The following is a 57,671-nucleotide window of genomic DNA, read 5'->3' on the forward strand; positions in this document are numbered from 1 at the left end:
CAATTAAAAGCTTGATGTGCTGCAACATGTGCAGCGATGCTCGAAAATCAACGTTCGTAATAATTCATTCAAATGAATTACTGCTTGGTCACTCTTCAAGACTTGATATTTTTTGTGCTGCCGAAGCAGCTGGATATCGTCTTGTGAGTGCCCACACAGATTGTCTGATAAATTGTTAAAGAGCAGTGAGTTACGCGCTTTCGCTTGCTAACTCGAGGTGGCGTATATTACGCCTTCCTCTTTCAGAGTCAACCTTAATTTTCAGGTTTTTTCTCTGCGACTCCCAGATACTCTGTGAAGTTGTTCACAGGCTCCGTGTCGATGGAGGCGCATTATAGGGAGCTGACTCAGAATGACAAGAGATAATATTCACTTTGCATCTAACCGCTCACTATTCACGCAAAATGCAGATTAAATCCGCTTTTTGATCGCTGTTGGCAAGTCTTTCAGGCTGTTTAGCACCCAGTCCGCCGCTTTTTCGCCTTCTTCTGTCACCGGTTTACCGGTGCGGACCAAGACTTTAGTCCCTACGCCTGCTGCTGCGGCTGCCTGCATATCTTCGATTTTGTCGCCCACCATATAAGAAGCCGCCAGATCGATATTCAACTCTTTCTGCGCTTGCAACAACATACCCGGTTGCGGTTTACGACAGTCACATATTTGTCGGTATTCTTCTATTATTGCTTGAGGGTGGTGTGGACAAAAGTAAATGCCGTCCAGATCGACGTCCCGATCGGCCAGCGACCAGTCCATCCATTCAGTCAGGCGCATAAACTGGTCTTCGCTGAATTTACCGCGGGCAATACCTGATTGATTGGTGATTAACACCAGCGCGAAACCCATATTTTTCAGTTCACGGCATGCATCAATCACACCATCAATAAATTGAAAGTCATCTATTTCATGGACATATCCATGATCAACATTAATCGTGCCGTCACGATCTAAGAAAATTGCTGGAACGCGTTGTGTCACCGGTTTGCTCCTGAGGGCTTGAAAACGCGCACAGTATCGCATGTTTTACTACGGACTGAGAACGATGAAGAGCGGTGTTGGCGTTGACTTAGACGTCTAGACGCCTTAACATCTGAGCCATACCTTGGTTACAGCCAAGGTTTACTTTTATCTAGCCACGGGCAACCACGCTAAAAATAAGAAGAATATGATTAAACTTTCCAACATCACCAAAGTGTTCCAGCAGGGTTCGCGCACCATTAATGCGCTGTCTGACGTGACCCTTCACGTCCCTGCCGGGCAAATCTATGGCGTTATCGGTGCTTCTGGTGCTGGTAAAAGTACGTTGATCCGCTGCGCCAACATGCTTGAACGCCCAACCTCCGGCACCGTATTGGTGGATGGTCAAGACCTGACGTCTTTATCTGAAAGCGAATTGACGCGTGCGCGTCGCCACATTGGCATGATCTTCCAGCATTTTAACCTGCTCTCTTCACGCACGGTATTTGGCAACGTTTCTTTGCCACTGGAATTGGACAATACCCCGCGCAGTGAAATCAAAAAGCGCGTGGCGGAGTTACTGGAACTGGTGGGGCTATCAGACAAGCATGATGCTTACCCAGCCAATCTGTCTGGTGGCCAGAAACAGCGTGTGGCAATTGCCCGGGCCTTGGCCAGCAACCCGAAAGTACTGCTGTGCGACGAAGCTACCAGCGCACTTGATCCTGCTACAACGCGTTCCATTCTTGAGTTACTTAAGGATATTAATCGCCGTCTTGGGCTGACTATTCTGTTGATCACCCATGAAATGGATGTGGTAAAACGTATTTGCGATCAGGTTGCCGTCATCAGCCAGGGGCAATTGATTGAGCAAGACAGCGTCAGCGAAGTTTTCTCACACCCAAAGACACCGTTGGCGCAGCAATTTATCCAATCCACGTTACATCTGGATATTCCGGACGACTACGCCCAACGCTTGATGCCAGAACGCATTGGCAATCATCAACCGTTGCTACGTCTGGAGTTCACCGGTCAGTCGGTTGATGCCCCACTGCTGTCAGAGGCGGCTCGTCGTTTCAACGTGAATAACAACATTATCAGCGCACAAATGGATTATGCCGGTGGGGTGAAGTTTGGCGTCATGCTGGCGGAACTGCATGGTTCTGACGAAGATGCGCAGGCAACAATTAAATTCCTGCAGGAAAATCAGGTAAAAGTAGAGGTTCTAGGTTATGTCTGAGGCAATGATGTGGTTAATGGCGCGTGGGGTATGGGAAACCATCACGATGACCTTTGTCTCCGGCTTTTTCGGCTTCGTGCTTGGCTTGCCGGTCGGTGTAATGTTGTACGTTACCCGTCCAGGGCAAATCATTGCCAATAATACCCTCTATAAAGCCTTGTCTGGATTGGTGAACATTTTCCGTTCCATCCCGTTTATCATACTCCTGGTGTGGATGATTCCCTTTACCCGGATGATAGTCGGCACTTCTATCGGTTTGCAGGCCGCCATCGTGCCACTGACCGTCGGCGCAGCCCCTTTTATTGCCCGTATGGTCGAAAACGCCCTACTGGAGATCCCGTCCGGGCTGATTGAGGCCGCACGTGCCATGGGCGCTACGCCAATGCAAATCATCAAGAAAGTGTTGCTGCCCGAAGCATTACCTGGTCTGGTAAACGCAGCCACCATCACGCTGATTACCTTGGTGGGCTATTCTGCCATGGGGGGCGCCGTTGGCGCGGGTGGTTTAGGTCAAATTGGTTATCAGTATGGTTACATTGGTTATAACGCTACCGTCATGAATACGGTATTAATATTACTGGTCGTCCTGGTGTACCTGATTCAGTTCTGTGGCGACCGTATTGTCAGGGCCGTTACTCACAAATAGTTTTTACAAACACGCTCACAACTACTGGGTAGGGTAAAGCGTATTTCATATGCGAGTCTAATGAGGAAAGGATATGTCGTTAAAATTTAAATCCATTGCGGCAATCGGCGCGCTGATCGGTACTCTGGCCTTGGCCGGTTGCGGTCAGGACGAAAAAAATCCGAACCATATCAAAGTGGGTGTTATCGTCGGGGCTGAACAACAGGTTGCAGAAGTCGCGCAGAAAGTCGCGAAAGATAAATACGGTCTGGACGTTGAATTGGTCACTTTCAACGATTATGTGTTGCCAAACGAAGCGTTGAGCAAGGGCGATATCGATCTGAATGCTTTCCAGCATAAACCTTATCTGGATCAGCAAATCAAGGATCGCGGTTATAAACTGGTCCCGGTCGGTAACACTTTCGTTTACCCAATTGCCGGTTACTCCAAAAAAATCAAATCGCTGGATGAGTTGAAAGAAGGCTCTCAGGTTGCACTGCCTAACGATCCTACCAATCTGGGCCGTTCATTGCTGCTGCTGGAGAAGCAAGGGCTGATTAAACTGAAAGACGGTGTCGGCCTGTTGCCTACCGTACTGGACGTGGTAGAAAACCCTAAAAACCTGAAGCTGGTAGAACTGGAAGCCCCACAGCTGCCACGCTCCTTGGACGATCAGCAAATCGCCCTGGCCGTAATCAACACGACTTACGCCAGCCAGATCGGTTTGACACCGGCCAAAGATGGTATCTTTGTTGAAGATAAAGAGTCACCTTACGTCAATATTATGGTTGCTCGTGAAGATAACAAAGACGCAGAAAACGTGAAAAAATTCGTTCAGGCCTATGAATCTGAAGAAGTAAACGAAGCGGCGAATAAAATCTTCAACGGCGGTGCAGTAAAAGGCTGGTAATCATCCATTACCTATTTTTAGCTTATATTTGCAAGACGGGCTCAGGCCCGTCTTGTTATTTATGTCAGAGATTGATTCAATAGCGCCACTTTTATTTATTAAAGGCAGAGGAATGTCAATGCGTGTTTTACCTCTCTGTTTGTTAGCACTTTTGCTGGCCGGATGTTCTAAACCGAAACCGGTACCACCTCCAACAGACAGCGTCAACGTCCCGGTCGCACCTGCACCGGTAAAAGCAGCGCCACCAGCCCGCCCTGCGCCAGTGACGCTTTACAAGAATGCAGAAGCATTAATCGGCAAGCCATTCCGTGATTTAGGTGAAGTTTCTGGTAGTGTCTGCCAGCTCACCGCTCGGGATCCCGCGCCAAGCCTGGCCTCGGCCCGCAGGCGCATGCAGCAGCGTGCCGCTCATATGAAGGCTAATGCAGTATTGTTGCATGATTGCCAGATGATCAGAGGCGTTGCGGGTTGTTACCAACAGGCGATTTGCCAAGGCTCTGCGCTTAACGTTTCGGCCAAATGACCGAGTTCGTTTTTAATCAGATCGGTATTATCCGCTCACCGTACAAAGAAAAATTTGCCGTTCCCCGTCAACCGGGGCTAATCGAGGACGGTGGCGGAGAACTGGTGCTGTTACCGCCTTACAATCAGGCAGAAGCAGTACGCGGCCTGAGCGAGTTTAGCCATCTCTGGGTGATGTTCATTTTCCATCACACCATGGAGGGCGGCTGGCGGCCAACGGTCAGGCCACCACGTCTGGGTGGCAATGCGCGCATGGGCGTTTTTGCTACACGCTCAACGTTTCGCCCTAACCCACTTGGCATGTCGCTGATCGAACTGAAAGATATCCAGATCCAGGGCGGTGAAGTCGTATTGCAATTAGGCAGCCTCGATCTGGTCGATGGGACTCCAGTCATCGATATCAAACCTTATCTGCCCTTTGCCGAAAGCCATCCCCAAGCCCGTGCTGGTTTTGCTCAAGCTGCTCCTGCAAGTGATATGCCCGTGAGTTTTTCCCCATTGGCTGAACAGCAATTGCAGCAACATCTGCAGCGCCATCCCAATTTACGCCGTTTTATCAGCCAGGTATTGGCTCAGGATCCTCGCCCAGCTTATCGTAAGGCAGAAGAGGCAGAGCGTGAATATGCAGTATGGCTGTTGGAATTCAACGTGCGCTGGCGCGTTGTCGCTGGGCAAACCGAGGTGTTGTCGCTCGACGCCCGTTAAAATTCCGCCAACTCTCTTTTGGCAACCGCCATGCACTGGTAGACTAAACCACTTTTTAAATTTTGGCTGCCATCTCAGGTAGCCCAATGCAATTTGCAGTGCTAACGGAATCAACACATCATGCGTACTAGCCAATATCTGCTCTCCACTTTGAAGGAGACTCCTGCCGATGCCGAAGTAATCAGCCACCAGCTGATGCTGCGAGCCGGGATGATCCGCAAGCTGGCCTCCGGTCTTTACACCTGGTTGCCAACGGGCCTGCGCGTTCTGAACAAGGTTGAAAACATTGTTCGTGAAGAAATGAACAACGCTAATGCGATCGAAGTTTCCATGCCGGTAGTCCAACCCGCCGACCTGTGGCAGGAAAGTGGCCGCTGGGAGCAGTATGGCCCCGAACTGCTGCGCTTTGTTGATCGCGGCGATCGTCCGTTTGTGCTCGGCCCGACGCATGAAGAAGTGATCACCGATCTGATCCGTAATGAAATCAGCTCCTATAAGCAATTACCGCTGAATTTCTTCCAGATCCAGACGAAATTCCGTGACGAAGTCCGCCCGCGCTTCGGTGTGATGCGTTCCCGTGAATTCCTGATGAAAGATGCCTATTCATTCCATACCACGCAGGAATCTCTGCAGGCGACCTACGACGCCATGTACGAAGCCTACAGCAAGATCTTCAACCGCATGGGTCTGGATTTCCGCCCGGTGTTGGCTGATACCGGCTCCATCGGCGGTAGCGCTTCCCATGAGTTCCAGGTGCTGGCAGACAGTGGTGAAGACGATATCGTCTTCTCTACCGACTCCGATTACGCAGCTAACATTGAGCTGGCTGAAGCGGTTGCCCCAGCGCAGCCACGTGGTGCAGCGACCGAAGAACTGCGTATTATCGATACCCCTAACGCCAAAACCATTGCCGAACTGGTTGCGCAATTCCAGTTGCCCATAGAGAAAACGGTAAAAACTCTGCTGGTTCGTGCAACCGAAGAGAGTGGCCACAAACTGGTGGCGTTGCTGGTACGTGGCGATCACGAACTAAACGAAATCAAAGCCGAGAAGCTACCACAGGTAGCAGCGCCATTGACCTTCGCCACTGATGAAGAAATTCGTGCGATCGTAGGCGCAGGCCCAGGCTCCCTCGGCCCGATCAAAATGCCGGTACCTCTGGTGATCGATCGTAGCGTAGCCGCCATGAGCGATTTCAGCGCTGGTGCCAATATCGACGCTAAACATTACCTCGGGATCAACTGGGAGCGCGATCTGCCGCTACCGCAGGTTGCCGATATTCGTAACGTTGTTGCAGGCGATGCCAGCCCGGATGGTAAAGGGACTTTGCTGATTAAGCGCGGTATTGAGGTAGGGCATATCTTCCAATTGGGAACCAAGTATTCGGAAGCGATGAAAGCCACAGTGCAGGGCGAAGATGGCCGCAATCAGGTTCTGACCATGGGTTGCTACGGGATCGGGGTCTCGCGCGTGGTCGCCGCTGCCATTGAGCAGAACCACGACGATCGCGGCATTGTCTGGCCAGATGCGATTGCGCCATTCCAGGTTGCTATTCTGCCAATGAACATGCACAAGTCATTCCGCGTGCAGGCGCTGGCTGAAGAGCTCTACAACACGCTGCGCTCTCATGGCATCGACGTTATCCTTGATGACCGTAAAGAACGCCCTGGCGTGATGTTTGCCGATATGGAGCTGATCGGTGTACCGCATTCCATCGTGATCGGCGATCGCAACCTCGACAGTGAAGAAATTGAGTATAAAAATCGTCGGGTTGGTGAGAAGCAGATGATTAAAACCGGCGAAATCATTGAATTCCTGCTGGCACAGATCAAACGCTGATATTCTCAATAGAGTGTGAAAACACCCTGCTTTGCAGGGTGTTTGCCAAGGATGCAGTGCATTATTAAAGGATTAAGCAATGCCGTTATCTTACATCTCGGTCATGCGACTGTTTGTCTTGCTGCCAGCCTTGCTCACCGGTTGTACTATGGACATTGCGTTGCCCAAAAAGGAGCAACGCGCTTCTCTCAACCCTGTAGATATCCAGTTTCAAGCCCTCAGTTCCGCCCCACAGAACAGCTTTCGGGAAGTTGACGAAACGGCACTTCAAGATGGCGATTTACTTTTTTCTTCAACCATTGGGCTGACGTCGCTCGGTATACGCCTGTTCAGTGCCTCTTCAGTCAGCCATGTCGCGATCTATATCGGTAACGACCAAGTCGCCGAAGCCGTGGGTGACGGCGTGCAGATTGTCAGTTTGAAAGAGGCACAAACCCGCAGTGATAAGCTGTTTGCCTTACGCATGCCAGACCTGACCCCCATTCAAGCAGAGCAGATTCGCCACTTCGCCAAACAAAAAGCTGGCAGCCGCTATAACTATCAGGGGATTATTGAAATGATGCCCTTCATGGTAACCAAGCAGCTTTGCTCACTGAATCCTTTCTCGAAGGATTTCCGTCAGCAGTGCGTAAAAGGGTTAGCCGCCGCACAACTCAGCACATCAACGCCTGATGAACCCAGCTATTTCTGCTCGCAATTCGTCTTGGCAGCTTTTGAGCACGCGGGCCGCCCACTCACTCTGGCATCCCCCGGTTGGGTGAGCCCCGGTGATTTACTGCATATGCGGGAAGGTGATATTGCAACGCTAGCCCCAAACCGGGCCTTGGCTTATGTAGGACATATCAAGCCAGGTATTTATTTGCGTAATCGCGCCTTAGCCAACAATAGTACGCCTGATGGCAAGCCCACACGGCAGCCAGATAATGGCATATTTTAACTGCTGCTATCAGAAAGCATAAAACCCCGCCATTTCAAATAGCGGGGTTTTATCTTCAACACGTGTAACACCTGCATGACGCGAAAGCGATCAGCGGCTGTTACAATCCTTGCTGTTATCGAAAGTCACTTTCCCACCGGGCTCAGGCACCAATGCCTTTTGCATCAACCCTTCCTCCATTGATGGCTGAACGCTGAAATGACCATTCAACATCAGGAAGACTGGCTCACCAGGAACTTTACGGGCATTAAGATAACCTTGCTCCAGCGCGATGTTATTGACAACCGGGAACGTTTTGCCTGTTGCACAATCTTTAAATACTGCCGCATCCGCCAGGTAGGTATAGAGCCCCCTCAAAGACATTGGCGTGTTTGGCAATGGCTGTTCGGTTGGCGACAGCGTGTAATTCAACTTGGATGTAATCGGTGCTCCGTTGCGATCCAGCATTTGCAGATTCTTGCCCGACGGGCGGAAGTAACGCTTTTCGCCGCTACCTTCGGTCAGTACCAACCGATCGGCGGTGCGAGCCCATTGACCATAGCTGGCAAAAGTCTTGTCGCCATCTTTGGTATCGCGGTAAGTTTCCTGCAAAATAAAGGTACCGTCTTTATCCAGAAACAGTGTCGTCTCCAGCCCACTGCAATCAGCGCAAGGTAATACGCCCTGATAACTTTGCTGCATTGGCTGAAGCGGCTGTTCTTTTGGCTGGTATTGGTTATTGCAGCCTAGTAACGAAAAGGCTCCTGCCGCTAAAAACAGGACGATTGTTATTGTCTTCACAGCTCTTCTCCTGCGTGTTCCATTAATATCCACGGCGTAGTTTCGTTAAGGGATAACCTTACCGCGCAGCGCTTTGGTTGCGCCTTTGCGCACTTTCCCTTCCAAACGGCGTAATTTTGCCCCTTTGCTGGGTTTCGTTGCTCTGCGCGTTTTTTCAACCACCATCGCCTGTTGAATCAGCGCCGCCAGCCGAGCAAGCGCCGCTTCACGATTTAATTCCTGGCTGCGATATTCCTGTGCTTTGATGATCACAACGCCATCAGCGGTCACTAAATGATGGTTAAGCGCCAGTAGACGCTCCTTGTAATACTCTGGCAGGCTGGATGCCCGGATGTCAAAGCGCAAATGGATGGCCGTTGAGGCTTTGTTCACGTGCTGCCCACCCGCGCCTTGTGCACGGATTGCCGTCAATTCTATTTCATTACCCGGTATTACTACGTTTCTCGACAGTGTCAGCACCGGTTACACCTGTGCCTGCTGCCATTCGGCGAATTGAATTTCCAGACTATTCTGGGTATCAGAAAGCCAAATCGTGCCTTCCTGCAGTGTAGCCTGTAATGTCATATTACGGTTGGTCATAGCAGCCAGACGAGCTAATTGTTCATCATTAAGAAAACGGATGCTTAGGTTTTTGTGGTTTGCAACCTTACCCTGCATCGACTGCCACCAGACATAACCGGCTCGTTCACCATACGCATACAACACCACCCGTGGCGATTGATTGCAGGCTTTTTTAATGCGCTTCTCATCCGGCAACCCCAGTTCGATCCACATTTCCAGCCCGTTATGGTCGTTACGCTGCCAGATTTCCGGTTCGTCTTCCGCACTTAAGCCTTTGGTGAACACCAAGCGTTCATCAGCATGGCAGATCCATGCCAACAGGCGCAGCATCATACGCTGTTCGGTTTCTGAAGGATGCTGAGCTAACGTAAGCGTTGTGTCGTGGTAAAAATGACGATCCATATCCGCGATATTGACCGTGGCTTTATAAATTGTTGCTTTCAGTGCCATGGGTAACCTCATTATTAACAAGCCACAGTGTACTTGATAAGATCGGTTCACAGCCAGCACGAGGAGCCCAAGCCGCGAATGAAAGCCAAGACGAGGTGCTGATAACTCCACTACAGCGTGCTATAGTCGTTTAGGTTAGGATTGATCTCCGGGTGTCTGTGCTTCATCGCGGCCTGTGTGGCGATTATGCAGAGATTCTTAAGGGAGGGAACTGTGCAACAATATTGTGAGTTAGTACGCCGTTTTTATGCTGAGATTGGCAGTGGAGATCTCGGCTACGTGCCTGATGCACTAGTCTGTGTTTTAAAGGCATTGGACGAGATTGCTGCAAATACTGCGCTCCCGTCCTCCGTTAGGGAACAGGCGGCGTTTGCCGCCGCTAACTTATTGGTGAGCGATTATGTTGATAAATGATGAGTATCAACCCATCAATTGCGATGATTACGACAATCTGGAACTCGCCTGCCAGCAACACCTGACTCTGAAACTGGAGTTACGCAACGGAGAAACGCTTGAGGCCAAAGCTGTCGATCTGCTGCAAAAGAAAAGCGTTGAATACCTCACGATCGAACAGAATGGTGCTCAGCGCGACGTGCGCTTGGACCATATCCACACTTTTAGTCACCCAAAAATCGGTACCATCGTCGTCAGCCTTTCCGACTGATGCCTCGGTAACCCCATCTCTACAGGGCAGCCTCAACGGCTGCCCTCGTCATTTATGGCTTCAGGCTGGCGTAATACGCCGCCAGATCGGCCATATCAGCGTCTGACAGATTTGCTACATAAGCCCTCATTACCTGTGCCTGGCCGCCTGTCCGCTCCCCTTTCTTGTAGGATTGCAACGCCTGCTCCAGATACATCGCATTTTGCCCGGCCAGATTCGGGTACATCGGCACCGACACTTTGCCTTCAGCCCCATGGCATGCCACGCAGGTAAGCGATTTACTCTTACCCATTGCCGCGTCACCTGCCGCCCAAGTGGAAAAACTCAGCAACCCAGTCACCACCATTACACTCATCAATTTCATCTTGGCTCCTCACAACGTGTTGTTATTATTTTTCTTCCAGCTCAGCCGCCACGGCGATTCGCCAACAGGCACCTGTCCGGCAGCGGTAACAAAGGTATCCACGGCGGCGATCAGTTGCTCATCGTAGTAAATCAATGGGATACGTTCACGCTGCCAAGGGGGAATACCCAGTTCCTGCCAGAGCTTCTTAATCAGCCTTGAACCCGCCCGATTGACAATACGCACCCGTCCTGCAGCGCTAAAGCGCACACTCACCTGCTCAGCGGCCTGCGGTGCGCGCACCAGGTTACTTCCTTCTCCACTCACCAATACGCCAAGCCCATCCGGCAACTCCAGCTTTTCCTGTTGCGACCAAGGTAATTGCAGCCCCCGCAAATCAGCCATCAGCGGCAACAGGTACAAACGCTGGCGGAAACGGCGGATCTGATAGTTACCTAACTGGAGTTGCGGTTCTGCGTCCTCTCGGCTCAATACCACTTCATTCCAGATCCTGTGCAATTGCTCGCGCGCAGGCATCGTGACGCCAAACAAAGCAATCCAACGGCGTAACAGCGCATAACGTCGCGCAGGAGAGCAATATTGCAACTCTTCAACGACCAGCGAGTTCTCTTCATCCAGCAAACGCGTTAGCTGTTCTGCCAGTAATTCATCCAACAGTTGTTCCTGCTCAGCACACAGATTGGCGCTGCGCGCCGCTGCCGAGGCAAAATGCGGCCAGCGCTCATTCAATACCGGCAGTACCTGCAAGCGCAGGAAGTTACGATCAAATCGGCAATCTTGATTGCTGTCGTCTTCGATCCAGCGTAGCTGGTGCTGCCTGGCATACGTTTCCAACTGTTGGCGCGCGATACCTAACAGCGGTCTTAACAGCCTATGATTGCCCAACCTGGCTTCACGGGCCATCGCTGAAAGCCCCGCCGGGCCGCTGCCGCGCTTTAAGGCTAATAGGAAGGTTTCACACTGATCGTCAAGATGTTGTGCCATCAGCAAGGTTTCATCTGCCGTCAGCGTTTTACTGAAAGCCGTATAACGGGCGCTACGTGCCGCTGCCTCAATGCCACCACTCAACCCATCCAACTGGACATGATGAACCACCAGCGGCACTTGCCAATCATCACACTGCTGCTGGCAATGCACCACCCACTCATCGGCAAAACGGCTCAGGCCATGGTGGACATGTACCGCACGCAAACTGCTCCCAGGATGCTGCTGACGCCATTGCACCAGCAAGTGCAACAGCACGCTGGAATCCAGCCCGCCGCTAAAGGCCAGCAACAACTGGCGCTTAGTGCCCAGTTGTTCATCGAGTTGTGCAGAGAATTGATTGATATTCATTGGTTGTGCTGGCTAACGGTCAGATAACCGCACGTTAACCAGCGCCCTCCCATCCAGCAAGCATTAACCGCGTGGCGTTTCATATAACTCGAGCGGTAACCCATCAGGATCGTTGAAAAAGGTGAAGCGAGAGTGGGTATAAGGATCGATGCGCACTGGCTCGCACACGACACCCGCCGTTTGCAATTCAGCAATCGCACTATCCATGTCGTCCACACTAAAAGCCAGATGACGCAGGCCACAAGCCTCTGGATGGCTAGGACGAGGAGCGGGAGCCGGGAAGGAGAACAGTTCAATCGTATACTGGCCGTTCAGTGCCAGATCGGCTTTCCACGAGTCGCGTTCTGCGCGATAAACCTCTGCTAACAGAGTAAAGCCGAGAATATCACAGTAAAAATGTTTACTGACGGCGTAATCAGAACCGATCACCGCGATATGGTGAACCTGGCGTAATGCCAACATAGCTGGACTCCTTTTATAACGTTGCGCCTACGTCAAGCCGCTGACGTTTTCAGTACTTTCACCAGATAACGGCCATCTTCAGTCGGTTTCGCGCCATGAATATCGGTTTCAAAACCGGGATAACGTTCACCGATCGAACACAGCATCAGCAGGAAGTCGAGCACCGCACGGCTCTCTTCGGTGATCATCTCCCCCGGCATCACCAATGGAACGCCCGGCGGATAAGGCAGGATCATATTCGCCGCCACTTTACCAATCAACTGCTCGATGTCACAGGTTTCCACGTTGCCACGCACCTGTTGCTGGAACATTTCATAAGGCGTCAGCTTCATTTCTGGCAAGACGTCAAACGCCCGCAGCATCAAACGCGGCAAATCATGCTGGCAAATCAGTTGATGGATCCCGGCAGCCAGATCCTGCACGCGCATATGGCGATAGAAATCCGGATCCTCGGCATAGAGATCTGGCAGCATGTTCTTCACGCGCAAATTGAGATCGTATGCACGTTTGAAATCAGTCAGGCCACGCAACAAACTCATCGCCTTGGTTTTATCGATACCGATGCTGAACAGGAACAGCAGATTATACGGCCCGGTTTTCTCTACCACGATACCGCGCTCATCCAGGTATTTCGCCACCAGCGCCGCCGGAATACCACTGCTCTCCAATTCACCCAGTTCGTTCATGCCCGGCGTCAGAATAGTAACCTTGATCGGATCCAGATACATATGATCGCGATCGGTATTACCGAAACCATGCCAGTTATCATCAGGATTCAGCGGCCAACATTGTGCTTCGTCAACTTCTTCCGGCTGCCAGATGTCAAAAAACCAGCTCTCACTTTCTGCCCGCAAACGCTGAATTTCACGGCGGAAATGCAAAGCCCGCTCCACCGAACGATTGATCATGCGCCGCCCCGGGTTGCCGCGCAGCATAGCCGCTGCCGTCTCCATAGAAGCAACAATGCCATAATGCGGCGAGGTCGTGGTGTGCATCATATAGGCTTCATTAAAGGTGTTTTCATCGTAATCACCTTTGATATGAATCATCGAAGCCTGCGAGAACGCCGCCAGCAACTTGTGGGTCGATTGGGTTTCATAAATCACCTTGCCCGGAATACGCTCGCCGCTCATGCCGCTTTTACCTTCGTAGATCGGGTGAAAGTTGGTATAGGGTACCCAGGCAGAATCGAAATGAATCGATGCCACATCCAGCGTCTGCTTAATGTAGTCGGTGTTGTACAGCAAGCCATCATAGGTGGAATTGGTGATCACCGCATGTACTGGCCAGTTGGCATTGGCAGTTTCGGCGACCCGTTTGGCAATGCTGTCATGGGTGAGCTCATGTCGCGGGATCCCACCTAAAATGCCGTAAGCATTGCGTAATGGACGCAGATAAATCGGCACGATGTCGCACATCATCAGCAAATGGCACAACGATTTGTGGCAATTGCGATCGATCAACACCGTGCTACCCGCCGGGGCCGAATACATTCCGACGATCTTGTTGGCGGTAGAGGTACCGTTGGTCACCAGATAACTCTGCTCGGCGTTGAAGGTTCGGGCAATATATTCTTCTGCTTCAAGATGTGGGCCGGTATGATCAAGTAAGGAACCCAGTTCGGTTACCGAGATAGAAATATCAGCTTTCAGCGTGTTCGCGCCGAAAAAGTCATAAAACAGGCAACCTACCGGGCTTTTCTGGAACGCCGTGCCCGCCATATGGCCCGGTGTGCAAAAAGTATATTTCCCCTCTTTCACATAGGTGAACAAAGCCTTGGTCAGAGGTGGAGTAATGGTATCCCTATATTCATCGGTGTATTGCTGGATGCGTTGGGCAATATCTTCTGCGGCATTCAAGCCATATTCAAAGAAGTACAGCACCATACGCATTTCATGCAGGTTGACATCAAAAGTGGAATGGGTGTTGATAAACGCATACAGCGGTAGGTATTCATTGAGATCGTTGATTTCACTACACAGTTCCAAGCTGTAATGATCCCAGTCAAACACCACTCCGCAGATACGGGCGTTGTGTTCAATCAGCTTCAGCAGATCGCCGCTGTCTTTCGGATACACCAGTTGGAAGCCCATAGAGGCCAATGCGTTGTGGAGTTCGCGGATAGGCTCATCTTTGTAATAGACGCCCATCGGGCTCATGATCGCAATGATATTCATCGGGCTACTCCTGTCAGTTAACTACCAAGGGCTTATCACACCCACAGAGTGTACCCTGCCTATCCTAAACCACGAATGACAGGCGTAAAAAAACCGCCAGGGCAGGCGGTTTCTTATTATCACCGAAAAACTCAGCAATAACCGTAGTTCATCAAACGCTGATAACGACGATTGAGCAACTCTTCGTTGTTCAGACCATCCAATTCAGCCAGATCGGTCAGCAGTTGCGCTTTCAGTGAAGCAGCCATTGCTGGCACGTCACGATGCGCAGACCCCAAAGGCTCCGGGATCACCGAATCGATCAGTTTCAGCTCTTTCAGACGCGGCGCAGTGATGCCCATTGCTTCTGCAGCGATCGGTGCTTTATCGGCATTTTTCCACAGAATTGAGGCACAACCTTCCGGGGAGATCACCGAATAAGTGCTGTACTGCAGCATATTCACTTTATCGCCCACGCCGATAGCCAATGCACCACCTGAACCACCTTCACCGATCACGGTGCAAATCACCGGGATGTTCAAGCGAGACATTTCACGCAGGTTACGGGCGATCGCTTCAGATTGCCCACGCTCTTCTGCGCCCACCCCCGGATAAGCCCCAGGCGTGTCGATAAAGGTGATCAAAGGCATTTTGAAGCGAGAGGCCATTTCCATCAGGCGCAACGCTTTGCGATAGCCTTCTGGTGCTGGCATGCCGAAGTTGCGGCGGATTTTCTCTTTGGTCTCGCGCCCTTTCTGATGACCAATGATCATCACCGGGCGGCCATCGAGCCGCGCAATACCACCGACGATGGCTTTATCATCAGCATAGGCACGATCGCCTGCCAACTCTTCAAAGTCAGTGAAGATGTGTGCGATATAATCCAGCGTATAAGGGCGCTGCGGGTGGCGTGCCAATTGGGCAATCTGCCAAGCCCCAAGATCGGAAAAAATCTTGCGCGTCAGCTCAACGCTCTTTTCACGCAGGCGTCGAACCTCTTCGTCCAGATTAATATCTAATTTTTCGTCTTGACGGTTGACTGCAGTCAGCGAGTCAATTTTCGCTTCCAGCTCTGCAATCGGCTGTTCAAAATCAAGAAAATTCAGACTCATAGCATTCCTATTTTAGTCAAATTCCAGTTCCACCTGCTCATTACCTACCAGGGTCCGCAAATCTATCAACAAGCGGTCAGTCGGCGTCACGCGCCAAGTTGCGCCAAAACGCAATCTTGCCCGTGCATCTTCCCGTTGATAGTAGAGATGCACTGGAATCGTCCCCGAGCGATGGGGTTCCAACGACTGACGGAGACGGTTCAAAAGCTGGTCATCAATTTGCCTGTCCGTCAGCGAGATAGCAAGCCCACGGGCGTATTTTTCACGGGCTTCACTGATATCCATTAACTCGCGGACCATCATTTTAAGCCCACCGCTGAAGTCATCAAAGCTGACCTGTCCAGTAGCGATCAGGATACGGTCTTTTTCCAACAAATGCTGGTATTTTTCCAGCGCTTCGGTGAATAACATCACTTCCAGGCGACCAGAACGGTCATCCAGCGTACAAATACCGATGCGATTACCGCGTTTAGTCACCATAACCCGGGCAGCAATCACCAGCCCAACAGCGGTCGTCATCTTGCCCCGATCCGTTGGGTGCATATCTTTCAAACGCTGGCCACCGGCATAGCGTTCGATTTCTTTCAAATACTGAGTGATCGGATGGCCGGTGAGGTAGAGCCCCAGCGTTTCGCGTTCGCCGTCCAGCACCACCTGTTCCTGCCAAAGTGGCACGTTGGCGTAAGACTGCTCCACCTGCTCCGGTGCTTCCGCCAGCACGCCAAACATATCAGCCTGGCCAATCGCTTCGGCTTTAGCATGCTGATCGGCTGCTTTCAGCGCATCGCCCAGCGAATTCATCAGCGCTGCCCGGTGCGGCCCCAGGCGATCGAACGCCCCGGACATGATCAGCTTTTCCAGAATACGGCGGTTGAGTTTCTTGACGTCCGATCGTGCACACAGGTCGAACAGATCTTTAAAATACCCCTGCTCACCGCTGTTACGCGCCTCAATAATCGCCTCAATCGGCCCTTCACCTACGCCTTTGATTGCACCAATACCGTAAACAATTTCGCCTTCGTCATTAACGTGGAAGTGATATTGCCCGCTATTGATATCCGGCGGCAGGATTTTCAACCCCATACGCCAACACTCGTCCACCAACCCCACCACTTTATCGGTGTTATCCATATCGGCAGTCATCACTGCCGCCATAAATTCGGCAGGATAGTGGGCTTTTAGCCATAACGTCTGATACGACACCAAGGCATAGGCGGCTGAGTGTGACTTGTTGAAGCCATAACCGGCGAATTTCTCCACCAGATCGAAGATTTTTACCGACAGTTCGCCGTCAACGCCGCGTGATTTAGCCCCATCCTCAAAGCCGCCACGCTGTTTGGCCATTTCAACCGGGTTCTTTTTACCCATGGCACGGCGCAGCATGTCTGCACCGCCCAGCGTGTAACCCGCCAGCACCTGGGCGATCTGCATCACCTGTTCCTGATACAGAATAATGCCGTAGGTCGGCTCCAGTACCGGTTTCAGCGACTCATGCTGCCACTGGATATCAGGATAAGAGATTTCTTCACGCCCATGCTTACGGTCGATAAAGTTATCTACCATGCCCGACTGCAAAGGGCCGGGGCGGAACAGTGCCACCAGTGCGATCATATCTTCGAAGCAGTCAGGCTTCAGACGCTTGATCAGGTCTTTCATGCCGCGCGATTCAAGCTGGAATACCGCCGTGGTTTCCGAGCGCTGCAGCATGTCGAAACTGGGTTTGTCATCAAGTGGGATGGCGGCGATATCGATCGGTTCCAATCCGCTCTTGGCACGGCGAGCGTTAATCATTTCTAACGCCCAATCGATAATGGTCAGGGTACGCAGGCCAAGGAAGTCAAACTTCACCAGCCCGGCATATTCCACGTCGTTTTTATCGAACTGAGTAACCGGGTGATTACCTTCAGCATCACAATACAGCGGAGCGAAGTCGGTGATTTTGGTTGGTGCGATCACCACCCCACCCGCATGCTTACCGGCGTTACGCGTTACCCCTTCCAGCTTGCGCGCCATGTCGATCAGCGCCCGGACCTCTTCATCTGCCTCATAAATTTCTGGCAGTTGTGGTTCGGCGGCAAAAGCCTTTTCCAGCGTCATCCCCGGATCGGGGGGCACCAGCTTGGAGATACGGTCAACAAAGCCATACGGGTGACCCAGCACGCGGCCTACATCGCGAATTACCGCTTTCGCCGCCATGGTACCGAAGGTGATAATTTGCGATACCGCTTCACGGCCATACATTTCCGCCACATGGTCGATCACCAGATCGCGTTTTTCCATGCAGAAATCGACGTCGAAATCGGGCATCGACACCCGTTCCGGGTTCAGGAAACGTTCAAACAGCAGGTCAAACTCCAGCGGATCCAAATCAGTGATTTTCAGCGCATAGGCCACCAACGACCCGGCACCAGAACCACGCCCTGGGCCTACCGGCACGTTGTTATCCTTCGACCACTGGATGAACTCCATCACGATCAGGAAGTAGCCTGGAAACCCCATCTGGTTGATCACTCTCAGTTCAACATCCAGACGTTCGTCATATTCTGGACGCCGATGAGCACGAACGTCTGGATCGGGGAACAGGAATTCAAGGCGCTGCTCCAGACCCTCTTTAGATTTCGCGATCAGGAAATCCTCGGTGGTCATATCACCGGTTGGGAACTGTGGCAGGAAGTACTCACCAAGGCGAATGGTGACATTACAGCGTTTGGCGATTTCGACACTGTTGAGCAGAGCTTCAGGGATGTCGGCAAACAGCTCGCACATCTCATCTTCACTGCGCATAAATTGCTGTGGGCTGTAGTTACGCGGGCGCTTGGGATCGTCGAGCGTGAAGCCGTCGTGGATCGCCACGCGGATTTCGTGCGCATCAAAATCATCTTCCACCAGAAAGCGGACATCGTTCGTGGCCACGACTGGCAAACCACGCTCGCTGGCCAGCGCTACCGCAGCATGCAGATAGTTCTCTTCGTCAGGGCGACCGGTGCGGATCAGCTCCAGATAGTAACTGTCGGGGAAATACTCTTGATAAAACGCCAGACATTGATCCACCTGCGCCTGGTTGCCACGCAGCAGAAATTTGCCGACGTCCCCCATTCGTGCACCGGAAAGCAGGATTAATCCTTCACGGTGTTCGATCAACCAATCACGGTCAATAATCGGGCCAGCCGCGCCGTAACCGCGCTGATAGGCGTGAGAGATCAACAACGTGAGGTTCTGATAGCCTTGGTTATTAGCAGCCAGCACGGTCAATTGTGCCAGCTCATCACCCAGCACTTCACTCTGCACGTGGAAATCCGCGCCAATGATCGGTTTGATCCCCGCACCGTGCGCACTACCATAAAACTTCACCAAGCCACACAGGTTGGTGAAATCAGTGACTGCCAACGCGGGCATGCCGTGCTCAGCCGCTTTTTTCACCAACGGGCCGATCTTGGCTAGCCCATCGATCATGGAGTAGTCACTATGCACACGAAGGTGAATAAAACGAGGTTCGGCCATATCCAGGTACCAAGGTGTAGGGCCCAGATTAACGGGCCGAAGTTAACGCTGTGTTTGCACGAGAGCTACAGTTCCAGAGCGCGCCTTACTGGCGCAAAACTGCGGCGATGATGCTGAGTAGCCCCTAATGCGGCCAGCTTTTCCAGATGGAAAGCGGTTGGGTAACCTTTATGCTGGGCAAAACCGTACTCGGGGAATACTCGATCCAATTCAGCCATTTCACGATCGCGTGTCACTTTCGCCAGAATTGAGGCCGCGCTGATTTCCGCTACACGACTATCGCCCTTGACCACTGCCTGCGAACACATCGGCAATGCTGGGCAGCGATTGCCATCAATCAGCACCATATCCGGCGTGAGAGACAGCCCAGCCACCGCTCTCTGCATCGCCAACATGGTGGCGTGCAGAATATTCAGCCGGTCAATCTCTTCCGGCTCGGCTCGCCCCAGGCTCCAGGAGAGCGCTTTCTCCACGATCTCTTCGTATAACGCTTCGCGGCGTTTCTCGCTGAGTTTTTTTGAGTCAGCCAAGCCGACGATTGGCCGTGCCGGATCGAGTATCACCGCTGCGGTCACAACGGCACCCACCAACGGGCCACGCCCCACTTCATCGACACCGGCAATCAGTTGGGCATTAGGATAAACAAAGGGTTCGATCATGCGTTAGCCAACTCCAACACCGCCTGAGCGGCCTGCTGGTCTGCGCCACAGCGAATACTCAGATGCAGTTCAAGGAAAGTCTGTTTCAGTTGTACGGTTTGCGGATTCTCTTCCAGCAACGGCAACAATGCCGTCGCCAGTTTATCCGGCACACAGTCGTGTTGCAGCAGTTCCGTCACGATTTCACGCCCCGCCAACAGGTTCGGTAACGAGACATAAGGGGTTTTCACCAACCGCTCCGCCAGCCAATAGGTAAAGGGTTTCATACGGTAGCCCACCACCATCGGGCATTTCGCCAGCATGCACTCCAGTGCGGCAGTGCCAGAAGCCAACAGAGCGGCATCACTGGCGATCATCGCTTCACGCCCTTTGCCATCAAGCAGATGTACTTTCAGCTCAGGTGCGACTTCAGCCTTGATGCGCTCGAACTGTTCGCGCCGTTTGGTATTCACCAGCGGTACAACCACTTCCAGATCCGGATAGCGAGTACGCAACAACTGGGCAGTCTTGAGGAAATCACCGCTCAACATTTCAACCTCTGCACCACGGCTACCTGGCAGCAGTGCCAGGCAACGCGCCTCAGGGGCGATCCCCAGTGCCGCACGCGCAGCCAGTTTATCCGGCTGTAGCGGCATTGCATCGGCCATGGTGTGGCCGATAAAGCGGCAGGGAACATTGAAACGATCGTAAAACGCTTTTTCGAAAGGGAGAAACGCCAATACCAGGTCGGTCGCTTTACCAATTTTGAAAACACGCTTTTGGCGCCATGCCCACACAGACGGGCTGACATAGTGAATAGTGCGGATACCGCGCTTTTTCAGACGGCCCTCCAAAGTGATATTGAAGTCTGGCGCATCAATACCCACAAATACGTCAGGTGCAAGTTCGCTGAACCGGCGGGTAAGATCCCTGCGGATCTTCAACAGGCGTGGCAAACGCTCAAGAACCTCTACCACCCCCATTACCGCCAGCTCTTCCATTTCGTACCAGGCTTCACACCCTTCGGCCTGCATCAACGGACCCGCTACACCGACAAAACGGGCTTCTGGATGCTGCACCTTAAGCGCACGGATTAATCCAGCGCCAAGAATATCACCAGAGGTTTCACCGGCGACCAATCCGATAGTCAATGGACGATTTAGCATAAATCAGCGAATAATCCCGCGCGTTGAACGGCTAAAGAAATCGAGGAACTGCTGCACTACGGGCTGTTCTTGTGCCAGAAGTGCGATCTCTGATTTGGCTTCATCAAAGGTTTTTTCACTGCGATAAAGAATTTTGTAGGCGTTGCGGATTGCCTGCATCTCGTCTTTATCAAAACCACGACGTTTCAACCCCACGGCATTCACCCCAAACGGCGTCGCGTGATTACCTTGTGCAATGACAAACGGAGGTACGTCCTGCGCAACACCGGAGCAGCCGCCAACCATCACGTGTGCGCCGATCACGCAGAACTGGTGAATAGCGGTCATGCCACCGATAATAGCGTAATCGTCAATTTCCACATGGCCCGCAAGCGTCGCGTTGTTGGCAAGCACACAGAAGTTGCCGACCACACAGTCATGAGCAATGTGAACGTTAACCATCAGCAGGTTATCATTACCTACTTTGGTCAAACCCGTGCCCTGCGCAGTACCGCGATGAATGGTCACACTTTCACGAATACGGTTACGATCGCCAACCTCAACACGCGTTGGTTCACCGGCATACTTCAGATCCTGATTCACTTCACCAATAGAAGCGAACTGGTAAATCTGATTATCACGGCCAATCTTAGTGATACCGTTCACCACCACATGGGATTTCAGTACCGTACCCGCGCCGATTTCCACCTGGGAGCCGACGTAACAGAAAGGACCAATCTGCGCACCCGCGCCGATAACAGCACCTTCTTCAACGATGGCGCTAGGGTGGATAAAGGCGGTTTTATCAATCACGGATTATGCCTCCCGGCTGCGGGCACACATCATGGTTGCTTCGCAGACAATTTTTCCGTCAACAGTCGCCACGCCTTTAAAGCGCGTCAAACCACGACGGGTCTTTTCGAAAGTGACTTCCATGATCATCTGATCGCCTGGCACAACAGGACGTTTGAAGCGAGCTTCATCAATACCTGCAAAATAATACAATTCGCCCGGCTCCAGTTTCCCTACGCTTTTGAACGCTAGAATACCCGTGGCTTGCGCCATCGCTTCCAGAATCAATACGCCTGGGAAAATAGGTTTACCAGGGAAGTGCCCCTGGAAAAACGGCTCATTAACAGAAACGTTTTTCACTGCACGCAGATATTTGTGCTCTTCAAAGTCCAATACACGGTCAACCAGCAAGAATGGGTAACGATGAGGAAGCAGTTCCAAAATTTCTGCAATATCCAGAGTATGAGTGTCAGTAGTCAAAATACTCTTCCTGTCTCTAAAAACTGATGGCATCAACAACACGGCCTGCGCTGATCCCAAAAAGGAGATCATCATGCAGGCCGCAAATTAACAACTCTTTGCGCTTTTGGCTTCAAGGCCAACGCGTTTCGGTGTGCACCCAGCAAGGCGGGCGGAGGTGACTAATCTTTTCCGACTTTTCGTTCGACAGCTTTCAAGCGCTTGCTGATCTCATCGATATTCATCACCAACGCGGCGGTTTTACGCCAAACTTTGTTGGGCTGTAGCGGGATGCCCGAGGAGTATACCCCAGGTTCGGTAATTGGTCGCATAACCATTCCCATACCGGTGACAACCACCTTGTCAGCAATCTCCATATGGCCATTGATCACGCTGGCCCCACCAATCTGGCAATAGCGGCCGATTTTCAGGCTACCAGCCATTATCACACCACCTGCGACAGCGGTATTGTCGCCAATCACAACGTTATGTGCAATCTGGCACTGATTATCAATGATAACACCATTCCCGATCAGAGTGTTATCCAACGCCCCGCGATCGATGGTGGTGCAAGCCCCGATCTCAACGCGATCACCGATGATCACTGTGCCCAACTGCGGGATCTTGATCCAATTGCCACGCTCGTTGGCATAGCCGAAACCATCTGCACCAATCACCGTTCCTGATTGCACCAGGCAGTGTTGACCGATTTCAACTTCATGATAAATAGTAACATTTGCCCACAAACGCGTACCCGCACCAATGCGTGCGTGTTTACCGATAAAACAGCCAGGGCCGATAACCACGTTATCGCCAAGCTCTGCACCGGACTCAATAACCGCATTTGCTCCAATGGCAACATTTTGCCCAAGCCGGGCTTCAGAAGAAATCACCGCGCTGGGCGCAATATCCGCTGCAGGTGCCGGCGTGGTATCCATCAATTGCGCCATACGCGCATAAGTCAGATAAGGATTCTTTACCACCAAGGCCGCAGAGCGACAATGTGGTAAATCTGCAACGGTCAAAACAACAGCACTCGCCTGGCAAGAAGCCAGCTGTTCTTGATAGCGGCTGTTTGATAAAAACGTAATTTGGCCAGCCTGTGCAGAATGCATAGAAGCAATGCCGGTGATGACAATATCGCCATCACCGTGCAATTGTGCATCCAACTGCTGTGCTAAATCAGCCAGTCGAATCGAAAGCATGTTGTTATTTAACCTGTTTCAGCACGTCAGCAGTGATATCTTTAGAAGTACCTACATAAGCAACGGCGTTAGCGTCGATCACTACGTCATAGCCTTCTTTGCTGGCAACAGCTTTCACTGCATCCTGAATACGAGCCAGGATCTTATTACGCTCTTCCATCTGGCGGCGACGGTTATCCTGCTCAAAAGCCTGAGCTTTCTGAGAGAACTGCTCGCGCTGTGCCATCACATCTTTTTCCATCTTGGTACGTTCGCTGGCTTTCATGGTAGAACCATCACGCTGCAGTTTCTGCATTTTAGTCTGCAGATCGCGTTCCATGTTCTGGAGTTCGCTCGCGCGGCCTTTAAACTCACCTTCCAGTTGTTTAGCCACGGCTTCACGAGCTGGCAACTGTTGGAAAATACTGGAAACGTTAACGACAGCAATCTTGTCAGCTGCCTGAACGCTTGCTGAAGCAGCCATTGCTAAACCGAGGCCTGCGGCACACAACCACTTTTTCACTATAAACTCCTTACCATCACCCGTTTGTGTCACACGACACTTTGAAGTACACAATCTGCCAGACCGACTGGCTACACAATGAGAATCCTCTCCCTTTGCTTTGCCTCCGGCCTGGCACCTGCGATTCTTTTTAACTGCTTATGCCCAGAAGTGAAACCCGTTACCAGGTTTTACCAATGTTAAACTGGAACTGCTCTGACTTGTCGCCATCGTATTTCTTGATCGGGTCGGCATAAGAGAACACCAACGGACCCAATGGCGACATCCATTGCACTGCCAGACCCACAGACATGCGGATGTTGCTCGCTTTACTGTAATCGGGAATATCGTACATACGTGTTTGGTCAGTATTTTCCCACTTGGTATCCCATACCGTACCCGCATCCATAAACACGGAAGTACGCACCGAGTTGGCATATTTCTCACTGATAAACGGTGTCGGTGTAATCAGCTCAAGGCTGGCGACAGCCATGGCGTTACCGCCAACAGCATCGCTGGAATTACAAATGACCTGCGGCACGCTGCTACCCGGCGCATCATTACAGCTATATGAATTGGAGTTGTAATAAACTGCTTTCGGGCCAATGGTATTGGACTGGAAGCCACGCACGGTGCTTGAACCACCCGCATAGAAGTTCTCATAGAACGGCATCTCTTTGCCGCCAAGACCATCGGCATAACCCACACGGCCACGGCTCAACATGACCCAGTTGGCATCGTCGTCAATAGGCAAGTATTGCGTGCTGTCCAAGGTGAATTTGTAGTACGAGTTGTCAGAACCCGGCGCGACAATCTTGGTATTCAGCGTAGTACGGTTACCTGAAGTCGGGAAATAACCACGGTCCAGATTGTTGTAAGTCCACCCCAGAGTCAGCGGGAAATCATCCGCTTTATAGCTAGCGCGATTCACCAGATCCGGGTTTTCACCGACAGAATCCAGATAACGCCACATAGCAATCTGTGGCTTCATCTGCGACAGGGAGTTATGCACATAGCCCAAACCAGCACGCAACGAGTTATTCTCGTTGATCGGGAAGCCCAGCGTGCCGTCTACACCATAGCTGCTGTTGGTATAATCAGACAGATCGGCGTTATTGGCCTTAAAGTCGTTATAGAATATGCGCCCACCCAGGCTGACACCATCAACGGTGAAGTATGGGTTGGTGACTGACAGTTCAGCGTAGGTCTGGTAATCGTTCTTGGTGCCGTTGATACCCACAGAGTAACCGGTACCCAACCAGTTATCCTGCTGCACACCGGCCTGGAAGCTCACGCCACTCTCGGTGCCATAACCGACACCAAAGTTCAGAGTACCGGTGTTACGCTCTTTAACCCTGTAGACCACGTCAACCTGGTCAGGAGTCCCCGGCACGCGCTGCGTTTCCACATCTACGGTTTCGAAGTAGCCCAAGCGATTCAAACGATCCTTGCCCTGCTCAACCTGATCGTTACCCAGCCATGCGCCTTCCATCTGGCGCATTTCGCGACGCAGTACGGCATCTTTACTGGTATCGTTGCCTTCAAATTTGATGCGGCGAACATAGAAGCGATTACCCGCATCAATGTTAACCAGCAGTTTTACGGTTTTATCCGTATCGTTGATTTCCGGCTGAGTCTGCACACGCGGGTAGGCATAACCATAACGGCCCAGCATCTTCTTGATGCTGTCTTCCATTTTGGTCACTTTACTGCCGCTATACAGTTCGCCTGGCTCGATTTTGGTCAACTGGGCAACTTCCGCCGAATGCCCCGCCAGGTTACCGTTCACTACCACGCCAGAAAGCTTATACTGCTCGCCTTCGGTGATATTGATAGTGATGTAAATACCTTTCTTGTCCGGCGTCAGGCTGACCTGAGTCGAATCAATGTTAAAACGCGCATAGCCGCGATCCAGATAGAAGCTGCGCAGGATTTCAAGATCGCCTGCCAGTTTCTGTTTCTGATACTTACGATCGCCAACCACGTTCCACCACGGCACTTCATCACGCAATTGGAAGCGAGAGATCAGTTCATCGTTGGTGAAAGCATGATTGCCAACAATATTGATCTGTTGGATGGTAGCGGAGACCCCTTCAGCGAACACCAGCTTCAGGTCAACACGATTACGTGGCAGCGGTGTCACTACCGCTTTTACCGAAGCGCTGTACTTGCCGACGCTGTAGTAGAAATCTTCCAGCCCTTTTTCAATGGTGGACAAGGTGGTGCGGTCGAGTGCTTCGCCAACCCGGACGCCAGAAGCCTCCAGGTTTTGCTTGAGCATGTCATCTTTCACCGATTTGTTGCCGGAGAAAGTAATGCTAGCAATGGTAGGACGTTCCTTAACCTGAACAATCAGCGTATCACCGTCGCGTAGTACGCGCACATCCTCGAAGTTGCCGGTAGCAAACAAGGCATGAATGGTGTTACTGATATCATCATCAGAGACGGTATCGCCTACGCGAACCGGCATGTTGAGTAACGCCGCACCGACGGCGACTCGTTGCAGGCCTTCGAAATGAATATCTTTCACTACGAACCCGTCTGCACCGTATACGGTGGCGCTGCTAAACAGCAGCGACGCTATGAGCAACTTTTTCATCGCCATCGTTGTTATGCGTTCTTCCTAACCTGTCCCCGCCCCTAAAGACGAGAAAAATCATTGAAAAGTGCAAGACCCATTAACAGTACCAACACGATCGAACCAATGCGATAACTGTAGTCCTGTACTCGCTCAGAAACCGGCCCACCCTTCAGCTTTTCTATTGCCAGGAAGAGGAGATGCCCACCATCTAATACCGGTAATGGGAATAGGTTGATGATCCCTAAGTTGACACTGATCAACGCCAGAAACATCATATAATACACAAACCCTACACCCGCTGACGCCCCCGCTCCCTGTGCAATGGAAATAGGGCCACTCAGATTGTTCAGCTTTACATCACCGGTGATTAACTTACCCAGCATATTGACCGTTAGCCGCATGAGCTGCCAGGTTTTGTCCCCTGCCTGATATAACGCTGAGAACGGCCCATACTGACGAACCGTTTTATACTCGTCAGGCAGCGGTAATACCTTCGGTATTATGCCAGCAAAACCCACCATTTTGTCTTTTCCCACCGGTTTTGTATCCGGTATCAGCGTTAAAGACAAGGGGGTTCCGTTTCTTTCGATCCCTAAAACCAAGGGTTTACCTGGGCTATCATGGATTCGTTTAACCAAGGTTGACCAGCGCCCAAGCAACTGACCATCGACTTTAACGATCCTATCCCCTGTTTGTAAACCCGCCTTTTGCGCTGCTGATCCCTGTTGCACTTCTGACAGTACAGATTCTATCTGCGGGCCACGTGGGATCATGCCTAGAGAACGAACAGGATCTTCCTTGTCCGGTTCAAAGCTCCATTGGAGCAGATCCAGGGTTTTATTCACCACTTGTGAAGAACCAAATGGAGCAACTCCAACCTCGGTTTTTGCATCACCAATTTTGCTCACCAGCGCGAACCGAACCGATTCCCAATCAGGCGTTTCGATACCGTCAACGGACTTAAGTTCCATACCAGGGGAAATTTCAGCTTTGGCAGCAATAGATTGCGGCGCTATTTCGCCAATAACCGGGCGAAAGCTTGGCACGCCGACAATGAAGACGATCCAGTAAGCCAGAATGGCAAACAGGAAATTAGCGATGGGGCCAGCACTGATAATCGCCGCGCGTTGCCAAATCGCTTTGTTATTGAATGCCTGATGGCGCTGCTCCGGTGCAACCGTCTCTACGCGCTCATCAAGCATCTTGACATAGCCACCGAGGGGGATCATGGCAATGATATATTCCGTACCCTGGCGGTCGGTACGGCGCCACAGCGCTCGGCCAAAACCAATGGAGAAACGCTCTACACGGACACCACAGCGGCGGGCAACCCAAAAGTGCCCAAACTCATGTACGGTGATCAATACACCCAGAGCAATCACAAACGCTACCAAGTTCCAGAGCACGCCGACCATATAAACCCTTCATTCCCGCCGATGGCGGATTAAAACACTAACAGCATCAAGCAGGCAAATACTGGCACTGCTGCGGTCAAACTATCAATACGGTCCAATATCCCGCCATGTCCAGGGATCAGATGACCACTGTCCTTGATACCGGCTTCACGCTTGAACATGCTCTCGGTAAGATCGCCTAATACCGACGCCAGCGCTGCAACCACGGAACAAATCAGCAGAGTGATTGGAACCACGTTTAACGGCGCATAGCGGCCAAACAACCAAGAGATAATAGCCGAAGTCACCAGCCCGCCAATCAGCCCTTCCCAGGTTTTACCTGGGGACACTTTAGGCGCCAGCTTATGCTTGCCAAACAGTTTGCCGAACATATAGGCACCGGAATCCGCTCCCCATACCAACAGCATGACGTACAGCAGCCACCAGGCACCGGTAAAATGATTGTGCTCATAACCAAACTGGCGCAAAGCCATCATCCCCCAGAAGAACGGGATAATGGTCAATAAACCGAAGAGCAAACGCAGCGGACGCGAATTGCGCCACAGTGCAGCAGAGCCGGGATAGAATAGCACCAGCAGCAACGCCCCCAGCCACCATGCTAACGACAGCCACAGTGATACGCCAACTTGTAACTGTTCAGTGACGTGCTGATAGGCAGGCACGCTGAGCATCATCAGCGCCAACAGAAAGCCGCATAACATCGCCAACCCGATACGTTGAGAACGCTTGGCGAAACCGGCAAGCTGCCCCCACTCCCAGGCTGCCAGCATGCAGACAGCGAGTGTTACCAGGGCAAAACCCATAGGCGGCAGCAAGAACAGCGCTGCGATAACCAGCGGAATTAAAATCAGAGCAGTGATGAGGCGATACTTCAGCAAAAGTTCCCCCTAGGACGCATTGGCATCGATAGGTGTTGTTCCCCCGAAGCGACGCTCACGTTGTGCAAATGCATTCAGCGCACCTTCAAAGACAAGTTCATCAAAATCAGGCCAGAGTACATCAGTAAAGTAAAGCTCGGCGTAAGCAATTTGCCACAACAAGAAGTTACTTATGCGATGTTCGCCACCGGTACGGATCACTAAATCTACTGGTGATAAGTCGCTCATGCAGACACGCTCACTCAGTAGCTCCTCGCTGATCTGTTCCGGCTGCAACACACCTTGTTGCACTTGCTCGGCCAGATCCCTTACTCCCTGAATGATATCCCAGCGGCCACCATAGTTAGCGGCAATATTCAGCGTCAAACCATTGTTATCAGCAGTCAGTTTCTCAGAACGATGGATACGCTCCTGCAGACGCGTGCTGAAGCGGCTGATATCGCCGATGACACGCAACCTGACGTTATGTTTATGCAAACTTTTTACTTCGCTGTCCAGTGCACGCACGAACAGCTCCATCAGGGCAGAGACTTCCTGCGCCGGGCGATTCCAGTTCTCACTGCTGAAGGCATAAAGCGTGAGCGCATCCAAATGGTGACTGGCTGCAAAACTGACCGCGCGGCGTACTGATTTTACCCCTGCTTTATGCCCGAATACACGTAATTTACCCTGACGTTTAGCCCATCGCCCGTTACCATCCATGATAATAGCGACATGACGCGGTCCTTGAGCAGACAAATTAGCTTCTTGTTGGTTTGCGGACGACATAACTCGTACTTATTCCCTCGGTAGAAACACCACAGCCTTAGCGGAACATCCAGCCCTAGCGCGCAAAAAAAGCCGTGTGCCTGACACAGCTTTTCAGTCTGCCCACCGGCGCCCCCAGAAACACCCGGGAAATATCGGCTGATGACGCACTCAATTCGGCCATTATTCAACGGTATATCCGATGATTGTGGCGCAGACTATATCACCTCAATGAAGCGCGAACAAACGGCCCCACTGCAGCAAGCGCTATTTGCAAAAAAATCAGACAATGCGCTAGAGATTAGACGCGCAATACCTGGGCCACACTGCGAGCTATTTCACGTGCCTGACGATCAATGTCTAAAACCTCCTCCACACAAGAAGGCTCCTGTAACGCCAGACGTTCTACCACTTTTTGATTCACCGTAGCGATGTCGGTAAATCGAATTTCTTCCTGCAGGAATGCGGCCACGGCGACTTCGTTAGCCGCATTCAACGCCGTCGTTGCGGCCTGCCCGGCATCAAAAGCGTCGATCGCCAGATACAGACACGGGTAACGCTCACGCTCCGGCTCAGAGAAGGTCAGCGCGCCTATACGGCAAAAATCAAGGGCTGCCACCCCGGAATGAATGCGTTGCGGATAAGCCATCGCATGAGCTATCGGGGTACGCATATCTGGCGTACCCAACTGCGCCAACACGCTACCATCAGCATAGCGCACCATCGAGTGAATTACCGACTGCGGGTGCAGGATCACTTCCATCTCGGCGGCTGAGGCATTAAACAACCAGCGTGCTTCAATGTACTCCAAGCCTTTATTCATCATAGTGGCAGAGTCCACCGAAATCTTGCGCCCCATCGACCAGTTAGGGTGCGCACAAGCCTGATCCGGCGTCATTGCCGCAAACTGATCCAATGGCGTCGTACGGAATGGCCCGCCGGAACCCGTCAGAATAATGCGCGAAACACCATGCTCCTGCAAAGAAGACTCACCCAACTGGCGCTGGATGCTTTCAGGCAAACTCTGGAAAATAGCGTTGTGCTCGCTGTCCAACGGTAACAGTTGCGCCTGGCTCTTTTGTACCGCCTCCATAAACAGGCGGCCACAGGTCACTAGCGACTCTTTATTCGCCAACAGCACCTGTTTACCAGCACGAACGGCGGCCAAGGTAGGTAACAATCCTGCGGCCCCGACAATAGCCGCAGTCACCTGGTCAACGTCGCTCAATGCGGCCAACTCGCAAGCAGACTGAACCCCTGCCAACACCTCGGTTTTAACCGCATGTTCCGCCAGTATGCCCCTTAACTCACGTGCGGCGCTTTCATCAGCCATCGACGCATAAGCAGGGCGAAACTCCATGCATTGCTGCGCCATCACCGCCACGTTGCGGCCAGCAACAAGTGCCTTGATCGCGAAAAGGTCGGGATTCTCCCTGACCACGGCCAGGGTGCTGGTGCCCACAGAGCCCGTGGAGCCCAAAATAGTCAGTTGCTTCATGAGTTTGCTCTGAATCACTGTCTGATGAGATCGGAAGTATTCCAGTGTGTAACTTGAACCACCGCTTGTCCATGATCTTTCAGTACGAGAAAACGGGATCTACGCCACAAAAAATAAAGCGCCACCTAAGCGACGCTTTATTTCTGCGCGATGCTGATTAGAAATCCATCAGCTCTTTTTCTTTGTCTGCCAACGCCGCATCAAGCAACTTGATGTAGGCATCGGTCATTTTTTGAATATCGTCCTGTGAACGACGTTCTTCGTCTTCGCTGATTTCTTTATCTTTCAGCAAGACTTTCACTTTATCGTTAGCATCACGGCGCACGTTACGCACGGCAACACGCCCCTGCTCAGCTTCACCACGCACCACCTTGATCAGATCTTTACGGCGTTCTTCAGTCAACGGTGGCAGCGGAACACGGATCACGCTACCGGCTGAGCTTGGATTCAGGCCAAGATCGGATGACATAATGGCTTTTTCTACTGCCGAACCCAAAGAACGATCGAACAAGTTGATGGCCAAAGTGCGGGAATCTTCTACCGTCACGTTAGCCAACTGACGTAGTGGCGTGGCAGAACCATAATACTCCACCATGATGCCATCCAGAATGCTTGGAGAAGCACGGCCAGTACGGATCTTGCTGATTTGGTTTTTGAATGCTTCGACGCTTTTTTCCATGCGTGAATCAGCATCTTTTCTGATTTCGTTAATCACGTTGCGAACCCTTGGAAGCTGGTTACTTGGCAGGCATACAACAAGTATAGCCCGTGAATGTTACTCAAGGAGGAGCACCCAACGCCTGGCGTCAACCGCTCCCGCTCATCCCTTTTGTTTGCAGCCGCAGCGTTGCTGACAACAACTCCAAACTCTCGGGTATAAATTTGGTTGAGCACCCTTTATTTGGTGATCAGCGTGCCTTCGCTCTCACCCATCACCACACGGCGCAGTGCGCCCGGTTTATTCATGTTGAACACGCGGATAGGTAAGCCATGATCGCGCGCCAGCGTAAACGCGGCCAGATCCATCACTTTTAACTCGCGTTCCAACACATCCTGATAGGTTAACTGTTCGTACAGTGTCGCGTCCGGGTTTTTCACCGGATCAGCCGAGTATACACCATCCACTTTAGTCGCTTTCAACACCACGTCGGCTTCAATTTCGATCCCACGCAGGCAGGCAGCAGAATCGGTGGTGAAAAACGGGTTACCGGTACCGGCAGAGAAAATCACTACGCGGTTATTGCGCAGCAGGCTGATCGCCTCTGCCCAACTGTAATTATCACACACGCCGTTCAGTGGAATGGCTGACATCAGGCGGGCGTTCACATAGGCGCGGTGCAACGCATCACGCATAGCCAGACCGTTCATGACGGTAGCCAGCATCCCCATGTGGTCGCCCACAACGCGGTTCATACCGGCTTGCGCCAGGCCCGCACCGCGGAAAAGGTTACCACCGCCAATAACTACACCGACCTGAATTCCCAGCTCGACCAGCTCTTTGACTTCCTGAGCCATACGATCCAAAACGCTCGCGTCGATACCAAAGCCTTCTGCACCTTGCAAGGCTTCACCGCTCAATTTGAGCAGGATACGCTGATAAACGGGTTTTGCATTGGTTGCCATGGTGTTCTGTCCTAAGAAGCAGTAATAGTATTGGGGGTTTCAACCGACACGTTGCGCCTGTGCTGAGTATAACTGCACAACGCCCGCCATCGGATTATCTCTGGCTGGATAAAATGGAACCGCCTGACGGCGGCTCCATTAACAGGCATTAAGACTGTTTGCTCATTGCAGCAACTTCAGCAGCAAAGTCAGTTTCAACTTTCTCGATGCCTTCACCCACTTCGAAGCGGATGAAATTGATGACGTCAGCGTTGTGCTCTTTCAGCAGTTGACCAACGGTTTTAGCAGGATCCATCACGAAAGGCTGACCGGTCAGAGAAACTTCGCCGGTGAATTTCTTCATGCGGCCTTCAACCATTTTCTCTGCGATTTCTTTCGGCTTGCCAGACTGCATGGCGATGTCCAACTGAACCTGGTACTCTTTTTCTACCACTTCAGCAGAGACATCTTCAGGCTTCACGAACTCAGGCTTGCTTGCTGCAACGTGCATCGCCAGCTGTTTAACCAGCTCTTCGTCAGCACCTTTAGCCGCCACCAATACACCGATACGTGCGCCGTGCAGGTAGCTCCCCAGCACTTCGCCTTCCAGAGCAGCCACGCGGCGGATATTGATGTTCTCACCAATTTTTGCCACCAGCTCTACGCGCTCGTCTTCAAACTGTGCTTTCAGCACTTCAACATCGGTGATTTTGCCTGCAACAGCCGCATCCAGCACTTTGTTAGCGAAAGCCTGGAAGCCACCGTCTTTAGCTACGAAGTCAGTCTGGCAGTTAACTTCCAGAATCATGCCGTAGTTGCCTTCAATCTTGGTTTTGATCACGCCGTCAGCAGCCACGTTGCCTGCTTTTTTCGCCGCTTTGATCGCACCAGACTTACGCATATTTTCGATAGCCAGCTCGATGTCGCCGTTAGATTCAACCAGCGCCTTCTTGCATTCCATCATACCTGCGGCAGTACGCTCACGCAGTTCTTTTACCAGGGCAGCGGTAATATCAGCCATTTCTTTTTCCTCGGTTATCTCACGTGGAGACAGTTCTCATTCAGATAAGCAAAGGGGGCCTTTAAAGGCCCCCCTAACCAACATATGTCAATACCTGGTTAATAAGGGCTAGACCTTATTATTCAGCTTCTACGAAGCTTTCTTCCGCCTGAACGGCCAGATCTTGAGAACGACCTTCACGGACGGCGGTAGCAACAGCAGTCAGGTACAATTTGATTGCACGGATTGCGTCGTCGTTACCAGGGATAATGAAGTCAACGCCGTCTGGATCGGAGTTGGTATCAACGATAGAGAATACCGGGATACCCAGGTTGTTGGCTTCTTTGATCGCGATGTGTTCGTGATCGGCATCGATAACAAACAGAGCGTCTGGCAGACCACCCATGTCCTTGATACCACCCAGAGAGTTTTCCAGCTTTTCCAATTCACGAGTACGCATCAGCGCTTCTTTCTTGGTCAGCTTGTCAAAGGTGCCGTCTTGGGACTGGATTTCCAGGTCTTTCAAACGTTTGATTGACTGACGAACGGTTTTCCAGTTAGTCAGCATGCCGCCCAACCAGCGATGGTTCACAAAGAACTGATCGCAGCTGTTGGCATATTCTTTTACCGCTTCGCTTGCTGCGCGCTTGGTACCAACGAACAGGATCTTACCTTTACGGGAAGAGATCTTGGTCAGTTCAGCCAGTGCTGCGTTGGCCATTGGTACAGTTTTTTCCAGGTTGATGATGTGAACTTTGTTACGAGCGCCGAAGATGAAAGGCTTCATTTTCGGGTTCCAGTAACGGGTCTGGTGACCAAAGTGTACACCAGCCTGGAGCATGTCGCGCATGGAAACAGTTGCCATGATTAAACCTCTATAGATTGATTGGGGTTATGCCTCCACGTATCCCATTACGCCGACCCAAGAGTGATAATTTCACCTCAGGCACCCCGGCAAATGTGTCGATACGTGTGTGTTATTTACACAATGTGAGTGCAGTTAAAGTATTTCGGTCAAGCCCGTACACCTTATAAGGACGAAGTACGGATCTGCCGGCGCGCTTTATACCATAAACACGCCTCTGACACCAACATTTGTTGCGTTCACACCGCCGTTTCGAAATCAAATTTGGCAGCCTCTGGCCGGGCTGATACCATAAGTCCAAGCCTTTCCTTAATACTGTCGACGATAAGACACCTGCGGACTAATTTCATGGCAATCTCAATTAAAACACCTGATGACATCCAAAAAATGCGCGTAGCAGGCCGTCTGGCTGCTGAAGTGCTGGAAATCATCGAACCACACGTCAAACCTGGTGTGACTACCGGCGAACTGGATCGAATCTGTCACGATTACATCACTAACGAACAGCAGGCTATCTCTGCCTGCCTCGGCTATCACGGCTTCCCGAAATCCGTCTGTATCTCGGTGAATGAAGTGGTCTGCCACGGCATCCCGAGTGACGAAAAAGTGCTGAAAGACGGTGATATCGTCAACATCGATGTTACCGTGATCAAAGATGGTTTCCACGGTGATACCTCCAAGATGTTTATCGTTGGCACTCCCACCATTCTGGGTGAGCGTCTTTGCCGTATCACACAGGAAAGCCTGTATCTGGCGTTGAAAATGGTTAAACCCGGTATCCGCTTGCGTACTCTGGGTAAAGCCATCCAACAGTATGTCGAAGCCGAGAAATTCTCGGTCGTGCGCGAATATTGCGGCCATGGCATTGGTGAGGTGTTCCACGAAGAACCTCAGGTGTTGCACTACGATGCGGATGATGGCGGCGTTGTGCTGCAGGCCGGTATGGCTTTCACCATCGAACCGATGGTCAATGCCGGGGATTACCGCATCCGCACCATGAAAGACGGTTGGACGGTAAAAACTAAGGATCGCAGCTTGTCGGCACAGTATGAGCATACTATTGTGGTCACAGATAACGGCTGCGAAATAATGACGTTGCGCAAGGATGACACCATCCCCAACATCATTACGCACGAACAACAGTAAGCACTGCTGTTTCTTGTCACAAGCCGGCTGATGCCGGCTTTTTTATGGGCTGTGAATCATGTCTGAAAACTATCGTGAGCAAGACACATCGGTCAATCTGCAGCAAACATTGCCAAAGCAGCCAGAATCCCCCAACACCTATGTTGATGCGGAACTCAATTGTGTCGCACTCAAACAGCATCTCGAACACTTTCAACAATGGTTAGCGGCGGCCTTTAATGCCGGTTCCGATGCTGAAAGCCTGGTGATTGCGCGCAGTGAATTCATTGACCGGCTACTGTGCCGCTTGTGGGTATTCTACGGTTTTGAAAATATCCCAGAAACAGCGCTGGTAGCCGTTGGCGGTTATGGCCGTGGCGAATTGCACCCGCTTTCCGACATTGATGTACTGGTGCTCAGTCAATCCCCCCTGAGTGATGAACAGGCGGCCCGTATCGGTGAATTAATTACCTTACTATGGGATCTGAAGCTGGAAGTCGGCCACAGCGTGCGCACCTTAGAAGAGTGCCTGCTGGAAGGGCTGGCCGATTTAACGGTTGCCACCAACCTGATCGAATCACGCATGATCTGTGGCGACGTTGCGCTGTTCCTGCAAATGCAGAAACACATCTTCAGCGACGGTTTCTGGCTATCGCCGGACTTCTTCCACGCCAAAGTACTCGAGCAGCAGGAGCGCCATCAGCGTTATCACGGTACCAGCTATAACCTGGAGCCGGATATCAAAAGCAGCCCCGGCGGCCTGCGCGATATCCACACCTTATTGTGGGTAGCACGCCGCCACTTTGGCGCGACCTCGCTGGACGAAATGGTCGGTTTTGGCTTTCTGACCCAGGCCGAACGCAACGAGTTGAAAGAGTGTCAGAGCTTTCTGTGGCGCATCCGTTTTGCACTGCATCTGGTGCTATCACGCTACGACAACCGTCTGCTGTTCGATCGCCAGCTCAACGTGGCCCAGTTGTTGCGTTATGAAGGTGAAGGCAATGAACCCATAGAGCGTATGATGAAGGATTTCTACCGCGTGACGCGCCGCGTCAGCGAGTTGAATCACATGCTGTTGCAGTTGTTTGACGAAGCCATTCTGGCGCTGGATGCCACAGAAAAACCACGCCCGCTTAACGACGATTTCCAACTGCGTGGTGACTTGATCGATCTGCGCGACGAAACGCTGTTTATCCGCCAGCCAGAAGCTATTATGCGCATGTTTTACCTGATGGCGCGTAACCGCGAAATCAAGGGCATATACTCCACCACCGTGCGTCAGTTACGCCACGCACGCCGCCATCTGCAGCAGCCGCTGTGTAATATTCCCGAAGCCCGCGAGCTGTTTATGGCCATTCTGCGCCACCCCGGTGCAGTTTCGCGTGCACTGGTGCCAATGCATCGTCACAGCGTGCTTTGGGCTTATATGCCACTGTGGGGCAACATCGTCGGCCAGATGCAATTTGACCTGTTCCACGCTTACACCGTTGACGAACACACCATCCGCGTCCTGCAAAAATTGGAAAGCTTCGCCGACGAAGAGACACGCCCGCGCCATCCGTTGTGCGTCGAACTCTATCCCCGCCTGCCTCACCCCGAATTGTTACTGTTGGCAGCGCTATTCCACGATATTGCCAAAGGACGCGGCGGCGATCACTCCATTCTTGGTGCACAGGATGTGCTGGAATTCGCTGAGTTGCACGGCCTGAACTCCCGTGAAGCCCAGTTGGTTGCCTGGCTGGTGCGCTGCCACCTACTGATGTCGGTCACCGCTCAGCGGCGCGATATTCAGGATCCTAACGTGATCCAGCAATTCAGCAGCGAAGTGCAGAGTGAAACCCGACTGCGCTACCTGGTGTGCCTGACGGTCGCAGATATCTGCGCCACTAACGAAACCCTGTGGAACAGTTGGAAGCAAAGTCTGCTGCGCGAACTGTATTTCGCCACAGAGAAACAGCTGCGCCGTGGCATGCAAAACAGCCCGGACCTGCGTGAACGTGTGCGCCATCACCGCCTGCAAGCGCTGGCGTTGCTGCGCATGGATAACATCAATGAAGAAGCTCTGCACCGTATCTGGAGCCGTTGCCGCGCCGATTACTTTCTGCGCCATTCGCCAAATCAGCTAGCCTGGCATGCCCGCCATCTGTTAACGCACGACTCCACCAAACCCTTGGTATTGGTCAGCAAACAGGCGACACGAGGTGGGACCGAGATCTTTATCTGGAGCCCAGATCGCCCTTACCTGTTTGCTGCCGTCGTGGGTGAACTGGATCGGCGCAACCTCAGCGTGCACGACGCCCAGATCTTCACTAATCGTGACGGCATTGCCATGGACACCTTTATCGTGCTGGAACCCGACGGCAGCCCGCTGGCACAAGATCGTCACGCGGCGATCCGCCATGCGCTGGAACAGGCAATCACGCAGAGGGAATATCAACCACCGCGTGCACGCCGCCCTTCCTCTAAACTGCGCCATTTCAGCGTACCGACCGAGGTTAATTTCCTGCCGACCCATACCGATCGCCGCAGCTATCTGGAATTGATTGCGCTCGATCAACCTGGCCTGCTGGCGCGGGTCGGTGAAGTGTTTGCTTCATTGGGCCTGTCGCTGCACGGCGCACGCATCACCACTATTGGCGAGCGGGTTGAAGACTTATTTATTCTGGCCGACAGCGATCGGCGTGCTCTGAATCCAGAAACGCGCAGAAAGTTGGAACAACGGTTGACAGAGGCACTCAATCCAAACGATAAAATGTGATATACCCGGCATACTTCAAGTTGCAGGTGTGTTGGCTACGCGCACTCACCCCAGTCACCTACCTAAGTAGGCTCCTGGGGATTCGTTTGCTTGCCGCGTGACTCGGCCCAAATCTGGGCCTCGCCCCTTCGGGGCCAGCACGAATGCTGTTCAAAAACGCATTGCGTTTTTGTCCTGCAACTCGAATTATTTAGGGTATACAAGTAACCTTTCGTAACTAAAACCAGGACAGAGAACAGAATGCAGCAATTACAGAACGTTATTGAAAGCGCCTTCGAACGCCGTGCAGATATCACCCCGGCCAACGTAGACACCGTAACGCGTGAAGCGGTAAACCAAGTGATCGCCTTACTGGACAGCGGCGCTCTGCGCGTTGCCGAGAAGATTGATGGTCAGTGGGTAACCCATCAGTGGCTGAAAAAAGCCGTGCTGCTTTCTTTCCGCATCAACGACAACCGAGTGATGGACGGCGCGGAAACCCGTTATTACGACAAAGTACCGATGAAATTTGCCGATTACGACGAAGCACGTTTCCAGAAAGAAGGCTTCCGCGTGGTGCCACCGGCAACCGTCCGCCAAGGTGCTTTCATTGCCCGCAACACCGTGCTCATGCCGTCTTATGTCAACATTGGTGCTTACGTGGATGAAGGCACGATGGTTGATACCTGGGCCACCGTGGGTTCTTGCGCGCAGATCGGCAAAAACGTTCATCTGTCCGGCGGTGTCGGCATCGGTGGCGTGTTGGAGCCACTGCAGGCCAACCCAACCATTATCGAAGACAACTGCTTCATCGGCGCACGCTCAGAAGTGGTTGAAGGAGTGATCGTGGAAGAGGGTTCGGTAATCTCCATGGGCGTTTACCTGGGCCAAAGCACCCGTATTTATGACCGTGAAACTGGCGAAGTGCATTATGGCCGCGTGCCAGCAGGCTCAGTGGTCGTTTCCGGCAACCTGCCTTCCAAAGACGGTTCATACAGCCTGTACTGCGCAGTGATCGTGAAAAAAGTCGATGCCAAAACGCGCGCTAAAGTCGGGATTAATGAGTTGTTACGCACCATCGACTAATATTAAACAGCGGGGGAGCCAATCACCCGCTATTTTTTGCCTTCAACACGCGAACCGTCACAGTCTCTGGCGACAGTTTTCACTATCATTACCACAGTGAAACATGCTTGGTGAATCTCAATTCACAGTTAATATTACTGCCAATTGCAATAGCACCAGTATAAATTCCATTTAAAAGGTGACGCACCCATGTATGACAACCTGAAAAGCTTAGGCATCAATCAACCGGAAGATGTTGATCGCTACAGCCTGCGTCAAGAGGCTAATAACGACATTCTCAAGATTTACTTCCGTAAGGACAAAGGCGAGTTCTTTGCCAAAAGCGTTAAGTTCAAATATCCGCGCCAGCGTAAAACCGTGGTGGCAGACAATGCAGGCCAGGGTTACAAAGAAATCCACGAAATTAACCCTAATCTGCGCTACGTGATCGACGAGCTCGATCAACTCTGCCAACGCGATCAGATAGAAGTGGATCTGAAACGTAAAATTCTTGATGACCTACGCCATCTGGAGAACGTAGTTTCCCACAAGATTGCCGAGATTGAATCCGATCTGGAGAAACTCACTCGCGGTAAATAAACCCGGGAGCAGGCATTAAACTTGCCTGCTACTGAGTTCACATTTTGACTGTTCCCGGTGTGATAGGGTTAATGTGTCATCACGATAGGGTTGTTACTGCTTAGCAGGCAAAACCTAACTCTTTAACGTTTCCCAGGCTTTGTCTTGGGGAGCTGTTAGGGGGTTAGGTTTTTTTTGCTTTGCAGAACTCGCTAACTCGGGTCACACAAGGAAAACGCATGAAAATTGAAATATTTCCCGACCAAGAGCTGCTCATCTCGCAGGTAGCCAGTGATATTTTACGGGCGATGCGGGAGCGCCCACGCTTCAATTTTGCGCCAACCGGGGGGTCAACCCCCCTGCCTTTGTACCAGGCATTAACCCCACACCTGCGCAACGGCGAACAATATCACCACGTGCACTATTACACCCAGGATGAAGTGCCTTTTCATCCCTTTGAGAATGATAAAGGGGCCATTTATCAACTCTTGCAACGCCACCTGTTCGAACCTGCCAGAGTACCTGATGAACGTATTCACGCGCTAAACGGCAGCAATTACTCTCAAGCTGACCAACAGATAAAAGCCGCTGGAGGCCTCGATTTACTGCTGCTGGGGCTCGGCAGCGATGGGCATATCGCCGCCAATCTGCCCGGAACATCGTTTGACAGCGAAGCCCGCAGGATTGCCGTCGACCGTACCAATCCGCGGCTGATAGCGGCGCTGGCCAACGAAGTCGGCAGCAAGCAACGGGTTCCCGATGCTTATTTCTCGTTAGGGATAAAAACCCTCATGCAGGCTAAAAAGATCCTGCTCTTAGTCACTGGAGAGAAAAAAGCCGCGATACTGAAACAGGTGTTGGAAGGGCCGCTGACAGAAGCAATCCCAGCGTCAATACTGCGTTTGCATCCGGCATGTACCGTGTTCGCCGACTCCAACGCCGCACAACTGCTGAACGAACGCTACCCGCGTTAAACGCTACAGCGACACAAAACCACAGTCTGACTTGGGGTTTGTTATTTCAGCAATAAACCCCACTGCTCAACCCAAGGGCGGGATTCGGCTTCCGGTTCCGGTTGTTCCTGCGCATCGATTTCCAAAGTATCCCCTACACGCGTCGCACCTTGCTCTTGTAACAACGCGTCAAAAGCACGCCCACCGCCGCAGAAGCGATCATAGCTGCTGTCGCCGAGCGCAATCAGCCCATAATGCAACTCCGGTTGATAACCGACTTGATCGCGCAGGGCATGGAACAGCGGCGCGATGCTGTCTGGCAGGTCACCTTGCCCAGTAGTGGAAGTCACCACTAATGCATAGTGCTGGCGATATGGTTGCCAGTCCTCCAATGTTCCCTCTTCGAACAATTTAACTTCATGTCCCTGTGCTTTGAGGATATTTTCCGCTTCTTCCGCCACCAGCAGTGAATTACCGTAGATGGTTCCTACAAAAATACCAACCTGAGCCATGGCTCCTGCTCCCTTGATTTCTTTGCGATATGTTTTAAAAAACGATCAGTTATCCTGACCGTTAGCCAGGGGAAACTCAACCCCAGTAAACTCAGGGATTACGTCGAGCCAGCCAAACTGTGACATCAACTCTTGCCAAGTCGCGTCCCAAGGAGCAGAAATGTGCAGTTTTTCCCCCGTAACAGGATGCTGGAGTTGCAGATGGCTGGCGTGGAGCATCAGGCGCGCGCAGGCAAAATGCTGCGCCATGCCGCGATTCTGACGCAGATCGCCATGGGCGGTATCACCAATAATCGGATGACGGATATGCACCATATGGCGGCGTAGTTGATGTTTGCGCCCGGTTTCCGGCTTCAATTCAACCAGGCTGTAGCGCGAGGTGGCATAGCGGCCAATGGCCACCGGCATCTCGACCTTAGCTAAAGGCCGATAGTGGCTCACTGCGGGTTTTGGCGCTTTGTCTGGATCGGCGTGCTTGTCCGCCAGTTTATCCAGCTCCTCCGTCAACGCATAATCGATCGTCCCTGCCTCTGACACATAGCCACGAACCACTGCATGGTAGGTTTTCTGCACCTCATGCCGTTCAAACTGCTGCGAAAGTTGGCGTGCAACGTCACTGGACAGTGCCATCAGTAATACGCCAGAAGTGGGGCGATCGAGGCGATGTACGGTAAATACATGCTGGCCGATCTGATCGCGCACGGTTTGCATCACAAACTTTGTTTCATGGCGATCCAACCAGCTACGATGCACCAGCCAGCCTGCGGGTTTGTTTACAGCAATCAGATGTTCATCCTGATACAAAACCATCATCTAACACTATTCCCAATTCAAGACCGACCTTCGTAGCCATCCCAATAGGCAGCAACACCCGCATTCAACAAAATCTGACGCTGTTTCTGCGGGTTGTCTGCGGAATATTCGTGCTGCATAAATACGCTTTTCTGTTTCGACTCCTGCAGGAACTCAGCGCTGCGAAAATAGGCTTCTCGTTGCTCAGCCTGTTGGCGTGTAAGTCCTTTCGCTCGGTCGGCCTTCCCCATCTGATAGAACTGATCAAAGAAGGGGATAGCCTGCTTTATCGAGTCTGAAATACTCATACGAGTATTGGGATCAAAATGGGCTTGGTCCAACTGATAAACAGCACGCTTGGCATGGCGCTCTGGGCTACTCTGCGGGCTGGAGCAGGCGCTCAGACAGAGGGTTGTCAACAAAACCAGGGGACGAGGCACAGTAAAAACCATAACACTTCCTTGAAATAACCATTTAATTCATTGAAAAATATTGATTAATGATAAGCAGCCCATCTTATAAAGATACTCTCTTTTTTCCTAATCAAGCGGAACCAAATCCTCGAACCGTTCAAAGATTTTGTCTGTAGAGACCAAATTGGGGATCAGACCAATTCTTTCCAACATTCCTCGCGGTTGTGCCTGCAATGCGCAGAACATTATCTCAATCCCCTTTTGTCTGAGGCTGCTAATAGCATCCTCAAATGCATATAACCCGCTCTGGTCAATATAGGGCACATTTTCCATACGGAAAATCACGGTTTTAACCTCAGGCATTTCACGAATGATACGGTTAAAACCAAAGATAAAGCCAAAGAATATCGGGCCATCGAAATGTTGTATATAAACCTGTTCTTCATGCCCACGAAGCCATGCTTGTTCATCGGCCAGAACTCCCCGTTTATCCGTTGCTAACAGGTGTCCCTGCGATTTCTCTTCCGTCAGATCGCTCATCTGTTTCATAAACCACAGGGCGGCCATTACCATGCCAATCCCCACCGCCTGTAAGAGATCGACAAATACGGTGAGTAACGTCACACTCAGCATAATCACCACGTCTGCACGTGGGATGGAACGCAATCCTCTCAAACTACGGTAGTCGATAATCCCGATTCCTACCGTTATCAAAATCCCGGCCAGCACTGGCACAGGGATCAACCCTGCATATTTCCCAGCCCCTAACAGGATAAACAACAGGATCACGCCATGCGTTATTCCCGAAAGACGTGAATGACCACCGGAACGAATATTGACCACCGTTCTAATGGTTGCTCCTGCTCCTGGCAGGCCGCCAAATAACCCCGCCACCGCATTACCGATCCCCTGACCAATCAATTCGCGATTGGAGTTATGTTGGGTACGCGTCATGTTATCGGCCACGACGGAAGTCAGCAAAGAGTCGATGGCTCCTAAACTGGCCAACGTTAGTGCAGTAAAAATGATAATGGCAGGATCATGCCACTCGATCTCGAAAAAGGCGCTCAGATGCAGTTTCGGCAACCCTTGTGGTATATCGCCAATGGTAGGAACCTGCAGTTTTAACAGGATTGACAATAAAGTGAAAAGTATCAAAGCGACCAGCGTAGCCGGGATAGTCTTGGTGATCTTCGGGAACAGATAAATGGTCGCGATAGTGCCTGCTGCCAAAAATAGCGCCTGCAGATTGATCTTCCCAATAGCGCCCCCCAACGACAACAGAGTAGCCAGCGGTGAACCGGGTGAAGATAACCCCATAAGGGGAAATAGCTGTGTGATAATAATAATCAGACCGATACCACTCATAAATCCAGAGATAACAGGGTAAGGCATGTAACGGATGTACTGCCCCACTCGCAGCATCCCCATGAAAATCTGTAAAACCCCAGCCAGAACAAAGGTTACCACTATCGAAGGGAGAGCCGCTTCCAGTGAACCAAAGTAGGCAATCTCTGCGGCTACAATAGCGCTGGATACCACGGTCATCGGCCCTGTTGGGCCGCTGATCTGCGTGCGAGTGCCGCCGAACAGTGCAGCCAGAATGCCAAGTGCAATAGCGCCATAAAGCCCGGCCACCGGCCCCATGCCCGACTGTACGCCAAAGGCCAATGCCAATGGCAAAGCAACGATCGCGGCAGTCAAGCCACCAAAAAGGTCGCCAGAAAAACCTTTGTTCATATTCATAAATCTGCCCCTCAGCTGGCTCCGTAAAATCATCTACGGGCGAATAAAAGCTGTAGTCATTATATTTTTTGACCGATGCGTTGGCTCTCTGGATTCTTTACTCCCCCATAGGGCTTCGTCCTTCGGAGCCGCAGCAGCCCGTCGATAATATTAAAAGTATTATTTAGCCGGAGGGGTAAAAGGCAGTGCTGATTTATGTGCGCATAGGCGCAACTGACCATCTACACAACGACGGAAAACAAATGTCTTATCCACCTTCACTTCTTCGTTATTCTCACTAATCAGATAAACGTTACCCATAGTAATTGCGATGTCACCATGGATCTGAATACCGTTTTCTGCAGCATTATTGTCGAACCAGACCTTTTGCCAAACCTTTAACGCAAAACCCGCATCATCAGGATAATCAGGATTACCACCGACAAAGTAGGAAATAGCGCCCTCACGGCTACAGCGAAACGTTTTGGCTCCGTGTGCCAAGGTCGGTTTGAAGAACACGACCCCATCTTGGTAATCGTATAGGGTATCTACAACGATTTCAGCGGCCTGGCGATAATCGCCCCCCTGACGATAGATAGCCCCAATTCTCACCAAACCATCACACCAGTCCTGTTGTGCCTGATTGACCTGCGCTTCTGTAATCATGGCTTGCTCCACTTGTTGTCATTATTGTTGATATGTATACCCGTCATATTTCAATATAATATCGCCGATGCCAAATGCCAGGTATCCCACACCACAAAACCGATGGGTTCGCGCAGCATGGGGGCTGGCTCTGAAAGCTATCGTCAATATTGTGATGGCGATCGTTTTACATGGTATTAACGTACTAGCACAAATCCATCTTCACGAGTTATGTTCATATCTTTATGTTCGGACTCGTTTGCTAAAACTTCACCTCTAGTTGCCAGTAAAACCATACATATACCCAAAATAATTCGAGTTGCTTGTAGGCGGCAACTGAGTGAAGCCCTAGGAGAATAGATAACTATGTGACTAGGGTGAGCGAGGAAAGCCAACACCCAAGCAATTTGAAGTATGACGGGTATAAAGCAAACCAAACGAGACTGAGCTTTTAGCCAGGTAAATCTGTTAGTTATGAAAACATTACCCTTAACATCGCAGGCAAAACAGAAGAGTGGGAAAAGAACAAACAGAGGAAGAAATCATGACTGTTGAACGAGAGTATTTGCTGCCAGCCATTTGGGTTCGTGAACATGTTATCCAAGTCCCTCTAAAATGGTTTGACGACCAGGACACCCGCACTATTGAAGTTTTTGCCCGCGAACTGGTGGACCCTACACGTCGTGAAGAACCACTACCCTGCCTGCTGTTTCTGCAAGGGGGGCCCGGCGGGAAAAGTCCACGCCCCACCGCGCGCACCAGTTGGATCGCCGAAGCGCTGAAAACTTACCGGGTGATCTTGCTCGATCAGCGCGGAACCGGGCGCAGCAGCCGGGTGGAAGGCAAGAGCCTGGCCGGGCTCACTGACGTTCAAGCTGCCGATTATCTCTCCTGTTTCCGCGCGGATTCGATTGTGGCTGATGCCGAGTATCTCCGCAAAAACTGCTTTGGCGACCGCCCCTGGAGCACGCTTGGGCAAAGTTACGGCGGATTTATCACACTGACCTACCTTTCTCAGGCACCAGAAGGATTGCATACCTGTTTTATGACCGGTGGCCTTGCCAGCCTCCAACCAGACGCTGATCAGGTTTATGCACATACCTACCCGCAGGTGGTAGCGAAAAACCGGATTTTCTATCAACGCTATCCGCACCTTGAAGAACAGATAGGCAAGATCGCCGATAAGCTTGAGCAAGAAGAGGTGTTGCTGCCCGATGGCGACCGCCTGACGGTCAAACGCCTGCAAAGCCTGGGGATCGATCTTGGCATGAGCGAAGGCTATGAGCGGCTGTTGTGGCTATTTGACGAGGCCTTTAACCCTGACGGGCAATTCAGCGATACTTTCCTGTCACAGGTAATGTCACTCACCAGTTACGCAGAAAACCCGCTGTTTGCTGTATTGCATGAAAGTATTTACGCACAGGATAAAGCCACCAATTGGGCGGCACAGCGCCTGCGGCATAATTTCGATGCCTTTGCCGAAGAATGTCGGCCACTCTACCTGACCGGTGAGATGATCTACCCTTGGATGTTTACCGAGATTGCGGCCCTGCGCCCGTTCAATGATGCCGTCAAGCTATTAGCCGAACGCCGAGTCTGGTCACCGCTGTATAACAGCGAGCGTTTGCGCGAGAACCAGGTACCGGTGTTCGCTGCAGTTTACTTCAGCGATATGTACGTCGATGTGCGGCTGTCGCTCGAAACCGCACAACAGGTGGGCAATCTGACCCCCTGGATCACCAATGAGTATGAGCACAATGGTTTGCGCGTCGGTAACGTCTTTGGTCACCTGCAAAATATGGCGCAGCAGGCCGGAGTTCTTTGCGTATAACAGCAAGCCCCGGTGCAGCGCAAGGGGAATGCCTCCTTGCGCTGCACCGATCAATTTACCAGTTCAATGGTTATTACCCGGCTATCCGCGCGCCCACGATCGTCTACCGCCCTGATACGATACTGGCCGTTATTGATTGGCCTCCAGTCGATCGCCGTTTTGCTGGCACTGCTGCCAAGATAAATATCATCCACAAACCAATACACCGTTTTACTGTCTGCATCGGTAACGGCATTAAAGGCTATTTTGTCTCGCCCCTGCTGCGATTGCCGTAGCGTATACGTGGTATTCTTCAACGGTGACGTAATGCGTGGCGGGTTACCGCTAATGACAACCTCGTTATCCTTACAACGGTTCACCGGAGGAGCACGTTTCGGCAACCCCGCCTGAGCAAACACGTTTGCCAAATCGGAAGGCCAAAACTCAAACACCTCGGTGCGGGTTTGCGTTTCATCATAAGGAGGGCAAGCCACCTCACCGCTGTGAATATCCAGCACCAGCGGGCGGTAAACGGTATCCACCTTAATCGGTGATTTACCGGGGATAAACCAGGTTTTGCCTTTTTGTTGACACCACGGCGTAGGTAAATTGCCGCTGGCCAGACAGATGTCCACCCGTTTAAGCCGCTTTGGCAGCGGACGCGGCGGTTCCTGTAATGCCGGGTAGCTTGCATTCACACTGTCGATAATATTAAAAAACAGCGGTGCAGCGGCATCAGCGCCAACAAAGACGTTGTTGCCTTTACTGTCGAAATTCCCTTCCCAAACCACCAGCACATAGGGGCCGAAAATCCCCACGCTCCAGGCGTCCCGGAATCCCCACGACGTGCCGGTTTTCCAATAGACCGGCAGCGAAGAAGAACGTTGTGCCAGGGTATCGCCGGGCCGCCGATGCTGGCGCAGCATATCCAAGGTGATAAAACTGGCCTCTTCACTGAGCAACCGCACCGCTTGAGGGGAAGCATCGCTCTTTTGCATACGCAAAGGGCGTAGCGTGCCGCGATTCGCCAACAATGCGTACAGCTTTGCCAGCTCCTGCGCCGTAACTTCACCTCCACCTAATACCAGCGATAACCCGTAGTGGTTTTCACTGGCCATGTTAGCAATGCCAGACAGGCGTAAAAACTGATAAAACGTCGGCTGCCGCAACTGTGATGCGACATACACTGCCGGAATATTGCGGCTGAAATTGAGGGCATCCGTGGCGGTGACCGGCCCCAGAAAGCGACGATCAAAGTTCTCTGGCGCATAGGCCCCAAAAGACGAAGGCACGTCTTTCAGAATGGTCATCGGGTGCAATACCCCCTGCTCCATACCCAGCGCATAAATAAACGGTTTGAGCGTCGATCCCGGTGAACGTTTGGCATTGGTGCCATTCACCTGCCCCTGGATCTCGCGGTTGTAATAATCGGCAGAACCTACCAGCGCCCGCACTGCCATATCGCGGCTATCCACCAGCAATACCGAAGCATTATGGATCCCCCGGCTCTGATTACGGGCTATAAACGCATTTACCTGCTTTTCAATCAGCCGCTGCAGGCCGACATCCAGCGTGGTATCAATACGGGTATCGCGTTGAACCAGTTGCTGATTCTGTTGGCGCAATTGTTCGATAAAATGCGGAGCAATGTAGGGCATCTGCTCTGGCTGGCGTAACGCAAGCGGTAGCTGGAATAAAGCGTTCTGGCTGCTGTCGGTGGCATAAACCCCTTGCCAGCGCTGGAACAGGCGATTGCGCGCCTGAGTCAGAGCACTGCCCAGCACGCCGGTTTTCGGGTCGATACGGTAACTGGGGGACTGTGGCAAAACCGCAAGCGTCAGCGCCTCCGGCAAAGTCAGATCTTGCGGTGCTTTAGCGAAATAAATCAGGCTGGCGGCACCGATGCTTTCAATATTGCGGCCATAGGGAGCGTAATTCAGGTAGGCCTCTAAAATATCATGCTTGGAATAGCTGAGCTCTAACTGCACGGCGCGCACTACTTGCCTCAATTTACCGCCTGGAGTGCGGGTATTCAGGTGCCAATGCATACGCGCCAGTTGCATGGCGATCGTTGAGCCCCCCTGCATTTTGCCCCCGGCTACATAGCTGCGCCAGAAACCACGCACCAGGCTGACGGGGTTAAAGCCGGGGTTGTAATAGAACCAGCGGTCTTCATGCAGCAAAATACCGCGCACCACCAGCGGTGAAATCTGCTCCAGCGGTGTCCACAGACGATAACGATCGTCATTCGCCAACGTCACACGCATCAGCACGCCCTGGCGATCGTAATACACCGAAGAAAGAGGGACGCCTTGGGAAAGCGGCGGATGTGGCCACAGCCGCACGCCAAGAACCCCTAGCGCCAGCAGCACAAGCGCCATAGAAATATTCTGCAACCTGCGTTTGGCTACAGCAGAACAAGCCGGGAGGATTTTCATCGTTGACTCAGCACATCAGCCCCCGCCGCTGAACTGCGACAGGGGCTGATAATCGCTTATTAATTTTTAGCAGGCACAACAACCAGTTTACCGCTGCTGACCGATACGGCCTGTACTTCACGATCGTACATGGCTTCCCCATAAGCAGGAGGGATGACAAAGCTACCGGTATTGGTGGCTTTGATCTGATAAACAAACTCCTGCACATCGGTCGTCGCGCTACCGTAAATGATCACCCGATCTTCGCGGATATCGCTGTAATCCGGTGCCCAGGTGGAGCCTGATGCTGCCAGCGGCGATTGCCAGCCCGCATCCGCCTCATCATTGCCTTCGTCCTCTGATTCCTCCGGTGGTGGAGGCGTTTGCTGCACCACCTCAAACCCGCCAGGCAGCAGATCAACAATCGCCAGATTGTCCTGCCCCTCTTTCGAGTTGGCACGGATTTTCAGATGCACGTTGATTTTTTGCCCCAGCGTCACCTGCGTCAGCGGTTTACCTTGCTCATCGGTGTAATCACGGGTGATTTCCAGGCCGCGCGAAATCGCTTTCTGCGGCGCCGCAAGATCGTAACCGGCCTGCGTCACCACATACCAGGCTGGCGCATCACGGGTATTCTCAAAGTGGATAGCTTGGGCATCCGCAGTAAACTGCCCTTTGATAAACCGCCCTTCCAGCGCTGAAATGAGTTGTGGATCAACATCGCTACGCTTGCTGGTTTGTACGATCTTTAGCGTATCTGCCGAGGAAGACTGCGCCGTCACCTGCGCCGAGTAACTCTCCAGCGCCAGAATGCTCATGGCCGAAGAGTAAGTGGTATAGCGCTCTTCTCTCAGTGCCCTGACCATATTCTCCAGCACTTGCGGTGGTATGGCCGACACCTTTTCAGGGAAGTGACGGGTAATCAGATAGAGCCGCGTCGCGTCCTGCACCAACGGATCGAAATAATTCTGCGTCCACCAAGCCTTGTTATAGGCTTTGCTGAGCTGATTCCAGCTTGGCTGCAACAGGGCATTGGCTTCATCATCCATTTTTAACAGGCGATAAGACGAAGCCAGATACAATGCACTCAGATCGGCTTTCCAACTCTCCGGATACAGTTTCTGTAGCGTATCCTGCACCGCAGCCAACGAGTTGGTGGTGATTTCCCCTTGCAACGTCAGCAGGTAAACCGCCCAGGTACGCAAGCGCAAGTGGTACAGATCGTCATAACGGCTGGCAGCCAATTCACGCAGCGCGTCGTTAGCGTCATCCAGCATATCTGCCGGTAACGCATAGCCCGCTGCTTTGGCCTCCAGCAGATACTGCACCACATACGGTGTCACAAACGGATCGGTGTCCGGTGATGAGCGCCAGGCACCAATAGCGCCACTGTCATTCTGGCGGGAACGCAGTACGCCGAGCAGGTTTTTCAATTGTTTGCTGACTTCTGCCTGGCTCAGGCCGCTGTTCATTTCCGGGTGCTGGCCTTGCAGCATCAACGGAATTGAACGGCTGACTATCTGCTCCGAGCAATAATACGGATAATCCGCCAGATATTGTGCCAAACCGCTGGTCAGCACCAATGGCGAGTAAGAAACCGCCGCTCTGCGTTGCGCATAGGCGTCAAACATCTGGCGCAGGTTGTCGATATTCTGGCTACTGCCGTTCATCCGGCCCATCACCGACTGCGTGCGGTAAGGCATCGCCGGGCGCACCGAGGTGCTGATAGTGCGGCGGCTGGTTTTGTCACCATAGCGGGCATCGAACACTAACGGCGCATCACCGAGGGCCGATTTAGCTCGCAGGCGGAAGCTGACCACCCCTTCGCGTTTTTCGGCCAGCGACAGGCTGTGCTCCGCATTGCCTATCACTTCCAACTGTGGTGGCGGCGTCAACTGGATGCTCACCGCAACGGCCTGACCATTCAGCCCTTCAAGGTTATTACTGACCCCGACGCTGACATCAAATTCATCACCGGGAGCCACCATCGCAGGCACGTTCGGCGTCATGATGAAGTTATCCCGCACCGTCGCAGAAGTCTGCGCTTTGCCAATTTTGTCCGGCGTGACCGAAATAGCCATCACCCGAATCTTACCGTTGAAATAATCCGGCACCGGATAGTCGAACTGTTGCTCACCGTTCACTTCGGTAATCCCCGACCAGTAAGCAACCGGTTTGTCACGCTTACGTTTGAACGGATTCAGGTTGAGATCCAACCCTTCACCAGCATCACCGCCCGGGGCTGCCGTCAGCGCCATCAGTTTACTGAATTCCGGCAGGATCAAATCGAGGATTTGCGAGCTTTCCACTCTCAATTCCCGCTTGCGGAAGAAGTACTCTAACGGATCTTTCAGGCGGTAACGCGCCACCTGCAAGATCCCTTCATCCACGGCAAACAGCGCTACCTGCTGCGGGCCATCAGTTTTCACCGTCATCGCCAGATTCTCACCCGGCTTGATCACCGCCGGAGCCAGCACTTCAAGGTTGTTCTGCCTAGCACGAGTGCTGATTTTAAATGGCATCACGCCGTAGCTCAGCGGGCTCATAAAGATTTCACTGGAGTTCACATCACGCACAAACTGTACGTTGACATACCCGTTGCCCTCCATCCCGGCAGGCACCCGGATCTTTTGTACCGAACTGGTGGTATCGCTATGGAACCACTGCCAGCCATACACCCGATCTTTCTCGATGGTGATCAGGCCGCTGCCGGTATAAGGGGCGTTGATCGAGACTTCGATTTCTTCCCCTGGCTGGTATTCCGCCTGATTCAGTTTCAGCTTCAGTTCGGCATTACGATCCAGCGATCGGCTGAGGTTGGCATTGCCCGCCACGCTGTAGGCAACGCGATTGAGCACTTTGCCTTGCGCATCTTCAATCACCAGCACAAAGTCACCCGGTTTATCGGTGGCCAGCGTCAGATCGTTACCTTGTTCAGTCAGCGCCAGTGGCTGTTCGGCAAGCTGAACTTCTTTCATCTTGGACTGGTATTTGTAAACCCCGGACTCCTGCTTGGTAAGCACAGAAATATACCGTTGCTCAATCAACACCCGTTTCAGATCGGGTAATGCAATCTGCTGCAACGCGGGATCGACGGCAATCACGTTCAGGTGACGCACCGCATCACGGTTGATATAGCCTAAATCCCCGTCCGATTTCACCCCGATCAGGTAATCATAAGGTGACACCAACACCCGCGCAGTGGCAGCAACAGAACGCCCACCACCGGCAACAAACGCCTCAGACAACAACTGCAGTTGGTAAGTCGCATCCGCATAGGACTTCAGATCCAGCGGAATATTCGCCACACCCTGTTCATTGGTCGTTCTCTCTTCCAGCTCGGTTTCAAAACCGTCACTGTTCTGGCGGTTCTCGTAGAAGGTGTAATCAGGGAACCGATCGAAACTCGGATACATCGGCCTCAGCGTCAACGTTGAAGTGACTCGGCGATCTTGCGCTGGCGTGCCGAACAGATTCTGCACATCAATGTTCGCTTGCAATTCAGAGGGTTTCACCCATCCTTGCTGGCGATTCGGCGTCAATTCCAGCTTCACTTTCAACTGATCGGGCTCAAACTCTTTCACATTCACTGCGGTATGACCAAGCAGCGCCGTTGTGTCATTATTCTTGCCGACCAAATACAGATAGACGTTCCATTCCCCCGTAGGCGCGTTCTCGTCAGTGGTATAGCTCAATTCGTTGAAACCGCTGCTGCCGAGAGTCAGCGGCACCGTGGTCATCAACTTGTCGCGCGGATCGCGGATCTCGGCACGCACCGGTACACCGGCAAGAGCCACACTCCAATCAGCAGCGCGGGTGATCAGGCCGATATTGAAGGTATCCCCTGGCCGATAAACGCCCCGGTCAGAGAACAGGTAACTGTTCAAAGTGCGCGGATCGACCGGCGTTTCTTCCCCCGCAATATCAAAACGTGAGAAATCCAACCCACGATCGTTATAGTCACCGGTTGGCAGGAAGGAGACATCACCTTCTTTTTCTACCAGGAACATCACCGGTTTACGTTCGTTGGTATACACATCCAAGGCCGGGAAGCGCACATGCCCATTAGCATCGGTCGTTTGGCTGAGCAATGCAGTACCATTTTTGGCAATCACCGAGACTTTGGCATTATTTACCGGTGCTCCACTGTGGATCGACTGCACAAACACATCGCGCGTTTTATCCTGAGAGCGCTTGGCTATAATCCCCAGATCGGTCACGACGACAAAGCGTGAATCCCCTACGCTGGGCGCATCATCGCTTTCTTCTTCGCTCTGATCGCTCTCTTCTTCTTCCGCAGCCTGTGGCTGTTTTTTCACCTCCGGCTGCCATTCCGACAGCGTCAGCAAAAATACACCACGGTGGGAGTCCGGGCTGGTGGAAAGATAACGCGAAAGATCGATCCCCTGATAATTCACTTCGCCCGGCTTATCATTGTTGATTACCGTCTGGTATTGGAAGTGCTCGGTAAAATATTCGTCATTGAGTTGGTTAAACTGCGCCGAAGAGTATTCACTGCTTTTGAAAGAGACAATGTGTTGTAACTGGCTCGGGATCACCCGTTTGATGTCTAAACGCAGGCCCGGTACGTTACGGGCTGCAACGCTGATCTGTTTATCACCGTTAACCGACAGCAACGCCCCCTGCGACATAAACTGCAAAGACTTCGGATAATCGGGCACTTCGACAATGCGATAAACCTTTTCCGGCATTTTATAACCACCGGATGAAGTCATCAGGGCATCAATCTCTATCAGCATAAAGCGGTGGGCTGGTGCATCAAACTTAAAGCTGAACTGCGGCTGATAGCTTTCTTCCGCCTCGTTAAGCGTGAGGTTCAACGGCGTTGACTGCGCGAGTACGCTATTGTCAACGCTCTGGACATCCCAGCGATAAAATTGATTTGGCTCCTGATCGGCCTCAGAATCGTCAGGATCATGCTGCGGCAGTAACCAGGCTTTGACGGCACGCCCGACATCGCTATCTCTCACCGCGTCGCTGAACGCCACAATCAGCGCTCGCTGGCCTTGAGCTCCATCAGCATCCACTACCTGCGCATTAACCTCCTTCACTGCCAAGCTGTACAACGTTGGCACGGCGACCCGGTTATCTTTAGTCTCCGTAGTGGCATTACCAGGCACCACGGATTTAACCCCTTGGCCGATAGTGAGATGCACCGAGCCACCGTGATCCAGCGCTTTCAGCGGTTGCGAATGCACCCAGGCGTTCAGTTTTTTCTCGTCATAGACCAAAGAGAAATTCAGCTGCTGTTCCGATTTGGCCTTAGCTTCCGTCAGCCCCAGCGCGAGCTGCTTTTCGAAGCTCGCCACATCAACAGGCGCATTGAATTTTACGTTAAAGATAGCGCTACGTTTTTGTGGATCTTGTGGGTCTTGATAGTATTCGGCTTTCCCCAACTGATAACCAAACGCTGGCACGCTAAAGCTGTAGCGCGTGTCGTTGAGCTTAATTTGTGGAGCAAGTAAAACGGCAGGCTCGAGCTTAATCTCGTATTTCGCGCCCATCGGTAACGGATTTTTCGGTGTGAAGACCAGAGTCCAGGCATTACGCCATTGCCATTGCCCCTCTGTGGCCGGGCTAAGCGTAATCCCTTTTTCTACGGCTTTGCCAACATCGGTCAGCGGAGCAACCGAATTGCGGAAAGCGAGAACCACTTCCTGCCTAGTGGGCTTCGCCAAGGCATAATTGATCGGTTCGGGGTCGGCAACCTTCACGCTGGTTTCCTGATATACCATAGGTGCCGGTTCGAGCGGTTGTGGCCGATTCAACCACCAGTTCCAACCGTAAAATGCCCCACCGACTGCGCACAGCAATACCAATAGCGACAAGCTGATGGCTTTTGGATAGTTGTCCACCCCGCGTTCCAAGCACAGAAAACCGCGCCTCAACCCACCTGACAGCGCCACGATCCAAGCGGGAGCATTCCAGTTAACGTTACCGACTACCGGCTTGAGCAACCGCCCCAGTAACCCCAGGATCAGTGCCAATAAGCGAAATACGCCTTTTATCAACGTAAAAGGCAGACGAAGGATGAACTTTAATAAATCCATTATTGCAGCACCTTATGATCCCTGAAAACGCCCAAGCAACTTGAAGTATAACGGGTATAAACGGTGAATTACTCGGGGTCAACATTCAATAACACATCCAGACGCTGCAGCAATACTAGCAATGGCATACAATCTGGCAGCCGATCTTTCATCGCCACTTCAAAATAAGGCGCAATCATAAAGCGCGTTGGCAATGGGGCCTGAGCATCCAGTAACGCCATCATCCGTGGCAACAGCACCCATTGTAGCCACTCTTCTGCCCGCATCCTATCGACACAGAAAGGCTCCGAGCTGGAGAAAGCCTCTGGCTCAGGGGGAGTTGCCTGCCACAGCGCCAAATCCCGCATGGCTTGTTCAATCGCCTGCAAACTATGACGAACCTGGTTTTCTATACTCATTTGCCTTCCCAAACTGTGTAGCCCTGATTGATAGGCACAAAAGCATAACATTTAAGCCGTGTGCGCCCCAACATCACTGAGTTGTCGATATCTGCATATTTTATCTGGTGACGCCACGCGCGACACGGCACAATACGCCCACTCAAAATCACACAGATGAAAGACATGTCCGAAATCTCATCAATAAAAAATCACGCGACGCCCGGTAAAGCCATGTTGGCTTCGGTTACCGGTTATGCAATGGATGGCTTCGATTTGCTGATACTCGGCTTTATGCTGCCAGTGATCACCTCCGAGTTAGGCTTAACCTCATCAGAAGCCGGTTCACTGGTGACTTGGACGCTGATCGGCGCAGTGATTGGTGGCGTCATTTTCGGCCACCTCAGCGACCGTTTCGGGCGTATTCGCATTCTGACTCTCACCATTTTAATGTTCTCCCTGTTTACCGGTCTGTGTGCAATCGCTGTCGGTTATTGGGATCTGCTCGCTTACCGCACGTTAGCCGGTATCGGGCTGGGGGGTGAATTTGGCATCGGTATGGCGCTGATCGCCGAAGCCTGGCCTGCAGAGAAACGCAACCGTGCTTCCGCCTACGTCGGCATGGGTTGGCAACTCGGCGTGCTTGCTGCCGCGTTCCTCACCCCGCTGTTACTGCCTTATATCGGCTGGCGTGGCATGTTCCTGGTTGGCCTGCTACCAGCACTGGTTTCTTTCCTTATCCGACGCACCATGGGGGAACCCAAAGAATTTGTGCAGCAGCAAACCGGTGAACAGCATCTCTCCTTCACTCAGCGGGTAAAACTGCTATTCAAGGATCGTGCAACAGGCAGAGCGAGCCTGGGGATTTTTATTCTATGCTCGGTGCAAAACTTCGGTTATTACGGGCTGATGATTTGGATGCCGACCTATCTGGCAAAAAACTTTGGTTTTTCGCTGACCAAATCCGGTGTTTGGACGGCGGTCACCGTGCTCGGTATGACCTTCGGCATTTGGCTGTTCGGGATCCTGGCTGACCGCTTCCCACGCTGGAAGATTTTCATCATCTACCAGATTGGGGCAGTCGTCATGGTGATTTGCTATGCCCAGCTTAGCGACCCAACCTTGATGCTGTTTGCTGGCGCCTTGATGGGGGTCTTCGTTAACGGCATGATCGGGGGATATGGCGCTTTGATTTCGGATACTTACCCGGTACAGGCACGTGCTACGGCGCAAAATATCCTGTTTAACCTGGGGCGTGGCGTTGGCGGTTTGGGGCCATTAGTGATTGGCGCGCTGGTGACACAGGTTTCCTTCACTGCAGCCATCACCCTGTTGGCGGGGATTTATCTGTTGGATATTTACGCGACCCTGTTCCTCTTGCCGAAGAAACAAAGCACTGGCGATGTGCTAGGAGCGATTGGTTAGTAACGGTGATTAATTATCAGCAACTTTAATCATTGCAGACGATCAGGTACCAATAAAAAAGTTGGGGGCACTGCGTTAACAGTGCCCCCGGTTCGCTTTATAGCTATCCCGCTAAACAGTGTGCTCCCTGCTCAATCCCTGAAAACTTTTCCTTTGGCCATCCTGACCAAACAATCCTTGCTATGTCCTGTAACATCGTCCTGATGCGGTTCCAAAGTCTTCCTGACCCACCAGCAGTCCTGCGCCAGCTCTCAATCTCCGTCCTGGAGGTGTCCTTGGTTTCTATCCTGAAACATCCTGGGCATCATCCTGATACCAATCCTTCTCACTCTTCCTGAGTGCATCCATTTCTTCGTCCTGAAGCCACATCATCCTGATGTTTCCTGCTCCAACCGTTCCTATCCGGTAGACATAAGATCGCTTAATTCTTTCCTTCTCACAAGGCTCTATAAGACAAATCACATTAAACTTTATTAAGCTATTGCCCGAAGTCCAATTTAACTTATTGATCTGGATAACAATAAGTCCAATACAAGCCACCGGTCAGGAAAAATTAAAAGCGATCTCTTACAGCCTTTGTAAGAGATCTCTCACACCCATTC

At 52.0% G+C, this 57,671-nt stretch carries 49 protein-coding genes; 16 read left to right on the forward strand and 33 right to left on the reverse strand.

Features of this window, described 5'->3' with window-relative positions:
- Positions 1 to 411 precede the first annotated feature (411 nt).
- Positions 412 to 975 (reverse strand): D-glycero-beta-D-manno-heptose 1,7-bisphosphate 7-phosphatase, encoded by a 564-nt coding sequence (gmhB, locus tag IV04_RS11770; RefSeq protein WP_037403797.1) that lies wholly within the window; start codon positions 973 to 975, stop codon positions 412 to 414.
- Positions 976 to 1,162: 187 nt separating this feature from the next.
- Between gmhB and metN the strand changes: the two genes are divergently transcribed.
- The 7 genes from metN to IV04_RS11805 all read left to right on the forward strand — a co-directional run bounded on the left by metN (position 1,163) and on the right by IV04_RS11805 (position 7,732).
- On the forward strand, positions 1,163 to 2,194 hold the full coding sequence (metN, locus tag IV04_RS11775) for a methionine ABC transporter ATP-binding protein MetN (protein ID WP_037403795.1): 1,032 nt from the start codon (positions 1,163 to 1,165) through the stop codon (positions 2,192 to 2,194).
- A complete protein-coding gene (locus IV04_RS11780) occupies positions 2,187 to 2,840 on the forward strand; it encodes a methionine ABC transporter permease MetI (protein WP_037403793.1) in 654 nt (217 codons plus the stop codon). Before metN ends, IV04_RS11780 begins: the two co-directional genes overlap by 8 nt.
- 73 nt (positions 2,841 to 2,913) lie before the next feature.
- Entirely contained in the window at positions 2,914 to 3,729 is an 816-nt protein-coding gene (locus tag IV04_RS11785; RefSeq protein ID WP_037403792.1) for a MetQ/NlpA family lipoprotein, read from the forward strand.
- Between the two features lie 118 nt (positions 3,730 to 3,847).
- Complete coding sequence (gene rcsF, locus IV04_RS11790; RefSeq protein ID WP_037403790.1) at positions 3,848 to 4,252, forward strand: Rcs stress response system protein RcsF; 405 nt, start codon at positions 3,848 to 3,850, stop codon at positions 4,250 to 4,252.
- A complete protein-coding gene (gene tsaA, locus IV04_RS11795) occupies positions 4,249 to 4,956 on the forward strand; it encodes a tRNA (N6-threonylcarbamoyladenosine(37)-N6)-methyltransferase TrmO (RefSeq protein WP_037403788.1) in 708 nt (235 codons plus the stop codon). The genes rcsF and tsaA overlap by 4 nt, the downstream gene beginning before the upstream one ends.
- Before the next feature lie 120 nt (positions 4,957 to 5,076).
- Positions 5,077 to 6,795 carry a proline--tRNA ligase gene (gene proS, locus IV04_RS11800; protein WP_037403787.1) on the forward strand — a complete coding sequence of 573 codons (1,719 nt, stop codon included), beginning with the start codon at positions 5,077 to 5,079 and terminating at the stop codon, positions 6,793 to 6,795.
- A gap of 79 nt (positions 6,796 to 6,874) precedes the next feature.
- Complete coding sequence (locus IV04_RS11805) at positions 6,875 to 7,732, forward strand: YaeF family permuted papain-like enzyme (protein ID WP_072010878.1); 858 nt, start codon at positions 6,875 to 6,877, stop codon at positions 7,730 to 7,732.
- Positions 7,733 to 7,822: 90 nt separating this feature from the next.
- On the opposite strand, the gene nlpE is transcribed toward IV04_RS11805, so the two are convergent.
- From nlpE to IV04_RS11820, 3 genes are read right to left on the reverse strand one after another with little or no spacing between them, the layout of a single operon-like run.
- Positions 7,823 to 8,512, reverse strand: coding sequence for an envelope stress response activation lipoprotein NlpE (nlpE, locus tag IV04_RS11810; RefSeq protein WP_037403786.1), 690 nt, complete (start codon positions 8,510 to 8,512; stop codon positions 7,823 to 7,825).
- Positions 8,513 to 8,557: 45 nt separating this feature from the next.
- Positions 8,558 to 8,971: an alternative ribosome rescue aminoacyl-tRNA hydrolase ArfB gene (arfB, locus tag IV04_RS11815; protein ID WP_037403784.1), complete on the reverse strand. Its 414-nt coding sequence runs from the start codon at positions 8,969 to 8,971 to the stop codon at positions 8,558 to 8,560.
- Between the two features lie 3 nt (positions 8,972 to 8,974).
- A complete protein-coding gene (locus IV04_RS11820) occupies positions 8,975 to 9,523 on the reverse strand; it encodes a YaeQ family protein (protein WP_037403782.1) in 549 nt (182 codons plus the stop codon).
- A 213-nt stretch (positions 9,524 to 9,736) separates the two neighbouring features.
- Between IV04_RS11820 and IV04_RS11825 the strand changes: the two genes are divergently transcribed.
- Positions 9,737 to 9,937, forward strand: a complete 201-nt coding sequence (locus IV04_RS11825) for a YaeP family protein (protein WP_037403780.1) — start codon at positions 9,737 to 9,739, stop codon at positions 9,935 to 9,937.
- Entirely contained in the window at positions 9,924 to 10,187 is a 264-nt protein-coding gene (rof, locus tag IV04_RS11830; RefSeq protein ID WP_037403778.1) for a Rho-binding antiterminator, read from the forward strand. Before IV04_RS11825 ends, rof begins: the two co-directional genes overlap by 14 nt.
- Before the next feature lie 52 nt (positions 10,188 to 10,239).
- On the opposite strand, the gene IV04_RS11835 is transcribed toward rof, so the two are convergent.
- The 21 genes from IV04_RS11835 to rpsB all read right to left on the reverse strand — a co-directional run bounded on the left by IV04_RS11835 (position 10,240) and on the right by rpsB (position 34,423).
- The gene (locus tag IV04_RS11835; protein ID WP_037403776.1) at positions 10,240 to 10,551 is read right to left on the reverse strand and encodes a cytochrome c; all 312 of its coding nucleotides are present in this window, start codon (positions 10,549 to 10,551) and stop codon (positions 10,240 to 10,242) included.
- A 9-nt stretch (positions 10,552 to 10,560) separates the two neighbouring features.
- Entirely contained in the window at positions 10,561 to 11,886 is a 1,326-nt protein-coding gene (tilS, locus tag IV04_RS11840) for a tRNA lysidine(34) synthetase TilS (RefSeq protein WP_037403774.1), read from the reverse strand.
- A 63-nt stretch (positions 11,887 to 11,949) separates the two neighbouring features.
- Positions 11,950 to 12,348 (reverse strand): VOC family protein, encoded by a 399-nt coding sequence (locus IV04_RS11845; protein ID WP_037403772.1) that lies wholly within the window; start codon positions 12,346 to 12,348, stop codon positions 11,950 to 11,952.
- Positions 12,349 to 12,380: 32 nt separating this feature from the next.
- Complete coding sequence (locus IV04_RS11850; RefSeq protein ID WP_037403770.1) at positions 12,381 to 14,525, reverse strand: lysine decarboxylase LdcC; 2,145 nt, start codon at positions 14,523 to 14,525, stop codon at positions 12,381 to 12,383.
- Between the two features lie 131 nt (positions 14,526 to 14,656).
- Positions 14,657 to 15,616 carry an acetyl-CoA carboxylase carboxyl transferase subunit alpha gene (accA, locus tag IV04_RS11855; protein WP_037403769.1) on the reverse strand — a complete coding sequence of 320 codons (960 nt, stop codon included), beginning with the start codon at positions 15,614 to 15,616 and terminating at the stop codon, positions 14,657 to 14,659.
- Between the two features lie 12 nt (positions 15,617 to 15,628).
- The gene (gene dnaE, locus IV04_RS11860) at positions 15,629 to 19,117 is read right to left on the reverse strand and encodes a DNA polymerase III subunit alpha (RefSeq protein WP_037403768.1); all 3,489 of its coding nucleotides are present in this window, start codon (positions 19,115 to 19,117) and stop codon (positions 15,629 to 15,631) included.
- A gap of 65 nt (positions 19,118 to 19,182) precedes the next feature.
- Positions 19,183 to 19,776: a ribonuclease HII gene (gene rnhB / locus IV04_RS11865; RefSeq protein WP_037403767.1), complete on the reverse strand. Its 594-nt coding sequence runs from the start codon at positions 19,774 to 19,776 to the stop codon at positions 19,183 to 19,185.
- Positions 19,773 to 20,921, reverse strand: a complete 1,149-nt coding sequence (lpxB, locus tag IV04_RS11870; protein ID WP_037403766.1) for a lipid-A-disaccharide synthase — start codon at positions 20,919 to 20,921, stop codon at positions 19,773 to 19,775. The genes rnhB and lpxB overlap by 4 nt, the downstream gene beginning before the upstream one ends.
- A 3-nt stretch (positions 20,922 to 20,924) precedes the next feature.
- The gene (gene lpxA / locus IV04_RS11875; protein WP_037403765.1) at positions 20,925 to 21,713 is read right to left on the reverse strand and encodes an acyl-ACP--UDP-N-acetylglucosamine O-acyltransferase; all 789 of its coding nucleotides are present in this window, start codon (positions 21,711 to 21,713) and stop codon (positions 20,925 to 20,927) included.
- 3 nt (positions 21,714 to 21,716) lie between these two features.
- Positions 21,717 to 22,172 carry a 3-hydroxyacyl-ACP dehydratase FabZ gene (gene fabZ / locus IV04_RS11880; RefSeq protein ID WP_021179919.1) on the reverse strand — a complete coding sequence of 152 codons (456 nt, stop codon included), beginning with the start codon at positions 22,170 to 22,172 and terminating at the stop codon, positions 21,717 to 21,719.
- Between the two features lie 161 nt (positions 22,173 to 22,333).
- Entirely contained in the window at positions 22,334 to 23,356 is a 1,023-nt protein-coding gene (gene lpxD / locus IV04_RS11885) for a UDP-3-O-(3-hydroxymyristoyl)glucosamine N-acyltransferase (RefSeq protein ID WP_037403763.1), read from the reverse strand.
- A gap of 4 nt (positions 23,357 to 23,360) precedes the next feature.
- The gene (skp, locus tag IV04_RS11890) at positions 23,361 to 23,858 is read right to left on the reverse strand and encodes a molecular chaperone Skp (protein ID WP_037403761.1); all 498 of its coding nucleotides are present in this window, start codon (positions 23,856 to 23,858) and stop codon (positions 23,361 to 23,363) included.
- 160 nt (positions 23,859 to 24,018) lie between these two features.
- Positions 24,019 to 26,442, reverse strand: coding sequence for an outer membrane protein assembly factor BamA (bamA, locus tag IV04_RS11895; protein WP_037403759.1), 2,424 nt, complete (start codon positions 26,440 to 26,442; stop codon positions 24,019 to 24,021).
- A gap of 35 nt (positions 26,443 to 26,477) precedes the next feature.
- Positions 26,478 to 27,833, reverse strand: a complete 1,356-nt coding sequence (rseP, locus tag IV04_RS11900) for a sigma E protease regulator RseP (RefSeq protein WP_037403758.1) — start codon at positions 27,831 to 27,833, stop codon at positions 26,478 to 26,480.
- Positions 27,834 to 27,862: 29 nt separating this feature from the next.
- Positions 27,863 to 28,711, reverse strand: a complete 849-nt coding sequence (cdsA, locus tag IV04_RS11905; RefSeq protein WP_037403756.1) for a phosphatidate cytidylyltransferase — start codon at positions 28,709 to 28,711, stop codon at positions 27,863 to 27,865.
- A 9-nt stretch (positions 28,712 to 28,720) separates the two neighbouring features.
- The gene (ispU, locus tag IV04_RS11910; protein ID WP_037403754.1) at positions 28,721 to 29,479 is read right to left on the reverse strand and encodes a (2E,6E)-farnesyl-diphosphate-specific ditrans,polycis-undecaprenyl-diphosphate synthase; all 759 of its coding nucleotides are present in this window, start codon (positions 29,477 to 29,479) and stop codon (positions 28,721 to 28,723) included.
- A 280-nt stretch (positions 29,480 to 29,759) separates the two neighbouring features.
- Positions 29,760 to 30,956 (reverse strand): 1-deoxy-D-xylulose-5-phosphate reductoisomerase, encoded by a 1,197-nt coding sequence (ispC, locus tag IV04_RS11915; RefSeq protein WP_037403753.1) that lies wholly within the window; start codon positions 30,954 to 30,956, stop codon positions 29,760 to 29,762.
- Positions 30,957 to 31,113: 157 nt separating this feature from the next.
- A complete protein-coding gene (gene frr / locus IV04_RS11920) occupies positions 31,114 to 31,671 on the reverse strand; it encodes a ribosome recycling factor (protein ID WP_037403752.1) in 558 nt (185 codons plus the stop codon).
- Positions 31,672 to 31,853: 182 nt separating this feature from the next.
- Positions 31,854 to 32,579, reverse strand: coding sequence for a UMP kinase (pyrH, locus tag IV04_RS11925; protein WP_037403751.1), 726 nt, complete (start codon positions 32,577 to 32,579; stop codon positions 31,854 to 31,856).
- Between the two features lie 148 nt (positions 32,580 to 32,727).
- Complete coding sequence (tsf, locus tag IV04_RS11930) at positions 32,728 to 33,579, reverse strand: translation elongation factor Ts (protein ID WP_037403749.1); 852 nt, start codon at positions 33,577 to 33,579, stop codon at positions 32,728 to 32,730.
- 118 nt (positions 33,580 to 33,697) lie between these two features.
- Positions 33,698 to 34,423: a 30S ribosomal protein S2 gene (gene rpsB, locus IV04_RS11935; protein ID WP_037403746.1), complete on the reverse strand. Its 726-nt coding sequence runs from the start codon at positions 34,421 to 34,423 to the stop codon at positions 33,698 to 33,700.
- 348 nt (positions 34,424 to 34,771) lie between these two features.
- Here rpsB and map point away from each other — a divergent pair, with 348 nt between their 5' ends.
- The 5 genes from map to IV04_RS11960 all read left to right on the forward strand — a co-directional run bounded on the left by map (position 34,772) and on the right by IV04_RS11960 (position 40,903).
- Complete coding sequence (gene map, locus IV04_RS11940) at positions 34,772 to 35,569, forward strand: type I methionyl aminopeptidase (protein WP_037403745.1); 798 nt, start codon at positions 34,772 to 34,774, stop codon at positions 35,567 to 35,569.
- 58 nt (positions 35,570 to 35,627) lie between these two features.
- Positions 35,628 to 38,306, forward strand: a complete 2,679-nt coding sequence (gene glnD, locus IV04_RS11945) for a bifunctional uridylyltransferase/uridylyl-removing protein GlnD (protein WP_037403743.1) — start codon at positions 35,628 to 35,630, stop codon at positions 38,304 to 38,306.
- A gap of 240 nt (positions 38,307 to 38,546) precedes the next feature.
- Positions 38,547 to 39,371 (forward strand): 2,3,4,5-tetrahydropyridine-2,6-dicarboxylate N-succinyltransferase, encoded by an 825-nt coding sequence (dapD, locus tag IV04_RS11950; RefSeq protein WP_037403742.1) that lies wholly within the window; start codon positions 38,547 to 38,549, stop codon positions 39,369 to 39,371.
- A 189-nt stretch (positions 39,372 to 39,560) separates the two neighbouring features.
- Positions 39,561 to 39,950, forward strand: coding sequence for a DUF3461 family protein (locus tag IV04_RS11955; RefSeq protein WP_037403741.1), 390 nt, complete (start codon positions 39,561 to 39,563; stop codon positions 39,948 to 39,950).
- A gap of 218 nt (positions 39,951 to 40,168) precedes the next feature.
- Positions 40,169 to 40,903: a 6-phosphogluconolactonase gene (locus tag IV04_RS11960; RefSeq protein WP_037403740.1), complete on the forward strand. Its 735-nt coding sequence runs from the start codon at positions 40,169 to 40,171 to the stop codon at positions 40,901 to 40,903.
- Positions 40,904 to 40,944: 41 nt separating this feature from the next.
- Here the strand turns inward: IV04_RS11960 and IV04_RS11965 are convergent, their stop codons facing one another.
- The 5 genes from IV04_RS11965 to IV04_RS11985 form a co-directional block, all read right to left on the reverse strand.
- The gene (locus IV04_RS11965; protein ID WP_037403738.1) at positions 40,945 to 41,394 is read right to left on the reverse strand and encodes a flavodoxin; all 450 of its coding nucleotides are present in this window, start codon (positions 41,392 to 41,394) and stop codon (positions 40,945 to 40,947) included.
- Positions 41,395 to 41,439: 45 nt separating this feature from the next.
- A complete protein-coding gene (truC, locus tag IV04_RS11970) occupies positions 41,440 to 42,207 on the reverse strand; it encodes a tRNA pseudouridine(65) synthase TruC (RefSeq protein WP_037403737.1) in 768 nt (255 codons plus the stop codon).
- Between the two features lie 17 nt (positions 42,208 to 42,224).
- Entirely contained in the window at positions 42,225 to 42,638 is a 414-nt protein-coding gene (locus IV04_RS11975) for an Exc2 family lipoprotein (protein WP_037403736.1), read from the reverse strand.
- An 87-nt stretch (positions 42,639 to 42,725) separates the two neighbouring features.
- Entirely contained in the window at positions 42,726 to 44,345 is a 1,620-nt protein-coding gene (locus tag IV04_RS11980) for a SulP family inorganic anion transporter (protein ID WP_037403734.1), read from the reverse strand.
- Positions 44,346 to 44,504: 159 nt separating this feature from the next.
- Positions 44,505 to 44,990: a hypothetical protein gene (locus tag IV04_RS11985; RefSeq protein WP_037403733.1), complete on the reverse strand. Its 486-nt coding sequence runs from the start codon at positions 44,988 to 44,990 to the stop codon at positions 44,505 to 44,507.
- Positions 44,991 to 45,513: 523 nt separating this feature from the next.
- Here IV04_RS11985 and IV04_RS11990 point away from each other — a divergent pair.
- Entirely contained in the window at positions 45,514 to 46,800 is a 1,287-nt protein-coding gene (locus IV04_RS11990) for an alpha/beta fold hydrolase (RefSeq protein WP_037403732.1), read from the forward strand.
- 50 nt (positions 46,801 to 46,850) lie between these two features.
- On the opposite strand, the gene pbpC is transcribed toward IV04_RS11990, so the two are convergent.
- The 3 genes from pbpC to IV04_RS12005 form a co-directional block, all read right to left on the reverse strand.
- Positions 46,851 to 49,217 carry a penicillin-binding protein 1C gene (gene pbpC, locus IV04_RS11995; RefSeq protein ID WP_037403731.1) on the reverse strand — a complete coding sequence of 789 codons (2,367 nt, stop codon included), beginning with the start codon at positions 49,215 to 49,217 and terminating at the stop codon, positions 46,851 to 46,853.
- Positions 49,218 to 49,276: 59 nt separating this feature from the next.
- Positions 49,277 to 55,267 carry an alpha-2-macroglobulin gene (locus tag IV04_RS12000; RefSeq protein ID WP_037403730.1) on the reverse strand — a complete coding sequence of 1,997 codons (5,991 nt, stop codon included), beginning with the start codon at positions 55,265 to 55,267 and terminating at the stop codon, positions 49,277 to 49,279.
- 68 nt (positions 55,268 to 55,335) lie between these two features.
- Positions 55,336 to 55,665: a YqcC family protein gene (locus IV04_RS12005; protein WP_037403728.1), complete on the reverse strand. Its 330-nt coding sequence runs from the start codon at positions 55,663 to 55,665 to the stop codon at positions 55,336 to 55,338.
- A 165-nt stretch (positions 55,666 to 55,830) separates the two neighbouring features.
- Between IV04_RS12005 and IV04_RS12010 the strand changes: the two genes are divergently transcribed.
- Complete coding sequence (locus IV04_RS12010) at positions 55,831 to 57,069, forward strand: MFS transporter (RefSeq protein WP_037403726.1); 1,239 nt, start codon at positions 55,831 to 55,833, stop codon at positions 57,067 to 57,069.
- Positions 57,070 to 57,671 lie beyond the last annotated feature (602 nt).

This window comes from Serratia sp. Ag1 (assembly GCF_000743355.1).
Taxonomy (GTDB): Bacteria; Pseudomonadota; Gammaproteobacteria; order Enterobacterales; family Enterobacteriaceae; genus Chania.

What these genes read in the sequence shown, in the direction of transcription:
- metN (WP_037403795.1), top strand. Translation starts at nt 1,163, where the DNA reads ATGATTAAACTTTCCAACATCACCAAAGTGTTCCAGCAGGGTTCGCGC.
- IV04_RS11780 (WP_037403793.1), top strand. Translation starts at nt 2,187, where the DNA reads ATGTCTGAGGCAATGATGTGGTTAATGGCGCGTGGGGTATGGGAAACC.
- IV04_RS11785 (WP_037403792.1), top strand. Translation starts at nt 2,914, where the DNA reads ATGTCGTTAAAATTTAAATCCATTGCGGCAATCGGCGCGCTGATCGGT.
- rcsF (WP_037403790.1), top strand. Translation starts at nt 3,848, where the DNA reads ATGCGTGTTTTACCTCTCTGTTTGTTAGCACTTTTGCTGGCCGGATGT.
- tsaA (WP_037403788.1), top strand. Translation starts at nt 4,249, where the DNA reads ATGACCGAGTTCGTTTTTAATCAGATCGGTATTATCCGCTCACCGTAC.
- proS (WP_037403787.1), top strand. Translation starts at nt 5,077, where the DNA reads ATGCGTACTAGCCAATATCTGCTCTCCACTTTGAAGGAGACTCCTGCC.
- IV04_RS11805 (WP_072010878.1), top strand. Translation starts at nt 6,875, where the DNA reads ATGCCGTTATCTTACATCTCGGTCATGCGACTGTTTGTCTTGCTGCCA.
- IV04_RS11820 (WP_037403782.1), bottom strand. Translation starts at nt 9,523, where the DNA reads ATGGCACTGAAAGCAACAATTTATAAAGCCACGGTCAATATCGCGGAT.
- rof (WP_037403778.1), top strand. Translation starts at nt 9,924, where the DNA reads ATGTTGATAAATGATGAGTATCAACCCATCAATTGCGATGATTACGAC.
- IV04_RS11835 (WP_037403776.1), bottom strand. Translation starts at nt 10,551, where the DNA reads ATGAAATTGATGAGTGTAATGGTGGTGACTGGGTTGCTGAGTTTTTCC.
- tilS (WP_037403774.1), bottom strand. Translation starts at nt 11,886, where the DNA reads ATGAATATCAATCAATTCTCTGCACAACTCGATGAACAACTGGGCACT.
- IV04_RS11845 (WP_037403772.1), bottom strand. Translation starts at nt 12,348, where the DNA reads ATGTTGGCATTACGCCAGGTTCACCATATCGCGGTGATCGGTTCTGAT.
- IV04_RS11850 (WP_037403770.1), bottom strand. Translation starts at nt 14,525, where the DNA reads ATGAATATCATTGCGATCATGAGCCCGATGGGCGTCTATTACAAAGAT.
- accA (WP_037403769.1), bottom strand. Translation starts at nt 15,616, where the DNA reads ATGAGTCTGAATTTTCTTGATTTTGAACAGCCGATTGCAGAGCTGGAA.
- dnaE (WP_037403768.1), bottom strand. Translation starts at nt 19,117, where the DNA reads ATGGCCGAACCTCGTTTTATTCACCTTCGTGTGCATAGTGACTACTCC.
- rnhB (WP_037403767.1), bottom strand. Translation starts at nt 19,776, where the DNA reads ATGATCGAACCCTTTGTTTATCCTAATGCCCAACTGATTGCCGGTGTC.
- lpxB (WP_037403766.1), bottom strand. Translation starts at nt 20,921, where the DNA reads ATGCTAAATCGTCCATTGACTATCGGATTGGTCGCCGGTGAAACCTCT.
- lpxD (WP_037403763.1), bottom strand. Translation starts at nt 23,356, where the DNA reads ATGCTTTCGATTCGACTGGCTGATTTAGCACAGCAGTTGGATGCACAA.
- bamA (WP_037403759.1), bottom strand. Translation starts at nt 26,442, where the DNA reads ATGGCGATGAAAAAGTTGCTCATAGCGTCGCTGCTGTTTAGCAGCGCC.
- rseP (WP_037403758.1), bottom strand. Translation starts at nt 27,833, where the DNA reads ATGGTCGGCGTGCTCTGGAACTTGGTAGCGTTTGTGATTGCTCTGGGT.
- ispU (WP_037403754.1), bottom strand. Translation starts at nt 29,479, where the DNA reads ATGTCGTCCGCAAACCAACAAGAAGCTAATTTGTCTGCTCAAGGACCG.
- ispC (WP_037403753.1), bottom strand. Translation starts at nt 30,956, where the DNA reads ATGAAGCAACTGACTATTTTGGGCTCCACGGGCTCTGTGGGCACCAGC.
- pyrH (WP_037403751.1), bottom strand. Translation starts at nt 32,579, where the DNA reads ATGGCAACCAATGCAAAACCCGTTTATCAGCGTATCCTGCTCAAATTG.
- tsf (WP_037403749.1), bottom strand. Translation starts at nt 33,579, where the DNA reads ATGGCTGATATTACCGCTGCCCTGGTAAAAGAACTGCGTGAGCGTACT.
- rpsB (WP_037403746.1), bottom strand. Translation starts at nt 34,423, where the DNA reads ATGGCAACTGTTTCCATGCGCGACATGCTCCAGGCTGGTGTACACTTT.
- map (WP_037403745.1), top strand. Translation starts at nt 34,772, where the DNA reads ATGGCAATCTCAATTAAAACACCTGATGACATCCAAAAAATGCGCGTA.
- glnD (WP_037403743.1), top strand. Translation starts at nt 35,628, where the DNA reads ATGTCTGAAAACTATCGTGAGCAAGACACATCGGTCAATCTGCAGCAA.
- dapD (WP_037403742.1), top strand. Translation starts at nt 38,547, where the DNA reads ATGCAGCAATTACAGAACGTTATTGAAAGCGCCTTCGAACGCCGTGCA.
- IV04_RS11955 (WP_037403741.1), top strand. Translation starts at nt 39,561, where the DNA reads ATGTATGACAACCTGAAAAGCTTAGGCATCAATCAACCGGAAGATGTT.
- IV04_RS11960 (WP_037403740.1), top strand. Translation starts at nt 40,169, where the DNA reads ATGAAAATTGAAATATTTCCCGACCAAGAGCTGCTCATCTCGCAGGTA.
- IV04_RS11965 (WP_037403738.1), bottom strand. Translation starts at nt 41,394, where the DNA reads ATGGCTCAGGTTGGTATTTTTGTAGGAACCATCTACGGTAATTCACTG.
- truC (WP_037403737.1), bottom strand. Translation starts at nt 42,207, where the DNA reads ATGATGGTTTTGTATCAGGATGAACATCTGATTGCTGTAAACAAACCC.
- IV04_RS11975 (WP_037403736.1), bottom strand. Translation starts at nt 42,638, where the DNA reads ATGGTTTTTACTGTGCCTCGTCCCCTGGTTTTGTTGACAACCCTCTGT.
- IV04_RS11980 (WP_037403734.1), bottom strand. Translation starts at nt 44,345, where the DNA reads ATGAATATGAACAAAGGTTTTTCTGGCGACCTTTTTGGTGGCTTGACT.
- IV04_RS11985 (WP_037403733.1), bottom strand. Translation starts at nt 44,990, where the DNA reads ATGATTACAGAAGCGCAGGTCAATCAGGCACAACAGGACTGGTGTGAT.
- IV04_RS11990 (WP_037403732.1), top strand. Translation starts at nt 45,514, where the DNA reads ATGACTGTTGAACGAGAGTATTTGCTGCCAGCCATTTGGGTTCGTGAA.
- pbpC (WP_037403731.1), bottom strand. Translation starts at nt 49,217, where the DNA reads ATGAAAATCCTCCCGGCTTGTTCTGCTGTAGCCAAACGCAGGTTGCAG.
- IV04_RS12000 (WP_037403730.1), bottom strand. Translation starts at nt 55,267, where the DNA reads ATGGATTTATTAAAGTTCATCCTTCGTCTGCCTTTTACGTTGATAAAA.
- IV04_RS12005 (WP_037403728.1), bottom strand. Translation starts at nt 55,665, where the DNA reads ATGAGTATAGAAAACCAGGTTCGTCATAGTTTGCAGGCGATTGAACAA.
- IV04_RS12010 (WP_037403726.1), top strand. Translation starts at nt 55,831, where the DNA reads ATGTCCGAAATCTCATCAATAAAAAATCACGCGACGCCCGGTAAAGCC.